The sequence below is a fragment of the Synergistota bacterium genome, assembly GCA_021159885.1.
GTDB lineage: Bacteria > Synergistota > GBS-1 > GBS-1 > GBS-1 > AUK310.
Genome location: JAGHDO010000038.1, coordinates 1 through 46,893 on the forward strand (window position 1 = coordinate 1; position 46,893 = coordinate 46,893).

A 46,893-nucleotide genomic window follows, 5' to 3' on the forward strand; every position below is an offset into this window, starting at 1 on the left:
TCCTTTATGGGAGAAGCTGGGGTTATGCTTATGGTATTTCTCGGAAACGCTGTGGTGATACTATTTGAGGGATTAATAGTCGGTATTCAGGCTTTGAGATTGAATCTTTATGAATTCTTTTCAAAGTTTTACATGGGAGAGGGAAGGCTCTTTAAGCCGCTTAGCTATAGAGATGTGGAGTTGGGATAGGAAAGGAGGGAAACGGTTTGCTTTTAATCCCCTTGCTTTTAACTGGTTCAGCTGTTCTGTTTACCCTCTATGCAGGGTTAACGATACGAAGAAGGAAGGATTACAAGGCATATGCTAAGAAAGTGCTTCTTTTTTCCTCAGTGGCTATTTTAGCCTCCGTAGTTTTACTTTTTCTTCTCCCCGTATCAGGGGCTTCCGCTGCCCCAGAGGAGTCAGCGATTTCAATACCTCGTAGTATAGATATAGCCGCTGGCTACATTGGTGCTGCGGTTGCAGTAGGGGCTGCTGCCATTGGAGCGGGTATAGCGGTTGCAGCTACAGGTAGCGCCATGATAGGAGTAATGGCTGAAAAGCCTGAGCTAATTGGCAGAGCAATGATCGTTGTGGCTCTTGCCGAGGGAATAGCAATATATGGTATGATAATTGCCATAATGATTCTTGCTAAGCTATGATTGGCAGAGCTTTCGTTCTCGGTAGTAAGGAGGCAGTCGTTGGTTTCCGATTAGCTGGGATTCGAGGAGAGGTTGTTGAAGACAGGGAGACCGCTTTAAAGTTGTTTAAGTGCCTCGTTTCCTCGGGGGATTATAGATTGCTTGTGATCACGGAAGGTATAGCGCGCTTTTTGAGAAATGAGATAGAGGAGATAAAATCGAGGAAGCTTTTTCCTCTTATTGTGGAGATTCCAGATAGGGGTGGTTTCAGGGAAAAGCCTTCCGATTTTCTGGAGAGGATGATAAGGGAAGCTTTAGGGCTTTCCTTAAAGGGGTGATATAGGATTGGAGGAAAGGGTTAGGCTTCTTAGGGAGGAAATACTGAAGGAAGCTGAGCTTGAGAAAAGGCGACTTTGGGAGGAGTTTGAAAGAAGAAAAGCAGAGGATTGGGAAAGATCAAGAAGCAGGGCGGAGAGAGAGACGATGAGAATGATGGAGGAGGTAGAGATGAAAGCGGAGGATATGGTTTCTCGCGAGATAGCTAACGCGATGTTTAATGCTCGAAAGATAATTCTTGAGGAGAGAGATGCAGTCTTGCGGGAAACCATGGAGAAGGCGAGACAGGAGATATTTAAGATTGTGGAGAGAAAAGACGAGTATAGGGAGAGAATGAGAAAACTTCTAAGAGAGTGTATAGATTATCTTGGAGGGAGTTTTGAAGTCGCGTCTAATCCGAGGGATGTTGACCTTATTAGAGAGCTTTCTCAGGAAATGAGTGTGAAGGCGAATATCCATCCCGATCTTGGAATATCGGGTGGGATCAAGGCATGGACGGGAAAAAAGGCGATAGATAATACTCTTAAAGGAAGATGGGAGAGAAGAAAGAGAGAGATGCAGATGGAGGTGTTAAAAGAGCTCTTTGAGTAGGAAATGGAAAGGCTTATAGGACATATAAGGTGGATAAGCGGACCTGTGGTTAAGGTTAAAACGGTAGAGGATGTTAAGATGCTCGAGATGGTTAGAGTTGGAGATATGGGATTGATAGGCGAGGTTATATCTGTTAGCGAGAAAGAGGCGGTAATTCAGGTTTATGAGGAAACAGAGGGACTACGCCTTGGGGAAGGAGTTTTTGGAACCGGTGAGCCTCTATCGATGACTCTTGGTCCGGGGCTTTTAGGTGGTATCTTCGATGGCATAGGAAGGCCACTCACGGCGATAAAGAAGGAGCTCGGGGATTTTATCCTGAGAGGAGCTAATCCTCCTTCGCTTTCCTTCGAAGACATGTGGAGGGTAAGGATTGAGGTAAAAAAGGGGGATTTTTTGAAGCCGGGAGATATAGTTGCTCGCATTAGGGAAACGCCTCTTATAGAGCATCGAATCATGTGTCCTCTCGGGGTAAGTGGAGTAGTAATTGAGACCAAGGAAAGCGGCGATTATACGATAAATGCGGTTATAGCGAGAGTAAAGGATGAAAAAGGTAGAATACATGAGATCAAGCTATTTCACCGCTGGCCTGTTCGAAAGCCGCGTCCCATTTTGAGAAGAATATCTCTTGATGAACCTCTTCTTACAGGTCAGAGGGTTTTGGATTTTCTTTTTCCTCTTGCTAAGGGAGGAACTGCTGCTATTCCAGGAGGGTTTGGAACGGGGAAGACGGTTACCCAGCATCAGCTTGCCAAGTGGGCCGATGCTGATGTGATAGTTTATATAGGTTGTGGAGAGAGAGGAAACGAGATGACTGAGGTGCTTGAGGATTTTCCAAAGCTTGTGGATCCTCAAAGTGGTCATTCTCTCATGGAAAGGATAGTTCTCATTGCTAATGTATCAAATATGCCGGTTTCCGCTCGCGAGGCTTCCATCTTTACCGGTATCACGATAGCCGAATATTTCAGGGATATGGGATACGATGTTGCGGTTATGGCTGACTCTACGTCGAGATGGGCAGAGGCTTTAAGAGAGATAGCGGGAAGGCTTGAGGAGATGCCGGCAGAGGAAGGTTTTCCTGCATATTTACCCACTCGCTTAGCGGAGTTTTATGAGAGGGCAGGTAGGGTAATAACCCTCGGTGGTAGGAAAGGTTCCGTCAGCATAATAGGGGCGGTTTCCCCACCGGGTGGTGACTTTTCTGAACCGGTGACCCAGCACACGCGTAGATTTATAAGATGCTTTTGGGCGCTCGATAAGGAGCTTGCCAGTGCGAGGCACTTTCCCTCGGTTAACTGGCTTAACAGCTATAGCGAATATTTTGAGGATCTTAAGGGGTGGTTCAGGCAAAAGGTTGCCGAGGATTTTCCAATATTAAGAGAGAGGGTTATGAACATTCTTCAGGAGGAGAGTAATCTTCAGAGAATAGCTCAGCTTGTGGGAGTGGGAGTTCTGCCAGAACCTCAAAAGCTTATTCTGCTCTCAGCTAAAATGCTCAGGGAGGGTTTTTTACGTCAGAATGCTTTTGATCCGGTGGATACCTACTGCTCTCCTCGAAAGAGCTATCTTTTGCTTAAGCTTATGTTAAAGTATTACGACAGAGCGAGTGAGCTCGTTAAAAAGGGAGTCCTGGTTCAGAGAATAGAGGAGCTTCCTATAACCTCGAGGATTTTAAGATTTTCATTTACCGTTTCAGAAGACAAGATGGAAGAGGAATATCTCTCTTTAAGGGATGAACTTGAGAGGGAATTCTCAGAGCTTGAGAGGGAATATGAAAAGATCCTCTCCTATAGGAGGAGAGCTTGATGCTTGAATACATAGGGGTTAAGAAGATAACCGGTCCACTCATATTTATAGAATCGATGAGAGAGCTCTTTTACGGTGAGGTGATTGAGATATCCTCTCATGATGGAGAGGAAAGAGTGGGGAAGGTTATAGAACTTGGTGATGAGCTTGCGGTTATACAGGTTTTTGAGGGAACGGAGGGGTTAAGCCCTGCCAAGACGAGAATAAGGTTAGCAGGAGACACCTTTAAAATAGGCGTGTCTCGGGAAGTTATAGGAAGGGTTTTTGATGGTATGGGTAGACCTATAGATGGAGGACCTGAGATAATGGCTGAGGATTTCATAGATGTAAACGGGAACGCTATAAATCCCGTTTCGAGAAGTTATCCTCGTGACTTTATCCAAACGGGGATATCTGCTATAGATGTGCCAATGACTATAATAAGGGGTCAGAAACTGCCCATATTTTCGGGAAGTGGCCTTCCCCATAACGAGATGGCAGTTCAAATAGCTAAGCAGGCAAAGGTCCATGACGCGGAGTTTGCGATAGTCTTCGCGGCTATGGGGGTAAAGCACGATGTCGCTCGCTTTTTCTTAGAAAGCTTTGAAAGAAGCGGTGCTTTGAGAAGCTCGGTTGTTTTCTTAAACCTTGCGAGCGATCCCGTTATAGAGAGATTGATTACTCCGAGATGTGCTTTAACGGTTGCGGAATTTTTGGCTTTTGAGCTTGGTATGCATATTTTGGTTATATTAACTGATATGACTAACTACTGTGAAGCGCTAAGGGAGCTTTCCTCGCGCAGAGGAGAGATCCCCGCAAGAAAGGGATATCCTGGTTATATGTATAGCGATCTTGCTTCCATATATGAAAGGGCGGGTAGAATAAGGGGAAGAGATGGCTCCATAACTCAGATTCCGATAATATCCATGCCAGAGGATGATATGACCCATCCTATCCCAGATTTAACTGGCTATATAACTGAGGGACAGATAGTTTTAAGCAGAGAGCTTTACAGGAGGGGGATATACCCTCCCGTTAATATCCTTCCCTCGCTTTCTCGCCTAATGAAGAGTGGTATAGGTGAGGGAAAAACGAGAAAGGATCATCCTCATCTGTCAGACCAGCTTTACGCTTCTTACTCTCATGCGCGGTGGGTAAGGAGCCTTGCTTCCATTGTTGGTGAGGATGAGCTTTCTCCTCGAGAGAGATTATATCTAAGATTTGCCGATGAGTTTGAAAGGAGATTTATAAGTCAGGGGTTTGATGAGGAAAGGAGTATAGAAAGAAGTCTTGATATCGGCTGGGAAGTTCTCTCTTTGTTGCCAGAAGAAGAACTTCATAGGGTTTCTAAGGAGGAGATTGATGAGTTTTACGGAAGGCGGGAAGAGGAGTGAATCTGGAGCTCACCAAAAGCGGCCTTCTTAAGGTTAAGGACATGCTTTCTCTTGCAAGGCAAGGTTATAGGCTTATGGATCAAAAGAGAAATATTCTCATATCCGAGCTTGTTAAGTATCTCGAGCTTGCCAGAGAGCTTCAAGAAAAGGTCATCAAGGAGTTCGAGAGAGCCTATAGTACGTTAACCTTTGCGAGCATAACTCTTGGTATGGAAACCGTTGAGGAGATAGCATTTGGCGCTGAGGAGAAGGTGAAAATAGCGGTTGCCGAGAGGAGCGTGATGGGCGTTCCCATCCCCATTCTTGCTGTGGAAGGAGACAACCTTAAGGAAGGGACTTTCTCGCCATTCTATAGCGTTTACAGAACAAACATGGCTCTTGATAGGGCAATACTCGAGTTCAGAAAGCTATTTGATACGGTTGTCCTTTTAGCCGAAATAGAGAATGCTATTTATAGGCTTGCGTGGGAAATAAAGGTTACTCAAAGGAGAGCTAATGCCTTAGAGGAGGTTATAATTCCGGAGCTTGAGAAAGCTAAGAAGAGGATAGAAGAACATCTTGAGGAGAGGGAGAGAGAAGAATTCTTTAAGTTAAAGAGGATAAAAAGGATTCAGTGATTCCAGCCTTCTTTGCCCTTTAGCGGTACGAAAACGCATCCCCCAAAGTCCTCTCCGTCAAGGCTTCCATCTTCCCTTTTTACATATTTATAAAGGCTCTGAATGAATCTTTCTCCTATCGGTATTACGAGCCTTCCTCCTATTTTAAGTTGCTTTATCAAGGGGGTGGGAACCTTTGGAGCAGCAGCGGTTACTATTATCGCATCATAGGGTGCGTTTTCTTCCCATCCTAAGGTCCCGTCGCCTACCTTAACCCTAACGTTTTTATACCCCAGCTTTTCCAGCGTTTCAGCTGCCTTTACGGCGAGAGCGGGGATTCTCTCAACGGAATAGACCTCTTTAGCAAGCTCCGCTAAAATTGCTGCTTGATAGCCTGAACCCGTTCCTATTTCGAGTACCTTTTCATTTCCCTTTAAATCAAGAAGGCTTGTCATTAAGGCAACTATATATGGCTGGGAGATAGTTTGCCCCTCACCTATAGGTAGGGGATGGTCGTCATATGCCCTTTCTCTGTACTCCTCTGGGACGAAAAGATGACGTGGAACACGCATCATTGCGCGCAGAACGCGCTCATCTTTTATCCCTCTTATTTCTATTTGAGATTCTACCATTCGCTTTCTGAGTTCGTTCCAATCAAGCTCTTTTTTCTTCCAGAAAGGAATCACCCTCTTTTAGAATAAAAAAATGGCGCGGTTGGCGGGAGTCGAACCCGCAACCTCCGGCTTAGGAGGCCAGCGCTCTGTCCTATTGAGCTACAACCGCACCACTCAAGACTAATCTTACCAAAATTTCACTTAGAATGCAAGCGTCTTGCTTAAGCTTCGGCTTCGACGGGAGCTATTTCCTTGGGACCCTTGCTGTAAAGCTCTCTCGCTCTTCTTAAAAGTTCTATAAGTTCCTCAGATATATTCTTCGTTCTCTTAAGAGCTTTTCTTGCGGCTTCGCTATTTCCAGCCCTTATCACTTCTAAAGCGCTCTCGTGTAAAAGCTTGTGCTTTTCTCTCACCGCATCCCAGAGCATCTTTTCTTCTTCGCTTAGATTCTTTCTCATTAGGTTTAGGAAAACCCCCAAAGAGCATTTTTCAGGATCTGTCTCTCTATTCCATTCTGCTCCCTCGTTTACGCTTTTTTCAAGCAACTGAAGCCACTCTCTGTGAGCCTTTTCGCTCCTCTCTATCTCCTCTACAAATTCCTTTTCCGTTTCCACGTGAAATTTCATAAGGATATTTACGGTTTCTTCGAATATAGCGGCGGTTTCTTTCGAAGACTGGGTTACCTTTTCGCTTTCCTCCCTGAGGGAGAAGAGCTTATCCGTTATCGTTTTGATCGTTTCGTTAACGTTTGTTGCCAAATTCGTTATAGTTTCAGCAGCTGATGTTAGCTCCTCGGTTGATGCGCTTTAGAGTTTCCGCGCTCTCGTTTACATTTTGGAAGAATCCCTTTACATCATCCATGATTCTTAATATCTCGGAGATAGCTTCCGCTGCGTTCTTAGCTTGGGAAACCACTTCGAGCATTCTCTCGTTCATCTGGGATATGTCGTGTGTGGTATTTTCTACGCCTTCCATAGTGCTCTTAAGTTTTCTCCTATTTGAACTGCTGCATTTTTGCTTTCTTCTGCGAGCTTTCTTACCTCTTCTGTAACTACCGCGAAGCCCCTTCCGGCTTCTCCCGTTCGTGCTGCTTCTATAGCTGCGTTTAGAGCGAGCAAGTTGGTCTGTTCGGTTATGCTTGTTATCGTGTTGACGACATCATTTATAACGGATGCCTTTTTGGATAAAATGCGAGCCCTTTCCGTTACTTTCTTTGTATTCATCTGAAGGTTTTCCATGGTCGTTATGGTGTTTCTTAAGGCTTCTCCTCCCTCGTTTGCTTCATAATCTCTTCGTTTAAATCTTCCGCGAGTTTGCGAGCGTCTGAGTGCTTGAGGTTATTTCCTCGGAGCTCGCATACTGATTCTGAACGGCATTGGTTATGTTTTCTATAGAACGGGCGCTCTTATCCAACAGCTCTGCTATCTCTTTTGTGTGTTCGTTAGCCTTTATAAGTCTTCTTACGGACTTGTAAAGCTCGGCTATTGAAAGTATAGAGGAGTTTTTGATCTTCCATATTAACTCTCTGAGTGAAGCTATAGAGGCGTTAATTGCCCTTCCCAAATTGCCAACCTCGTCTTCGGTGAGCACGGGAACCCTTCGTGTCAGATCTCCTCCAGATTCTGTAAGCTCATTAGTGAATGAGAGCAATTCTCTTGTGGGCTCAATGATGGTCTTTTTGTAGATAAGTAGCGTTATAACCGCTATAGCTATGCCAACGAGGAATAAAATAAGCTGTATTCTTTTCATCCATATGACTTTTTCCTCTGCAACTTCTTGGAATAGTAATACCCCTTTGTTCATTTCCGAAAGCAGCGGTACATTGTTCTTCAAGACGAAGCTTAGTGCGCTTTTATCTCCCTCTATTGCTTTTTTCAGGTTTTCGGCGAAGCTTTTCCACATGTTCATTACCTTCTGAAGCTGGGGTTTCACGCTATCGGGAGCCGGTGGAATCTTTACCATCTTGTTCCAGGCGAGATCGAGAGGAGCTTCTCCTCCATTGGTGAGTGCTTTTAGCGTCATGTCAAAGACCTTTATGCTGTTCTGCATGCTCTTTAAGGCAGATTCATCCTTTAAGATAAGATAGTTAAGAAGCTCTTTTGTCATTCTCTGTGTTAACATTCTTTGACGCCCAGCGAGGTTTATAACTACTGCATCAGATTTTTGTTTATCCGTTATAAAAAGCGTTGAGGCGTATATTACAACAAGCAGGATTATAAATACCATCAGAGGAACGGATAAATTGAAATAAAGGCTTCTTTTCATCGGTTACCCCTCCTTTCTCCTCAACGGTTTCAGGAGGAAAATTACTCGAGCAAAAACCCTCTTTCCCTCAGGAGCTTTTTGACTTTTTCAATCCTTTCTCTTTTATTACATCTTATCGTATGTAAGTGAACGCCGTCGGACAAGGCCAAAAGAGGCTTAGCTCCAAAGCTTCTCATTTTCGTCATAAATCTCGTTAGATCAGCCTTGGTTCTTATATCAAGATTTCCCTTAATCTCCCCATAAACGGGATGTTCCACTATTACGTTTAGGAGAACGCATCCCTCACCTATTATAATAGAGATTTCCTCTTCTATTTCATCTTCATTATGCCTTACCGCTATGACTTCCTCAAATTTTTCTCCCTTATCGAGGACGTATCCTTTTGGAGTAGCTGTTATTTTCTTTCCCCGGGATCTTAAAATGGCTATTATCTTAACGATAGATTGCCTGCTTACGTTAAGCTTCTCGGCAAGCGCTCCTCCCTTTACCGGCTCTGGATAGGTTTCCTCCAGTATCTCAAGAATTCTCTTCTCTAAGTGTTCCATATCTTGAGATTCTCTCTCCTTCCTGAAGGAAATACAATACTTAAAATAGTAAAAACTCCTGATGATATTATAATACTCCAAATACCGAGCATCAAGCCCAAAGGTTTTGCTCCTTTAAGGAATAAAATCCCCGTTATGAGGGCTCCGAGAGCTATGCTCCAGAAGGCTCCGCTTTCACTCGATTTTTCCCAATAAAATGCTCCTACTATCGATGGCACGACTGTGAGTAAACCCGCTGAGGAGGAAACCGATAGGAGAACTATCATGCTTGGCTTAAAATAAGCGAAGATGAGCGCTACGATTGCTAATATAAACATGGATGTCTTTCCGGCAAAGATCTGTTTTTCTCTTGGGAGATGACCGAAGAGATCTTTACTAACCATTGACGAAAGTGTGAGCAAAATGGAGTCTATCGTTGATATCGCTGCGGAGAGAATGCCTATCATTACAAGGATAGAAACTGGTGCCGGAATGATGGGGAGAGAGAGAAGGTAGGGAGTCGCCATATCTGCTTTTTTCAATGAGGGGATAAGAGCCCTTGCTGAGAGACCCCACAGCACCACGATAATGGTATATGTGAAGCCGAAAATGAGAAAACCTCGAAGCATGTTTCTTAAGGTTCTTAGGCTTCTCGGGACAAAAAGCCTTTGGCTGACCTGGGGGTTAGAGATGGAGAAGAAAAACCATGGAATTATGAGTCCTATGAACGTGTTCAACTTAAAAAAGCCAGGACCAGGTACGGATAGATACTCTGGATAGTGAGTCTCAAGTTTCAGAAACAGGTTTGTGAAGCCTCCGAAACCTCTGTAAACGATGAATAGAAGGGCTATTAGCGAGGAGATGAGCATTATGCCGGCTTGAAGGCTATCTGTCCAGGCTACTGAGCGCATGCCTCCTGTGAGTGACCAGGCAATAGCCACTGCCGTTGCTAAGGTTATCCCGATTTCAAAGCTTATGGCTCCCTTTGTCATAGCTTCGAGAGAATAACCTATGCCCATTATCTGAACTGCAGAATATGGGATTAAAAATACAAGGGAAACGATTGCAAAAGCCGTTGCCACTCTTTTGCTACCGTATCTTTTACCGAGCATCTCTGCTGGAGAGATGATTCCAAGCTTCTTTCCCACTTTCCAGAACTTGGGACCGAACCAGACTATAAGAACCAGACCAGCTAAATAGGTAAGCTCGAACCCGAGGCTTCCTATCCCTCCCTTGTAAGTTAGCCCTACGAGTCCTATCATCATAAATGCGCTGTAAGTTGTGGCGCTGTATGTGAGCGCGGAAATAATCCCTCCCAACCTTCTTTTGGCAAGAAAGTATTCCTCAGGATCTCTCATCTCGCGTCCTCTTCTTGAGAGGAGAGCGAGGAGCGTTCCAATTGTAAGATATGCGAAGATCGCTACTATTACCCAAGTCTTCATTTCTCCTCACCTTCCCATCCCTGTGTCATCGCGAAGATGGAAAGTACTGCTACTCCTCCCCATATCATCCAGAATGTAAAAGCCCCTGTAATTTTGTTATATCCTGAGAGAGGGCCATATGGGATCGCGAGATCGAGGACAAGGAGAAAGATAAACCATAGCAATCCCTTCAAAGCCTTCTCGCCTCCTTTACAATTTTGGCTTAATTTTACATTGCATACTGATAGCTGTCAATAATGGTTGATAAACAAACTTGACTGTCCTTTCTTTGTATTGTAAGCTTTAAGCGAAGGAGGGGTAAGCCTTGATGGGTGTAAGCGGAGTGAGGCTAAGCGAGGCTGAGAAGAGGATACTATTCGGGTTTGAGCTTGCCCGTGAGAGGAGGCGCCTCGAACGAGAGGGATTTAAAGTCGTTACCCAAAGGGTTATTCCTGTGGAGAGATATGATCCTCTCACGGGGGAGTACAAAATCGTTGATGCCAGAATTGTTTCCGTTACGGCGGATGACAAGGGAGGAGTGAGGTTGCTCTCTCAAGGAGAGAGAGTGCCTCATACTTCGCCTCACGGTAAGAGGAAGGAAAAGCTTAGAAAGTATAGATGCTCCAACGGTGAAACATCTGATGGTTCCGTGACGGAAATGACAACCGTTGAGAGCTTCCTTCACGTGCTTCATCATGAAGGGGAGCATCTCTTTATAGATAGAGTCAAAGCTATGATAGAAGGTAAGAAAGTGATAGCTCAATATGTTATGCTTTATACCAAAATAGATCCTGAAACGGGAGAGATATATGTTGCAGGAGGGAGGGCTATAACTATAACTAAGGGTAAGGAAGTAGATCTACTTGCGTGAAGAAAGGCTTTTTAGGATAATTCTCTCCCAATTCAGGTGAGCGATTTTCTCTATTTCCTCCTGCGAGAACCCTTCCTTACTAAGAGCGTGAAGTATGTTTGCGGATTCCTCAAGGCACTCGAGTCCCTCAACTGGGGGGAACTCTATGGTAAGTATATTTTGAGGAAGGAAACATTCGTAATCCAGACCAAGAGCAACGTGCTCCACTCCTACGAGATCTGAGATATATTTGATGTGGCTTATAAAGTCGCTTAAAGTTGCTTTTTTATCAACGCTTATAAATGGAGATATCGCTGCTATGCCTATTAGCCCTCCTCTTTCAGCTATAGCTTTGATCATGTCATCCGTTAAATTTCTTGGGTGCTCGCATAGTGATCTTACTGCTGTATGGCTTACAACTACTAAGTCTTCATCATAGACGCTTAGAGCTTTCCAGAAAGCGTCATCGCATGCATGTGCTAAATCCAGTATCAAACTTAGCTCTTTTATTATCTCTATGGCTTGCTTTCCCAGCTCCGTTAGTGAGAAGCTTCCCTCACCATAGGTTCCTCGCGCAAATGCATTGCTGTTGTTCCAGGTTAAACCTATCATTCTTACTCCGAGTTCATCTAAAACATATATTAGCTCGGGTTTATCGCCTATACCGTCTAATCCCTCCATTGAGAGCAAAAAGAATAATCGGTCGGTTTCAAGAGCCTTTTTAAAGTCTTCCGTCGTTTTTACGAAGACCATTGCTTTACTACTTTCTTTAAATTCTCTTATAGCGGTTGAAATTAGCGCTAAGTTTCTTTCCTGAGCTTGCAAAGGATCTTTCCTGTACTCTTCCTCTATCCAGATGGACAGAAAAGCGCCCTTAATTCTGCCCCTTAGTAGTGGCGAGGAAAACTCTCTTTCTATAACCCTTCTCTTTCCCTTCTTTCTCTCAACGATGATCCTGTTTAAGAGATCCATATGACCGTCAAAAATGTAGCTCAATATCTTTGCCTCCTTTCTCAGAGCCCGACGAGCTTGGGCAGGGTAGTGGTGAGTGATGGGAAAAGAATTATTATAAGGAGAACTGCCATGGCGATGGCTATGAAGGGCCATATACCCTTAAATAGCTTTCCGAGTTCGACTCTTCCCACGGCTGAGACTATGTATATGCAGGCACCCATGGGAGGGGTTATGAGTGCTATGGTTACATTTAGCGTCATTACGATGCCGAAGTGTAGTGGATCGATACCCGCCATCTTGGCCAAGGGTACGAAAATTGGCGTCAGGAGGGAAAGCGTGGCAACCTCCTCCATAAACATGCCAACTATGAAAGTTATTCCGCTTAAAACGAGCATTAGAAGAACGGGATTTTGTGCCACCCCTATCGAAGTCAGAAACTCAGCAAATCGTTGGGGAACCCTATCCCACTTGAGAAGCCATCCCACAACCGCTGCTGCTCCCATTATCAGGAATATTACGCTTGTTAACCGAGCCGTTTCGAATATCGCGGTCATAAAGCTCCTTAAGTTTAGCTCTCTTGTTATAAAGAAGCCGGCAAACGCTACGTAGGCGATTGCTAAAGCTCCTGACTCTGTTGGCGTTACTATTCCGGACACTATACCTCCTATAATTATGACGGGAGCTATAAGAGCAGAAAACGAGTGAAGTAGGGTCTTTAATCTCGTTCTTTCTGTTCTTCTTACGGGTGGAGGGAAAGAATGTTTTCTGCAGTACAAATAGTTCATCACGAAGAAAGCTCCGCCAAGTATGAGACCTGGGATTATACCTGCCACGAATAATCCTCCTATTGAGGTATTCGTCATCGTTGCGTAGAGTATCATAAAAATACTGGGCGGTATTATAGGCCCCACCAGTGAGCTTCCTGCGGTTATACCTGCGGAGTAGACCGGGTCAAACCCTTCCTTTTTCATTGCGGGAATTAATATGGAGCCTAAGGCTGAGGCGTCTGCTGCAGCAGAACCGTTTACACCTGCGAAAAGGATGCTCGCCAGCACATTAACGTAGCCCAATCCTCCCTTTACTTTTCCCACAAGCATATGACTGAACTCAAGCAATCTATCGGTAAGCCCAGATGAGTTCATCAAGGTTCCAGCTAAAATGAAAAAGGGTATTGCCATGAGGGAGAAAACATCCATGCCGGAGAAAAACTGTTGAACCATGAATCTGAGCATTGATAAATCTCCGAGATATGCAAAGCCAACGAAAGCGGCTGCAAGAAGTGAGACAAATAGAGGGATGCCACCTATCATCATTATGAAAAAGGAAAGAAGCATGACGATGGCCATCATTTTGCGCTCACATCCCTACGAATTTCCAGTAATATGTATTCTATGAGCGTTAAAGTCATCCCTACTGGTATTGCTGATACCGGTATGGCTTTTGATATATTCATTGCCATAGTTATAAACATTTTAACTTCAATGGTGTATTTAATTCCATGATATATCATTATTGCAAGGATTCCGCCTATTACAACTCGCTTAAACCATATGAGAGGAATTTGCATGGAGGAAGGGAGTCTCTTTACGATGAAATCGATGTACATGTGATCCCCATAGTACAAGGCGGGGGGTGCAGCAAGAGTTACTACCCAGATGAGTGAATATCTCGAGAACTCCTCGGTCCATATAAACGATGTCTTTAGAAGATATCTCATGAAGATGCTGACGGCTATATTCGCGACGTTTATAATTAAAAGCACCCCAGCTGCCCAGAGGCATATGTCGCTGAGCAGCTGGGGTGCACTCTTTGAGCTTTTTCTCATTTGGCGGCTTTCTCGTTGGCGATCTTGGCGCACTTAAGCGCGAGATCCAGCCAGTATTCTCCTATTTTCTTCTTTAGCCAGTTTACATATGCGGGTTGAACGGTTTTTCTAAACTGCTCCATTTCTTCCTTGGTAGGATAGTATACCTTCATACCTTTATCTTTCAGGAACTGAACGCGCTTATCAACCATGCTTTCTACTTCTTTTCTGTTTATAATGTTGGCTTTCTTGGCTGCCTCTAAGATTACCTTTTTATCCTCGGGGCTTAAGCTATCAAACCATTTGGCATTCGCTACCAGGAACTGATCTGAATATTGGACGTTCGCCATGGTCATATATTTCTGAACTTCATATAGACTGCCTATGATGATATACATGGGCGGATTCATCTGCCCATCCACAACTCCCGTTTTCAAGGCCATGTAAAGCTCTGTCCAAGGGATCGGCACTCCTGAGGCTCCCATTGCTTTATAGATTATCACCTGTCCCTCATCCATTGCACGGAACTTCAATCCCTTAAAGTCCTTTGGGGAGTGGATTTCTCTCTTGGAATTAGTAAAGGCTAAGAAGCCTCCTTCCTCTATTGCTTCCAATAGGACAACGCCAGTTCTCTTCTTAAAGGTTTCTTGAGCCTTCTTCCAGTATTCGCTTTCATCGAAGAATATATGTGCTGCTTTATAGCTATCAAACATGAAGGGAATTGATGCTGCGTAGAGCTCAGGGAATAACGGTGCCATTCCTGCATATGAGGCTATATTCATTATCGGTAAATTTCTGGTCATATCCATTCGTTCTTCCTCTTTGCCGAGCTGGCTGTTGGGGAAAAGCACGAGTTTTATTCTTCCATTAGTTCCTTCCTCGATGAGTTTCTTCAGTCTAACCGCGTAGGCGTGAACCGCGTTGGTTTTAGGATCAGGTGGTCCGTTATAAGAGATCTTTACCTCCATTGCTGTGGCTACTCCTATAAAGCACAGGAGGAATAAAACCATTCCTATAATGAGATATCCCTTTCTCCTCACGATTTTCCCACCCTCCTTCTTTTTGTTTGTAAAGGTTTGATTATATTATAAATTTGCTAATGAAATATGTCAAGAGAAGACCGAAAAGATCGAAGTTTTCTTCCTTGACAAATCCCTCCTTTCGGAGTATGATAACACTGAGTGAATAAAAAGTAGCACGAAAGGAGGAGAAGTGATGATGAAAAGAAGATGGCTTTGTCTTGTAATCATTCTGGGAATCATGATGATAGCTTTCCCCGCTTTTGCCCACTTTCAGCTTATCATTCCATCGAGGCTTTTCATCGAAGGATCACCGCAAAAGGTAAAGCTTTTTATGCCTTTTACGCATCCAATGGAGGGGGGACCTACTATGGATATGGCCAAGCCAATACAGTGTGGTGTTATGGTAAGAGGTAAAAAGTTTGATCTAACTGATAAGCTCAGACCAATCAAGCTTGATGTTTTCCCGCGCTGGAACTCGAACTATAAGGAATATAAGGGCAAAAAGGCAACGGCTTATGTGGCGGAATATTTAATCAAAATGCCGGGAGATTATCAGTTTTTCATAGTTCCTAAGCCTTATTTTGAACCTGCTGAGGAGAAGTTTATATGGCAGATAGCTAAGGTGGTTGTTAGCGCCTTTGGAGCTGAGGAAGGTTGGGATCAGCCCGTGGGATTAAAGGCTGAGATTATTCCCCTTGTTAAGCCTTACGCTATATGGGCTGGCAACCTCTTTAAGGGAAGGGTTCTTATAAACGGTAAACCTGCTGCTGGTATAGATGTTGAGGTTGAATATTATAACCAAGACGGAGCTGTAGAAGATCTTCCCTCGGATGCTTTTATAACGCAGGTAGTTAAAACGGATGAAAACGGCGTTTTTTCGTATGCCATACCTTGGCCCGGCTGGTGGGGATTCTCAGCGCTTGGCGATGGGAGCAAGATGGAGTATAAGGGAAAGGAGTATCCCGTGGAGCTGGATGCGGTTATCTGGGTCAAGGCTTTTGCGCTTCCGAAAGGAGCTAAGCAATAGATGCATATATCTGAAGGGGTTCTTTCCGCGCCCGTTCTCGCGACGGGCGCCCTTTTAACGGCTTCGGGAACCTATTTAGGATTGAAGAGACTAAAAGAGAAGGATATTCCTACGGTAGGTGTGCTTTCATCTGCTTTTTTCGTTGCTTCTCTCATACACGTTCCTCTGGGACCAACGAGCGTTCACCTGATATTAAACGGGTTAAACGGGATAATCTTGAGGTGGGCTGCTTTTCCGTCCCTCCTTGTAGCTCTTTTTCTCCAAGCGGTTTTGCTTCAATTCGGGGGTTTAACCACGCTTGGCGTTAATACCTTTAACATGGCTTTTCCCGCCGTCCTGGTGGGATTATCGTTTGGCAGGTTTGTTTCCTCCGGAAGGAAGGCTTTGGTTATCATTGGGGGCGCCCTTGCGGGGGCGCTTGCGGTAGGTTTGTCAGGTATATGCGTGGCAATCTCCCTCGCTTTTACGGGGCAGGGCTTTCTTGCGGTTGCTAAGCTTGTCCTTATCGCTCACATACCGATAATGATGATAGAAGCTATTATAACGCCTGTGATTCTTCTCTTTATCGCGAAGGTTAATCCGTCGATTTTAAGGGGGGACGAGAGATGAAAAAGGAAGTTATTTCTTTTATCATCTTGGTTTTGCTTTTAACCTTCTTCGGTGGAGTTTGCTTTGCCCATAAGATAACGACGTTTGCATACGTTGATGAAAATGGCGTGATTAATACTGAGACCTATTTTAGTGGAGGGGCTAAGGCGAAAGGCGCAAAGGTTATGGTTTATGATGATTCTACTGGTAAGCTTCTGCTTCAGGGAAAAACTGATGATAAGGGAATGTTTAACTTTAAGCCTCCCGCTTTAACCGATCTTAAAGTGGTGGTTGAAGCTGAGCTTGGGCACAGGGCAGTGGCCTTTGTTAAAAAGAAAGATTTTGAGAGGTTCTTTAATCGAAAAGAGGAGACGAAGGTTAAACCTGCTTCGGCTTCTTCCATTGGCATCAGCGAAAAAGAGCTTTCGCAAATTCTGGATAAAAAAATTAAGCCTCTTTACGATATGATGTTAAAGATGGAGGAAAGGCTTTCGAAGCCTTCTATAACTGAGATAATCGGCGGGATAGGATATATTTTCGGTGTTTTCGGAGTAGTTGCTATGATAGCTGCGAGGAGGAAAGATTGAAATGAAGTCTCTTCTATTGAGATTGGATATCAGGGTAAGAATGGTATTTTTCTTCGCTTTCGCGCTTATAATGGCTACAGCTAAGAGCTGGGTTTCTATGGCTGTTGGACTATTCTTCGTCGTTTTTCTGTCTCTTATAAGCGGTATTTCCTTTCGGAAGCTGATAAAGAATCTCCTTTTGTTTGAGGGGCTCCTCGTTTTTCTGCTCCTTTTTCTTCCGTTTACCTATCCGGGTGAGGTTATCTTCAGGCTCGGTCTCCTTGGAATAACGAGAGAAGGAGTGGAGGAAGCTCTTCTCATATTTTCAAGATCTTCAGTAATTCTCTTTGGAAGTATCGTCTTTGTTTCCTCCACGGATCTGTTTACGTTGATTCATGCTCTTTATAGACTTCGATTTCCCTCCAAGCTTGTTGAGATAGCCTTCTTCACCATCAGGTATATAAGCGTTGTGGAAAGAGAGTATAAGGCTTTGAGGAAGGCGATGAAGGCAAGGGCTTTTAAGCCGGGAACGAATTTTCACACTTATAAGAGCTATGCCTATCTTCTCGGCATGCTTATGGTCAGAAGTTATGATAGGGCTCAGAGGGTTTATAAGGCGATGTTGGCGAGGGGATACAGGGGGAATTTCCCGGTATATAGGTCTTTCAAGCTCGGTAGAATTGATATATACTTTATACCATCAGCAACGGCTTTCTTAGCGATTCTATCCATTCTCGCGTGGAGGTAAGATAAGCTATTGGAAAAGACGCTTTTGAAGTTGAAAAATATCTTCTTTTCATATGGCGATAAGCCCTTGCTTGAGGGGTTGAACTTTGAGCTTCGATATGGAGAGCGCGTGGGTATCACGGGGTATAACGGTGCAGGAAAGACCACAATGGTGGAGATAGCTATGGGCTTTCTTAAGCCCCAAAAGGGAAGCATTCTTTTTAACGGCAGACCTTTAGAAGATGAGAACGACTTTTATGAGCTCAGAAAAAGCGTAGGCTACGTTTTTCAAGATCCCGATGATCAGCTTTTCTGCCCTACCGTTTTTGAAGATGTAGCCTTTGGACCGCTTAATCTTGGCTTAAGGGGGAAGGAGGTTGAGGAAAGAGTAAATGAAGTTCTGAGAAAACTCGGGATTTTGCATCTTAAGGATAAGATAACCTACAAGCTTTCTGGAGGAGAAAAACGGCTCGTCTCTATAGCTGCGGTTCTCGCTATGGAACCGGAAGGATTGATACTTGATGAGCCTATAAATGGCTTAGATGAGGAGGCGCGAGCGAGAGTGGAACATATACTTGTTTCTTTATCTAAATCCATCGTTGTTATCTCTCACGATGTCTCCTTCCTCAAGCGCGTGTGTGGGAGGGTACTCCGCCTTGAATCTGGAAAATTGGTTGAGCTTCATTTATAAGGTGCCAGAAGATAAGGGTATTAAGTTTTCCTTCAAGCTCCTTCAGAAGGATGAGAATGTTATCGTTGAAAGGGTAACCTTCAGAAGCCTTTATGAGAGCCCCTATGAGGTTAACAACTTCGTTTATGTTGATCTTTTTACCCCTATAAAGGAAAGGGCTTCCGCTTTCCTCCTTTTTATTCACGGGCTTGGTCTTGGCAGAAAGAAGAAGCGTTTGTATGCTCTTCTTCCGGAAAGAATAGCTCGCTTTGGCGTGACAAGCGCCTTTTTGGCTCTTCCCTATCATCTTGAGCGAACGCCCCCCGGCAAGACGAGCTCCAAATGGTTTTCTGACTTTAATGATGTGGAAACAGCCGCCTTTTATCATCAGGCCGTTGTTGATATAATTGCGTCTGTTTCCGCTCTCTCGAGAGGCAGGATTCCATTTATAGCCGGCGTTAGCCTCGGAGCTATGATTTCGGTTATAGCTCTTGCCGTTGATGAGCGATTAAGAGGAGGGTTTCTCATTCTCGGCGGAGGGAATTATGAGAGGATAATATGGAAAAGCCTTACCAGATTTATGGTAAATGAGACCGGGTGTAGCAGAAAGATATGTCATCGGGTTTATAAAAGGTTTTCTGACTATCTTGAGATGGTGAAAAAAGCGGGCTCATGGAGGAAAGTTCTACCCCCTAAGATATGCTTTCTCTTTGAGCCTCTCACCTTCGCTCCTTTTGCAAAGAGGAAGGAAGTGGTTATGATAAACGCTCTTTTTGATATGGTAATTCCGCGAGCTTCCGCTTTAGAGTTATGGAACGCTCTTGGAAGACCGGAAATTCACTGGCTTCCTTCAACGCACGGTGGCGCCGTTTTCTGGGGGAGAAAGATATCCAAGATAATCTTAAGGAAACTTAAGAAAGCCGATAGATTCTAAACTTTCGATTAGCTCTAAGAGTTTTTTAGAGTTTATCCTTCCGTATTCTTCCTCAAGTGCCTTCACGCTAAGCTTTCGGGGAAAAATCTCTCCCAACATTAAAAGCTCGTGAAGCTGGGATGCTCCCTCTTTTTCTTTAAAGATATCCTCGAGCATTTCTCCTGTTTCTCTGTCTACTTCTTTTATCTCCTTGGGTAAGAGAACCCCCTTTTTCGTCCACTTAATCCACGGTTCTCTCTTAAGCTCTCGCCCGATCTTTATTCCGAGAAAGCGGGAATCCCGCGCTAATCCATTATATATAAGCTTTCTTGAAACCTTGGCGTCTTTATCCAGACTCATTTCTCCTATGAGCTTCATGGTATATCCTCTTGCAAATCTTTCAAGCTTCTTTTTCTTTGCCTTGCTTAAGAAAAGCGCGGTTGATAGCGTTGCTCTTCCGATTCTCCTTAACGAATCTTTGCTAAGCTTTTCTATCGAATCCTCACTCGAGTGATAGAATTTATCGGGAAGCGTAATGGCTATTGTTGAGGGAATCTCAAAAAAATTAAAAATGTCATGATCGCTTCCCATCATATAGGGCATGCCCTTTATGCCAAGATAGTATTCCATAATTCCCTCTATCATGGAGAACCTCGATAGAGGAGTTCTTCTGAGCGTTATCTTGGATTCGGATCTATCGGGACTTCCCCCTACCATATCGAGATTCAATACACAGTAGTATTCGTCTAACTTAGCGAATTTCTCTATAAAGAGGCTTGTTCCAAAATATTCCGGGACCCATAAAAGGAGAAAGCCGAATCTGAAGCTTGGATCGTAGGCTTTCCTTAGAACTCTTGCTATTTCAAGGTTCATGGAAGCTCCGCTTGCGTTGTCATTAGCGCCTGGTTTTGGATGGCATATATGTGCTGTAAAGACGATATATGGTGGATTTCCTATCTTGGCTAAAAGAACGGGAAGCGTTTCCCTATTGTAAAATCTGGTTCTAATCTTCGCTTTTATTCTTACCCTTCTTCTTTCGTGTTTTATCCTTTCTAAAATCTTTTTGGCTTTGCTTTCGCTTAAAGCTATTGCAAGAATAGCACCTTGCTTTAGCTCGCTTTTCGTGAGGAAAAGCCCTATATATGGGAAAGCATCTCCCGTCCCTTCTCGATAAGCAATGAAGAGGGAAGCTTTGTTTTTTAAGGCTTTTTCGTATCCCTCTCTCCTTTTTGTTTTTGCGAGAACTATCCTTCCTTTGGCTTTTTTCCAGTCTTTTTCGCTCTCTATTGCAAGTATTTCGCCCTCTGTCCCCCCAGGTGGCGATCCGGGAAGAACGAGGAGGGGAGTTCCAGATGTGCTTAAGCTTTCTCCATCGATCGCTACCTCCCCGCTTATTAGCTCCCATGGCGTGGGAGACTTGAGCGTGAGGAAAGAGCTTTTCCCGTCATAGGTTCCCTCTATAAGTTCGTTTTTCACTCCCGCGGAATCGAGCTCTTCTTTAAGGTACCCAACCGCTTTTAAAAGCTCTTCCGATCCCTGTATTCTATGGTATCTCGAGATTTCGTGCACTCCTTCGATTATCCTTTCCACGTTGAGAGGCGCGCTTTCCTTAAAGTAGGTTTTCATTTCTCGATTACCTCCTTTTTGAGAGAAATGATATCACAATTCTTGTTATTTCCAAATGGCTATGTTAAACTTTTTCCCGTAGGGGGTGCGAAATGAATGTTTCCACTAAAGGTTGATCTTATAAGAAAGCTTGATAAACTGCCCGTTGATATCAAGGAAGTCATGCTTAGCCTTATGGAGTATTTTGAGGTTCTTTCTAAGGATATGGTCAGAAAGGAGGATTTTAGCAGGCTTGAGGCTATAGTTGGGAAGCTTGCGGAAGCTCAGCTTAATAGTGGAGAGCGTCTGAGCAAACTTGGGGAAGCTGTCAATGGTTTGATCGAATCTCATAAGAAAGCAGAAGCTCGTTTGACTCATCTTGAGGAAGCTATAGATAGGCTAACTGAGGCGCAGCGTGAGAGTGAGGTTCGTTTAAGCAAGCTTGAGGAGACGGTTGGTGCATTGATTGAAGCGCAGCGTAGAAGCGAGGCTCGTCTGGATAGGCTTGAGGAAGCAATAGGCAGGCTAACTGAGGCTCAGCGTGAGACTGAGCGGAGGTTGAGTGAGTTAGCGGAGGCGCAGGCTAAGGCGGAGGAGCGTTTGAGCAGGCTTGAGGAGGCTATAGGTAAGCTGACTGAAGCCCAACGCAAGAGCGAGGCACGTTTGAGCAAGCTTGAGGAGACGGTTAGCGCGTTGATTGAAGCGCAGCGTAAAAGTGAGGCTCGCTTGGACAAACTTGAGGAGGCAATAGGTAGGCTAACTGAGGCTCAGCGTGAAAGCGAGCAAAAGATCAGTGAGTTGGCGGAAGCGCAAAGGAAAACAGAGCAAGAGATAGAGAAGCTCTCTCGCGGTCTTAGGAACCTTAGAGAAGAGGTTGGCGGTCTCGCGAGGAGCTTTTCATATGCTCTTGAAAACGAAGCTTATAGAAGGCTCCCTGACTATCTGAGGGAGAAATATGGCATAGAGGTTTTGGATAGAATAATACGATTTGATCTTAACGGAGATGAGATAAATCTTTTCACCCGAGCTAAGGTGAATGGTGAGGAGGTCTTGCTTGTTGGTGAGTCGGTTGTTAAATTTGCGCATGCGCGGGAAATCAAGCTTTTAGAGAGAAAAATGGAGAAGATAAGAAAGGCATATGGGAAAAAGGTCATTGGAATAATAGTGACTCACTTTGCCAAGACAGGACTTAAGGAGAAGGCGGAGGACCAAGGGCTTATAGTGGTTCAAAGCTTTGAGTGGTGATGTGGAATGAGGAGATGGGTATCGTTTTTAACTCTTTTGCTTGTTTTAAGCGGGATAGCGTTTGCGGGTGGGATAAGTAAGGTTTTACTAGTGGTGGCGGATAAGTATAGGAATGAAGAGCTTGCTGCCTCACTTGAGGCCGTTCGAGAGGCGGGCTTAAAACCCGTTATAGCTTCAAGCTATGTGGGAACTCTTCATGGTATGCTGGGGGGAGAAATCAGGTCGGATATAACGCTGGGCGATGTCAATCCACGAGAATATGCTGCGGTGATATTTGTCGGTGGAGTTGGAGCTCGCGTTTTCTGGGATGATCCTTTAGCTCATAAAATAGCGAGAAGCTTCCATGAGAAAGGAAAGCTTGTTTGCGCTATTTGTATAGCTCCGATTACCTTGGCTAAAGCTGGTTTGCTTAAGGGGGTTAGGGCAACCTGCTGGAAAGGGGTGGCCCCACTGCTTGAAAGTCTTGGGGCCGTCTATGAGGATGCTCTGGTGGTAGAAAGCAATGATATAATAACCGCGAGCGGTCCTCGGGCAGCGGAAGCTTTTAAAGAGGCAATAGCGAGAAAGCTGAGGAAAAGATAGGGGCGGGGAGGTTCAAACCCACCCCTATCTCGTTACTTTACTTTATTATCTTTATCCTTCCGTCGGTCTTCGGGGAGATTTTCCCTCCGAGATGCTTTATATAATCCCTCATTATGTCAGGTAGAGTAACCGTGGTGTTATATCCTTTGTATTTCTTAAATATAAAGTACTTATCTCCGCCTTGAGCAAGCCAGCTATTGGTAATAACTTTGTATGTAGCTTCGGGGTCTAATGGCATCCATTTTCCATTCTTTAATACCTCGATGCTTTTCACTCTGCTTCCCCATTTGCTTATCCTTCTCCCGGTGAAAATGGTAGGGGGTTTACTAAGGTCATAAACCACTCTTATCCCGGAAATCTGAAGGAATCCACCAGTAGGTGTCCTTTTCGCAGGATCGTAGTTTTTGTCGACCAAAGCTGAAGCAGATATTTCAAGGAGTTTCAAAATGTCCTTTCCCTTCATCCTGAATATCACTGCGGTGTTTCCAAAGGGATGAATGGATATCAGGGTTTTATAGGATATGGGACCTGCGGGGTAGATCCTGTCTCCCCTTATGCCACCGCCATTTGTTATAGCTATATCTCCATTGAACCTCCATCTCATTGCATCTGCCAGAAAATCACCAAGGTTGCTCTCCCTACTCCTCACCGTTGATTTTCTAGCGTCTAAGTCCACAGTGCTCACACCGATCTTCTCTGAAAGCCTTTTTTCCAAGCCCTTAACATAAGGTGCCAAGAAAGCGTTGAGTTCCTTGTCTTCTCCTACGGTTTTATCGAGCAATATGACTTCCCATTTGATTTTTTCTATTATAGCTTCGCCATCCTTAACCGGCATGTATAACCTTCCGGCATATTTAAGTCTGGCTCCTGCCTGAATTATCACCGTTTTCCAACCGCCTGGTCCATTCACTATGTAAGGTTTCTTCGTGAGATCGTGGCTATGGCCCCCGCAGATAAGGGTTATTCCTCTTACTCTCTTGGCAAGCTTTATATCTTCGCTTAAGCCTATGTGGGTCAAGGCTATTATGACATCAGCTCCCGCTTTTTTGAGAGTGGATACGGCGTTTCTGGCCACCTCAACTAAGTTCTTATTTACCTTTATGGCATCTCCTGCGTTTGATATATAAGGTAGATCTGGCGTTATAAGTCCAAAGAAGCCTACTTTCAATCCTCCGAAATTCTTGATTAAATATTTTCTTATTTTACCGAGGAGGAAAGGGTCATTTATCTCTATGTTGGTGCAAACTACTGGAAACTTTGCATATTTTAAAGCTTTAGCGTAAATATTGGGGCCTAAGTCAAACTCGTGGTTTCCTGGAACTGCGGCGTCATAACCAGCTAAGCTCATGCCGAGGTATTCAGGCTTTCCATGATAGTAATAATATAGTGGTCCCATAAGGTCATCTCCGCCAGAGACGACTATCACGCTGTTGCCGTATAGAGCTCTCGTCGCCTTTATCGCAGTTGCGACTCTACTTAAACCACCTACCATTAGCTTATGTCCGCCAATTCTCGCCTTAAATGGGGTTATCGCACTCTGCATATCATTTGTCTCTATGACGACCAGGGTTCCTGATTTAGCTATTGCTATACCTGTCAAAGCAGATAGGACTATGCTTAATCCCAGAATTACCGCCAGCAGCTTTCTCATGAATCATCACCTCCATCTTCCTCGTCTTCCTCTTCGTCGAGCTCCTCCCCGAGCTCCCTTAGCTTTGAGAGGAGATCCAACGATGTTATAAACGATGATAGCAGTTCTCTCCTTACAATATCGTTATCTATCTCTATGCTGTCTTCATCTTTACCTCTGTATAAGGTTAATATATAGCTTGATGGTTTTATCATCTCGCTTCACCCCCAAGCTCCCTTATTATCACTGAGCTCATTCCCTTTATCGCCTTTGGTGTTATCTTTTTAAGCTTCTTTGATAGAAGTATCAGGATGAGTCTCTCCATAGAGTTTTCTAACCCATTTAGGGTATATCCTCCTTCCACCATTTGCTTTTTCCTAACTGCATCCACTATAAACTCGACGATTTCCTTGTCCTTAAGCGGTTCGAGCATCTTCCTATAGCCAGGCTTCATTCTCGAGATTACCTTGGGAAGTACGTATTCTGATAGTATGATAACAAGATCGTTCAGCTCAAACGGTGGGACCTCGTATATATCAGCCATCTTTGAGAATGCAGGATGATCCAAACGCTTATTTAGCTTATTACCCAGAAGGAACACGGGAGCTTTGCCGAGAAGAAGCCTCGTTCCTGTGTATCTGTCTCTCATCTCTTGTCTGAGATAAGGATCTACTATGTGGAAGAGGAATTTTTCTGCTTTATGATTAGCGGTTTCTATATCATCAAACAGCATGCATGGATTTATAACACCGCAGGAAACAACACCCTTTAGCATCAGGCCAGCATCTTCTTGGGTTCCAAAAAGGTCCTCTAATACTGCTGGCGATAGGGAGATGGAAAAGAAAGGCCAATCAAGTGCCGTTAGAAGCGAGCTTATAAGGGTGCTTTTTCCAGTGCCTGTGGGTCCCACAAGAACGATAGCTTTGCTAATTTCCTCAAAGGCGTTGAGTCTGAAGAATATAAACTTAGCGATCTTCTCCCTTTGAGGCGTGAGCAAAATCCTCTTTCTCATAAGAGCGAGAACGCTGTCTATATCTCTCTCCGGCAGAAATTCTGTGAGATATGGATAAGATAGAATATATCTATTTCGAGGATGCTTAAGCTCGAAATCCGTTTCTTCGAAGAAAAGATTGTCCAGCGGAGATGCTCTTTTTATCACCTCGACCGCTTCTGGATCTGCCAGCGTTAGAAATTCCAGGAGCCTTACCATTTCTCCGGCTGGCAGTCTTAGGAAGGGATCAAGTTTAATTTCGCGGGAAATTAGCCTCTTTAAGATTATGCTTCTGTATGGATGATATCTCAGGATTAAGTAAAGCAGAAATATTTTTTCTCCCTCTACCATGTGTACTATTGCATCGTCCTCTTCATCGAGGATCTCATCCAGTTCTTCCTCCGAAAAAACATAGCTTATAAGCGGAAAGACATCCGATGGGGAGATTTCTCCTCCAAGTTCTTCTTTAAGCTCTTCAATATATCTCGTTATTCTCTTGTAGGAACCCTCGTTGAGGAAGGGAATCTCTTTAAGCTCTTCCTTCACTTTCTCCAGTGGCTCTCTGGCGTCTGGATAGACACTATATATGTATTTCTCCGTTTCTATACCAGCTTTTATGAAATCAAGCACTCCATTTTCGCCTCCCTTTTACCATGTTTTAAGCGTCTTTGGTAGAAATTTTTCGAGACTTTCGCCCGCTTGCAGCAGGTATAGTGCTATCTTTGCTGAATTCTCAAGCGAGCTACAATAGAAAAATGCTTCTTCTAAGGTTTCCGCTGCGGAAAAGGCGCCGTGCCCCCTTACCATGATTATCGGATAATCCTTGAGGTACTTAGGTATTTCTTTTGCCATTTCGGTCGACCCAGAGCCAAACTCGAAGGAAAGAACGGGAACCTTCTTAACATGATAAGCTCCTTCGACATCAACCGGTATTATCTCATCGAGGAGCATTGATAGCGCAGTTGCAGCTACGAGATGAGCGTGGACTATTGCTAATGCATCTGTGACTCTATAGATCTCTCTGTGAACATGTGATTCCGTAGAAGCTATCGCTATCATTCCGTCATCTTCGGTTAAATTGAGCTCCACGAGGTCATCTTCTTCGAGAAAGCCCAGCATTGATCCTCTTCTCGTTATTATCATTCTGTTTCCGACGCGCACGCTCATATTTCCGCTGTGGGAGTTCTGTAAACCAGCTACATACATTGCCCACCCTATTTTCTTAAATTCCGCTAAGCTTTTCTTGTCTATAGCCACTTAGGCTCACCTTCTTTAAATAACTCTGCGATCTTTTCTTTTGCTGGTATGCCCTTTCGATCCCAACCCCTGTATTCATAATATTCCTGAAGCATTTCTTCAAGAGGAATACCCTTTTTTATTCTGTCTGGGAGAGTATCATCTTCGTGTGAAAAGCCAAGGCGCAAATTTATAAGCCTTTCAAGGTTGAAAATCCTTTCTCCTATCTTTTGAAGGTCAGAGGAAGTATACTCAACTTCCTCTATAACACTTAGAGCTCTTGCCCAGTGGTGCAATGAGGTTGAAAGGAAAGCAAATCTACAGATTATGAGAGAGTCAGCTATAGCTCCAATGTCTTGTGCTCTTGCAACGTGTGCTCCCTTGCCAAGAGCCTGAAATCTGTTTATTCTTCTCGGCACACCGTATATCTCGAACGAGACGGAAAACCCCCCGCGTAGATGACACGCTCCTCTGTTCGAAGTCGCGTAGCCCAGTCCCATTCCCAAAGCTCCTCTGGGGTCATAAGCGGGGAGCTCCAGTCCCTTAACATGCATGGCGAATTCCCTTCCACCGGTAATTTCTGAGGCTTTCTTGACGCCGAGCGAAAGAATCTCACCGCGTTCCTTTCTGAACGCTATATCCTCAACGAGGCTTAATATTCCATTCGTATTGCCAAACTCAACCCCCAAATCGGCTATGCCTCTTTCCTTAAGCTCCATTGCAAATCCTATCACCGAGCCTAAGGATATCGTGTCCACGCCGAGGAGGTTTGCCATTTCGTTTAGGGTTATGATAAACGGAAGATCATCTATCTCAAGGTTTGCTCCAAGCGCCCACAGAGTTTCAAATTCAGGACCGCTGACTTTTCTTCCATTGAGTTCACATACTCTCTCGCACAGTACTGGACAGCCGAAGCAACCACTTCTGCTTTTTAGAAAGCCTTTCTTTAGTTTCTCTCCACCGATGGCTTCTGCATTTTTGAAAAATCCTTTCTGGAAGTTTCTCGTTCCCAAAGTCTTAAACGAGTTTATTACTCTCATGGTTCCTGCGGTTCCGAGAGATGGTAGTAGTTTTGATGTCAGAGGGTGTGTGGTTATAAGACGCATGATTTCATACCTGTAATCGCTAAGTTTCTCGGACCTTTGAGTTCTTTTCGTCTTTCTTCCGTGCACCGCTATCGCTTTAAGGTTTTTACTTCCGAAAACAGCACCGGCTCCTCCTCTTCCAAATGCTCTTTTACCATTTTCCATAACGCAGGCAAATCTAACGGTGTTTTCTCCAGCGGGACCTATCGAAATCACGGAGAGACCCTTTCCGTGTTCTTCTTTGAGCTTTTCGCTTGTTTTAAGCGTGTCGCTTCCCCAAAGATTGCGAGCACTTCTTACCTCAATACTGCTTTCATCTATCAAAATATACACGGGTTCATGAGCTTTGCCTTCTATTATCATAGCGTCATACCCTGCCCTTTTAAGTAAAGTTCCGAAAGTTCCTCCCACGTTTGAATCGAGTATTGTTCCCGTAAGAGGAGAGCGGGTTGTTAGGCTAACCCTGCCTGTCATAGGTAAGGGGGAGTCGGTCAATGGTCCCGTTGCGATAATTACCGGATTTTCCTCGCTTAGTGGATCGGGAGAATCATTTCCTATCCTTTCTGAGAAAAGATATGTTCCCAACCCTCTTCCGCCTATAAATCTTTCGCGGACATCCTTCTTTATCGGTATCTCTTCTATCTTCCCGCTTGACAGATTTATGTATACAATTTTTCCTTCTTTCATGGTCCCTCCTTCCAATCTCATCTATATAAGATTTGAAAACGTGCGTGTGCGGGATCCTTTGTGGTAAAGAGTATCCCGCGCCACGGCGGGATGAGAAAAGAGAGCTTTCTGATATTATTTATGGTTTCTTTATCGGAGTTGAAGTTTTTTGCCAGGATAACGAATTTCGGAATAAGCTCTTTTAGCTCTTTCAGGCTTAGGTAGGCCCATGGAGAAGCTGGCTCTCCGATTTCTTCACATATATCCGGTGGAAGAACCATTCGGAAGTCCAGATCGCTTGGGGGTATTAAACCGAGAATTAGCTCCTTTCCTCTCACTCCAAGTGTGAGATCTACTGGCATCACCGCGCTGTAAAAAAGATCCCAGCCCACCTTTCTTTCTTCTTTAAAAAATCCACCGTTTTTAGCTCTCTTCATAACGGAACCCATCGCTCGCTTCAAGAAAGCTTTAAGTTCGTTCTGGTTCATTTCGCTTAGATAATAGGCGTATATTCCGGTGAAGTTGGTCCCTAATATATTGGCATTTCCTCCCACCACGAGATAAAGCTTTCCGGTTAGGAACTTACTGAGTTCATTCTCGTTTGTGGATAAAGCTTTGTAAAGTTTGTCTATTTCTCCCTTTTTCCTCTTGGGGAGGGTGTTTTTGATTGTTGATATTATCTTATCGCCAGAGACTGGTACGGCTCCCATAAGAATAATTTTCCCCTTTCCAGGGGGAGAGATGGGGGGTAGCTTACCCTCGCAGACCAGATTTTTAAGTCCCTCACGGGGTTCTATTGCACGCAGGTCAAAAATGAATCTTGTCTTTTCATCTCTTCCTTTTCCTTCCAAGATCGAGATCTTTCTCGGTGTTAGCTTGTTCCTCATCCTTAAGTAGAGGTATACCTGGGGCTTTTTATGAGCTGGAATGAGCCCCTTAAGTCCTCTTGGAGCTTTTGTTTTCCATATGAAGCGTAGTCCGAGCCTAAGTGGATCCACTATATTATAAAGAGCTTTTTCATTGTTGCTCAGCATAACATAATCGTTGCCGAAATATGCGTATATCTTTTTATCCTCCATGTCGATGCGATATATCCTTTTGACTTTTTGAAGCTTCACCCCGGATGCTTTAATTATCTGTAAGGCATTACCGTGTGTTTTTATAATGATAAAAAAGTCTGGCTTGGGGTTTATTTTCTTTCGAAAGTAGATTGCGCAGGACGCCTCTTTTACGTTTCTGTTTATCATCATCGCTGCGGTTTTAACGTTTTTGAGCTCCTTTTGGGAGAGGTTTCCTACGTTAATGGCAAGGTTTTTAAACCAGTTGCCATTTAATATGTTAGTGATTATAGAAACATCGTTTATCTCGAAATATAGTAAGTTCTTTTCGTTTGTTGAAATAGGAAGAGCGCTTAAGGGGTCTACTTCAAAAGCCCATGAGATATTAATAACCATTAAGATGATAACTCCCGCTACCAAAATTGGTAAGGATCTTTTCATGCTCTTTCTACCTCCTTTCAGCGGTATTATAACACACGTCAGCGTTCCTGTTTTGACTTTTTCTGACCTTCGTGATATAATTTAACTCGCTATGAGGATTATAGCTCAAAATAGAAAGGCACGTCATGATTATGACATTCTGGAAACATATGAGGCTGGAATAGCGCTTAAGGGAAGCGAGATAAAATCTGTGAGAGATGGGAGAGTCAATTTGAAAGATAGCTATGCTAAGGTGAAAGACGGTGAGCTCTGGTTATATGATATGCATATCTCTCCTTATGATAAAGCTTCCTATTTTAATCACGATCCTTTAAGGCCGAGGAAGCTTCTTTTACACAGGAAAGAAATAAATCGCCTTATGGGAAAGGTTCAGGAGAGGGGCTTGACATTAATACCATTAAAAATATATATAAATGACAGAGGCTGGGCAAAGGTTGAGCTTGCGCTGGCACGGGGGCGTAAACTTCACGACAAAAGAAAGAAGATTATAGAAAGGGAGATAAGAAGGGAGCTTGAAAGAGCTTTAAGAAGGAGATAAGAGTGGGGGCGAATGGTTTCGACGGCACATGGGCGTGCGCGGAGAGCGAGCCGAGGTCCCGTAACCTCGTAAAACAACGGGGCGAAAGAATAAATGCCGATTACGGTTATGCAATGGCTGCTTAATTAAAGCGGCCCATCCTCTCAGCCTGACGCCGCTAAGGCTGGGAGGGTGAAAGGGGAAGCGGCTTTTCTCCAGAGGGTTGCCCCGCCTTCTGGAGAGAAAACAATTGGGGCTTTTCGGTAAGGGATCCTGCCCCTGGGAGACCTTGCCGAGAAAGTAAAAACAGGGGCTACGCTCGTAGGCGCTCCGGCATTATCATGTGTCGGACGCGGGTTCGAATCCCGCCGCCTCCACCATTTTTTCTTCTGTGCTGACATGATTTCTCAAGCTTATCTTAGGGTTCTCTATAAGCTATATGGGAGGCTAAACAATAGTGATGTGAACTGGGTTATTACGGGGAGCTTTGGTTTTGCTCTTCAGGGCGTTCCCATTAATCCTCGTGATATTGACATTCAAACTGATAAAGAGGGGGCTTATAAAATCGAACGTCTCTTTTCTGAGTTTGTAGCTAGTCCTGTTCGGTTTTCCTCGGCGGAGAACATTCGCTCCTATTTCGGAGTCCTTGTGATTGACGGGATTAAGGTTGAGATAATGGGGGATATTCAGAAGAGGGTTGATGATAGATGGGAACCTCCAGTAGACATAAGCAAATATAAGCGTCTTGTAGATGTTGAGGGTATGAAAATCCCAGTTTTAGATCTGGAGTACGAGTATCAAGCTTATCTTAAGCTGGGGAGGGTTGAAAGGGCGAGAATGGTGAGGAATTTTTTGGATGGGAAAGGGGAAGAGAGGATTTAAATGCATGGCTACGGGGGTAAAATTTTATTCATTGATCTAAGCCGCCGGAAGCTTCAGGAAGAGCCAACGAGCTCTTATCTTGGAACTCTGGGTGGTAGGGGACTGGGACAGAGGCTTCTTTTTGATCTTTCCTCTCCCTCTATTGATCCCCTCGATGAGGAAAGCGTCATAATCTTGAGTGCGGGAGCGCTTTCCGGTACTTCTATGCCCGCGGTTTCGAGACTCTCCGTTGATTTTAAGAACGCGTTAAACTGTGGGGTTGGTTCAGCTAACGTTGGTGGGAGCTTTTCCTCTATGATGAAATATGCTGGATACGATGCTATAGTTATAACTGGCAAGGCGGGTTCTCCCATTTATATCTATGTAGATGAGAACGGTGCTTACATTAGGGATGCTTCTTCTATTTGGGGAATGGATACATGGAACGCTGATTTAACCATAAGAAGGCTTGAAAGCAATGATTCTTTGAGTACGGCGCTTATAGGACCTGCGGGGGAGAATCTCGTTAAATTTTCATGTTTGATTGTGGATAGAGGGCGGGCTGCCGGTTATGGTGGAGCTGGGGCGGTCTTTGGCAGCAAGAATTTAAAGGGGATCGCGGTTAGCGGTTCGAAGCCAATATCGGTTTATGATCCCTCGATATTGAGGAGCGTGGTTAAGCGTCTCTATACCGCCTTTAGAAATAGCGAGGTAGCCAGGATTCACTCTGAAGGGGGAACTTTTAAGGCTTATCTTTTGCCTGGGGAAAAAAGACCCCATGGTGTTAGGAATATGTCGGATGAGTTTTATCCAAATGAAAAGCTTTCTCGTATAAAAAGAGAGCGGTTTGATAAAGAGTTTCTCGTTAAGAGGCTCTCTTGCTTCTCCTGTCCGGTTCGCTGTAGCGCTCTTTACAGGATAGATGGTAAGTACTGCGAGGGAATACAGGCTAATATGGTGAGAGCTTTTGGAACGAATCTTGATATCCTTGATCCTCCAACGATCCTGAGGGCTAACCTTATGGTTAACTCCTATGGACTTGACTGCGACCAAACTTCCTCTATCATAGCTTGGGCGATAGAGTGCTTTGAGCATGGAATCATAGATGTTGGCGATACCGGTGGGCTTGAGCTTAGATGGGGAAGAGGAGATGCTATTTTAAAGCTCATAGACATGATAACTCATAAAGAAGGTTTTGGAGCTGTCCTCGCTGATGGACTTTACGAAGCTGTTAAGAAAATTGGCAGAGGCTCTGAAAGATATGCCATGCTCGTTAAAAAGGTGGGATTGATGGAAGCGGGGATGAGATCTCACAAAGGTTGGGCTCTTGGAATAATAACCAGCACCAAGGGGTGCGGGCACACGAGAGGAGCTCCTGCCCTTGAGTTCAGAAGGATTTCTCCCGATATCTCGAGAAAGGTTTTGGGAATAGGAGACATAAGCGATCCCACTTCCTATGACAACAAGCCGGAACTCGTCGTCTGGCAGGAAAGATACAAAGCCATCATAGATTCGATGGGAATATGTAGCTTAATGAGTATGTGGCAAGATGTGAATCTATATCGCTTGGAGGATATATCTGAGGCCTATCGTGCATTAACAGGAATAAGTTTTTCTCCGGATGAGCTTATGGATTTTGGTGAAAGCTTGCAGACCCTTGAGAGAAAATTCAATGGCATTCATGCACATTTCGACAGAAAAGATGATTATCCACCTTTAAAGCTCGTTGATATTCCAGTGAGCGAAGGCGTATATAAGGGAGAGAGGCTTAACCTTGTCGAATGGGATAAGATGCTGAATAGATATTATGAGCTTCATCGCTGGAATTGCGAGGATGGATTGCCTTCTTAAGCTCAGGCTAAGCCTCTGCTTCCCGGTTTTCTTATCGGTATTCCCTTCTCACAGAGAGGGCACCTTTCTGGTCTAAATATGGGTAAGCTCATTTTGATCAGGGATACGGGATCATTTGAAAGGCAATGTTGGCCATCGCTTCGGTCTATTATACATGCGGTTTGAACCCATATTCCTCCTCGCTTCTTGATTAGCGTACCCACTTCAAGCGCAGAGAATCCCGTGGTTATCACGTCTTCGACAACTGCGAATCTCTTGCCCTCGGGATAAGGAAATCTTCTGAGGCGTAAAGCGCCACCATCTCTCTCACAGAATATAAAAGGAATGTCGAGGTATCTCGCTACCTCATGTCCTACTATTATCGCTCCGAGAGCTGGTGAGACTATTACCTCCGGCTTCCATCTTTTTAAAAGCTTTCCAAGTTCTTCTCCCACGAAAGCGGCGTACTTTGGATGCATAAGCAGAAGAGCGCACTGTAGATAATGGCTGCTGTGTAGCCCGGACGAGAGTAAGAAATGTCCCTCAAGTAGGGCACCAGTTTCTCTCAGTAGTTTCAGGAGTCTCTCCTCAATCTCTCCATTTGTCGCCACCTTATTCCCTCCTTTATGCTTCTTTCGACCTTATTTATGGCTTCTACTGGATCGCTTGATGCGGTTATACTTCTTCCAACCACTATGAAGTCTGCTCCATTGGCTAAAGCCCTATCTGGGGTTGAGATCCTTGCTTGATCTTTTCCATTATTTCCGAGCCGAATTCCAGGAACAAAGCGTTTCAGATTTACAGATATTTTACCATAAAGCAGATTCAGGTCTACTGCTGAGCACACCAGTCCATCAAGCCCCACCTCTTGGCAGAGCTTCGCTCGAGATACCAGGGCTTCGTTGAAGGATGATCCCGGTGCGATTTCTTCCCATTCGTCTTTACTTAAGCTTGTTAATATCGTTACACCTAAGAGCATTAGATTACTGCCTATTTTATCTCTCTCCTTTTTTGCTTCGAGGAGCATCTTTCGCCCTCCGGATGTATGTAGCGTAAGAGCCCATACTCCTTCTTCAGCGAATGTTCTCACTGCAAGGGAGATCACGCTTGGTATATCGTGAAGCTTGAGATCGAGAAAAACCCTCCATTTCTTAACAAGCGTTCTTAATAGCCTTAACCCTCCAAGAGCGAAAAGTCTATGGCCGATTTTTATTTGCCTTATCCTGTCTCCCACCTTCTCAAGGATTTTCCACATTTCTTTCTCCGTTTCGGTATCTAAGGCTAATATTAGAGGGGAACCTTCCGTCATTTTCTCTTCACCTCCACTTTTGCTCTTCCCACGATTTCCTGATAGTGGGAGAGTTTCTTTTCCCTAATATATTCGAAGATGCCTTGAGCTATTCTGAGATGGAGATCCTTAGTCATGAAGGTGGCGCTTCCAATTTCAACCGCATAGGCTCCAGCAAGTAGCATTGAGATGGCTTGCTCCGGGCTTGATATCCCACCGCATCCTATAACAGGTATCGAAACTACATTGGAGATTTCCCAAACCAATCTCAACGTCAGAGGAAATATCGCGGGACCTGAAAGCCCCGCGAATATCCTCTTGAACACCGGTTTTTGCTTTTCATTATCTATGGCTAACCCTAACCATGAGTTGGCTACTACTACGGCATCTGCTCCCTCTTCTTCAGCCGTTTTCGCTTCTCTGATAGGATCAGAAAGCTGAGGTGATATCTTAATCCAGAGGGCTTTCTTCCACAAGCTTCTTGCTTTATGGATAATGGCTTTTGATTCATTGAGTTTCACTTCTCTAACGTTTGGGCAGGATATGTTAAGCTCTACCGCATCTATGAGTTTTTCAAAATGTGAAAGTCTCTCAAAAATGATCGAGGCTTCTTTTTCGCTCTCGGCCCATATGTTTACTATGAGGGAAACGTTTCTTTCCTTAAGCGCAGGCAAATCGTTTTCGAGGAAGCTCTCGATCCCGGGATTTTCGAGCCCTATACTGTTTAAAAGCCCGCAGGGCGTTTCCCACAGTCTAATTCCTGGATTACCTTTTCTCGGAGCAAGGGTTAGTCCCTTGGTGCAGATTGCACCCGCACCATCAGCATGTGGAGATTTCCAGAAGCTTGGATCGTGTGGCCATACGCCTGAGGATATTATCACAGGAGTTCTTAGAAAAACGCCTCCCACGCTTGAGCCTAATGCTCTTTCCCAGCTCAACATCTATATCATGACCTCCTCAAGCTCAAAAACAGGGCCATCTATGCACACCTTTCGTCGGCCCCTTTGTGTTTCTATACTGCATCCATAGCAACCTCCTATCCCGCAGGCCATCCTCGCCTCTAAGCTCACGAGGATCCTACTCACTTTTCCTCCGATTCTTTTTTTAAGGTAGGATATCATTTCTTCAGGTCCACATGCCCATATCTCGCTTTCCTTGTTAAAAAGCTTTTCTGCGCCATCAATGCAATTTCCCTTGCTTCCTATACTGCCGTCTTCGGAAAAAACGGCCAAGTTCTCTCCAATTCTGGCTTTGATCCATTCGTAGAAATCTTTCCAGTTTCTATCTTTGATTCCCAATATCGTCCTTGAGGGATAAAACTGATAGGCGAAAAGAAGGGGAGCTATACCGATGCCGCCCCCGATAAAAATTAACGGCTTTCCTTTTGGTTTCGGAAAGCCGCTTCCAAGAGGGCCTCTTACAGATATTTTTGCTTTGGGCTCCATTTTCGATAGTAGCGAGGTTCCCCTTCCAGTAACCGAAAATAGGATCTCTATTTGATCCCTTGCTCTTCCAGCTATGGATAAAGGGCGTCTTAGAAAAGGATCAAACGATTCTGAGACCCTTATCATTACGAATTGTCCCGGAGTAGCTTTATGCGCTATAGCTTCTGCTTCTATAGACATGTAAAAGATATTACTTCCCAGAGGAAGCTTTTCCCTTATCCTACAGATTTCCTCATATATCAATCTGAAATACCTCCCCTTCTACTATGGTTAAAATGGGCCATCCCTTGAGGGTGATGCCATCCCATGGGGTTAATCTACACTTGCTTACCCATGATGAAGCGTTAACTTTCTTAATTTTCTCAAGATCAAGAACGGTTATATTTGCTATCCCTCCCTCTTTGAGCTTTCCGAGTTCTCTGTATCTCTCGGGCAATATTCGCGAAGGACCGGATGTAAAGAGCCTAAGGATCCTCTCTATGCTTATTTTCTGTTTTCTATTATGCCATTCATTAAGCACCACCGCTACCGCGCACTCTAAGGAAGCTATGCCAAAGGGTGCTTCCTCGAAGGGTAGATCCTTTTCATCGGGATGGTATGGTGCGTGATCTGTTGCTATAGCATCTATAATGCCATCGGAGATTGCTTCCCATAGAGCTTCTATATCTTCGAGAGTTCTTAAAGGGGGTTTCACCTTGTAAACGGGGTTAAAATCGCTTTTTATTATTTCACTTTCCTCGAGAGATAGATGGTGAGGCGTCGTATCGCATGTTATAGGAATTCCCCTCTCTTTCGCGCTTCTTATTGCTGAGATTGATTCTTTCGTTGAGACATGTGTTATATGGATGGGAGACCGAAGCTCTTCAGCTAAGGCGATACATCTCTCTACGCCTATTAGCTCGGAGGATCGCGGTATACCCTTTAAACCTGAAAGCGCAGAGATTTTACCTTCATTGATTTGCCCTCCGTTTGATAGATAGGGGTCCTCTGGGTGTTCCATGATTTTGAGGTTGAGATCTTTTGTGTATAGTAAGGCGTTTCTTAAAAGCTCGGTGTTTGATGTAGGGGAACCATCTTCCGTGAATAGGACGGCTCCCTCTTTCGCCATTCCGAAAAGCTCAGCAAGCTCCTTTCCTTCACGGTTTTTGCTTATGGCACCGGAGGGGAGAACCTTTGCTCCCCTGACTTCTCTCCCTTTCCTTGCGATATGTCTTATGAGCTCCGGGCGGTCTAAGGGGGGAGAGGTATTTGGCATAGCAACTATCGTCGTGAACCCGCCACGCGCTCCCGCTAAGGAACCGCTCTCTATGTCTTCTCTCCATTCTTCTCCGGGTTCTCGCAGGTGAGCATGTATATCTATGAAGCCGGGGCAGGCTAAAGTTCCCTTAAGCTCTATCGATCTGGCGCCTTTTATATCGATTTTATTCCCTTCAGGAACTATTGCTTTTATCTTACTTTTCTCTATTAATATGTCGAAGGTTCCCTCAAGCAATTGATCCCCATCGAATAGCGATACGCTTTTTAAAATAAGCAAGTTTCATCCCTCCCTTGCTTTAAGAAGGAGATATAGAATGGCCATTCGGATCGATATTCCGCTTTTAACTTGTTCTAATATAATGCTTCTTGAGCTATCTGAAACCTCTGAGTCTATTTCAACTCCGCGGTTTATGGGACCCGGATGCATAACGACGGTTTTTGAAGAGGCTTCCGTAAGAAGCTCTCTCGCGCATCCAAATCTAAGGTTGTATTCACGAAGCGAGGGAATAAGACTGGATTTTATCCTCTCTCTCTGAATTCTAAGGACGTAAATGATATCTGCGCTTTTTACCGCTTTAAGTGGGTCTGGTTCATACTGGACTCCCAGGGGGCTTAGATCCAGTGGGAGAAGAGTTTTCGGCGCTGAAACGATTATCTTAGCTCCCATTTTCTTAAAGCCTATTATATTGCTCCTCGCTACTCTGCTGTGAAGGATATCACCAAGTATAAGAACCTTCTTTCCAGCTAAGCTTCCAAGTCTTTTCCAGAGCGTATAGATGTCAAGGAGCGTCTGAGTGGGGTGGGCATGGGCTCCATCGCCTGCGTTTATAACGCTCGCTCGTTTTAGCTTCTTCGCCAAGTATGCTGCTGTTCCAATTGTTCTGCTTCTTATCACGATGGCGTCCACTCCCATGGCTTCGAGTGTCCAGACGGTATCCTTCAGACTCTCTCCCTTTACCATGCTTGAGGAGGAATTCGACCAGTTTATGACTGTAGCGCCCATCATCTTGCCAGCGAGTTCGAAGGAGACCCGCGTTCTCGTGGATGGTTCAAGGAATAAGTTTACTATGATGGCTTTCCTTAAGCAGGATGCTTTTTCTCTTTCATGATTTAGCTTCTTCTCAAACTCCTTTGCAAGATGGAGCACGCTTTCTATGTCTTCTCTTGACCAGTTCCTTAAATCAAGCAGGTGGCGATGCTTTACCCTCATTCGGTTTCCTCCCTTCGCTTGGGTATAAAAAATAGGGGCTTGCCCTTCCGAAGAGGGCAAGCCCCTATTCTGAATTCCTGCTTCCTTAGAAATCACCTTTATAAGCCATTTTCCGGACCTCATCAAGCATAGTATTATATTCATAAGCGTGGGTATAGTCAAGCCCTTAATGCTATAATTGATCTCTTGAAGGGGGGGATTTATCTTGGATTTTATGCATCCTCTTACCCGGATGAGGGTGGAGAGGGTTGATGAACCGCCCTATGTGATCGATGAGAGGGTTTTTAGGAAATTTGATCAACGCTGGAATGCTTTCGGGAGGATACTTTATGATAGGGAAGCGCCATTTTATCGACGTGGCATGTACGATAAAATTCCTGACATAGTTATTTCAGGGAAGGAAGGATATTCTCGCATAGACTTTGCTAAGACGATGGGTGCTTGGACGGTTCATGACTTTTTTCACGGAGCGTTTTCGTGGGAACCTTTGAAGGATCCAAATGCGGTGATGCCGAGACCTATCCTTGATAAATATGTAGTTGAGGATCCTGAATGGATGAGTGAGCGGGTAAAGGAGGTAGCTAAGCTTTACGGTGCCTCTCTCGTGGGTATATGCGAGCTTAATAGAAGATGGCTTTACTCCAGAGATATTAATGGCGATGAGATTATGATACCAGAAGAGTTCAGGTATGCCATAGTAATGGCAGTTAGAATGAATCCTGAGGCCATAAAGAAAACCCCGTCTTTCGATGCTTGTACGGAAACTGCCCTTGGTTACTCTCGGATGGCTTTTGTTGTCTCGTGTCTTGCTGAGTTTATAAGGAGCTTAGGCTATAAAGCCATACCTATGGGAAATGACACGGCGTTGAGCATTCCCTTGGCAATAGACGCAGGCTTAGGGGAGCTTGGCAGAAATGGACTGCTTATAACGCCTGAGTATGGCCCCTGTGTTAGGATTTGTAAGCTTTTTACAGATCTCCCCTTGAAACCCGATAAGCCTATAAGGTTTGGAGTTTCGGAATTTTGCAGAGGCTGTAAGCTTTGTGCGCAGATGTGTGAGGCGGGGGCTATAATGGATAGAGATGATCCCTCATTTGAAATTTTTTCTCCTTGCAATAACAGGGGAATATTAAGATGGGCAGTAAATCACGATAAGTGCTATTCCTTCTGGGTGGAGAACGGAGGTGACTGCTCAACTTGTATAGCGGTTTGTCCTTTTACCAGCGTTTTTCTGATATAATTTTTATTTGGAAAAGTCTTCATCTGAAGGAGGAGAGGGAAGATGGTTGTTTATACCTCGGCTTTAAGACCTCCCACGAGAAAGCGACTTGAGGAAATTGAAAGTGCTGATATACTGGTAGGTATACCGTGCTACAATAATGAGAAAACCATAGCGGGAGTTGTCGAAACGGTAAGCGAAGGCTTGTATAAATATTATCGCAACTTAAGAAGCGTTATATTTGTGGCAGATGGTGGATCTACTGACGACTCGAGAGAGATGGCGGAAAGCGCGAATTTGAAACCTTGGCAGGAGAAGATAGTGTCTATATATCGTGGCCCAAGCGGTAAAGGGAGCGCCTTCAGGCTGATATTTGAGGCTGCTTCCCTATTGGATGTTAAGGTTTGTGTGACCGTAGATGCAGACCTTCGCAGTATCACATCTGACTGGCTTAAGAACCTCATAGATCCCATACTTGAAAAGGGATATCAGTTTGTTGCTCCTATTTATATAAGACACAAGCATGATGGAACCATAACGAATAACATAGTTTATAACGTTACGAGAGCCCTTTACGGTAAGCGTGTTAGGCAGCCCATAGGAGGAGATTTTGCCTACTCGCGGGATCTCGTTAGCTTTTATATCAAGCAGCCCGTTTGGGATACCGATGTTGCACGATTTGGAGTCGATATATGGGTTACGACTGAGGCTATAGTCAACGATTTTAGGATATGTCAGGCGAATCTCGGCGTTAAGGTTCACGATGTTAAGGACCCTGCCATGCATCTGGGTCCCATGTTCAGGCAGGTTGTCTGGACCATGTTTTACCTTATGAAGGAAAACGAGATCTTCTGGAAGAGCGTAAGCGGAAGCATGCCGGTTGAGATTTATGGTGAGGCTAAGGCGGTGGAGCCAGAGCCGGTTAAGGTTAATCTTGATAATCTGCTTTATGAGTTTAAAATGGGTTTTAAGCAATTTGCTCCTTTATGGCAGAATATCCTCTCTGAGGAATCGTTCTCCTATATAAGCAGAGCTTATGAATTGTCAACCAAGGAGTTCAGAATTCCCACGGAGATTTGGGCTAACATAATATATGAGTGGGCAGCTACGTATAACGTCTGGCCCGTTAACACGAGGAAACTCGTTACCTTCATGATGCCGCTTTACTTTGGCAGGGTTGCTTCCTTTATCCTTGAAACCATGGATATGACTTCTGAGGAAGCCGAAAGGTACGTTGAGGAACAAGCGGTTGTTTTTGAGGAACGTAAGCCTTACCTTATAAAGGTGTGGGATGAAAAGAAGAAAGAGGCAGAAGAGGGTATGGTTGGTTTTTAGTGATCTTGACGGTACTCTTCTTGATGAGGATACCTATTCTTTTGAGGAAGCGAAGGAAGCGCTTTCCTTCCTTAAAAAGAAAGATATTCCCATTATACTTTGTTCAAGCAAGACCCGAGCGGAGATAGAAATCTACAGGAAAAGGATGCGTCTTAGCGAATATCCATTTATATCTGAGAATGGAGGAGCTATATTTATACCCGAAGGGGAAGGTTATAGGATAATTGAACTTGGTAAACCACATAGCCTTATACTCGAGGTGCTTAATCAGGCGAGAGGATCTCTTGGCATTTCCATCAGGGGATTTAGTGATATGACCCCGCGTGAGATATCTGAGATTTCTGGTTTACCTGAGGAAGAAGCTATTCTTGCCAAGAAGAGGGAATATTCAGAGCCGATACTGCTCTTTGAATCTGATGTTGAGCCTTTGGAGCTATTTTTAAGGGAGCGGGGATTCAGTTTGACCAAGGGAGGAAGGTTTTTCACGGTTATTGGGGGAAACGACAAGGGAAAAGCTGTTAAGAGGCTTCTTGAGCTTTATCGTTTGAGGTTCCCGGATGCCGAAATTCTTTCGCTTGGGCTTGGGGATGGTAAAAACGATCTTCCTATGCTTGCAGAGGTTGATTTCCCCGTTATAGTGAGGAAGAAAACGGGGAAGTTTCTTAGAGGTAGCTTTAATAATACTTATATTACACGGTATCCAGGACCTCGCGGATGGGCTGAAGCCGTATTTAAGATCCTGGAGGTGGATCGAGGTTGAGCGATTTCTTTCAAAATGGGGTTATAACGACCCTGCACAGGTTAAAAAGGGATAATGAGGATATGCTGATTAAGGAACTCCTAAAATACAGGGAATATAACCCAATAGCTCTCGTTCTTCCTTCTCTTTTTTCTGAATTTGAGGGACCTGCGCTTCCGAACATAATAGAGGAGCTGTCAACGGCTTCCTATATCGATCTTGTGGTTCTATCGCTGGATCGCGCTGATAAAGAGCAATTCCGTTATGTAAAAAGATTCCTCGCTAAGCTTCCTCAGGAAGTCGTAGTGATTTGGAATGATGGTCCCAGAGTGCAGGAGCTTTTCAAAAAGCTTTGGGATGAGTTCGGAAGATGGGATAGAGGTAAGGGAATGACCGTATGGATCGGATATGGCTATGTTCTCGCGTCCAAGAAGTGCCATGTTATCGTATCTCACGACTGTGATATCTTAACTTATAAAAGGGAACTTTTAACGAGGCTTTGCTATCCCATAGCGAATCTGAGATTGAATTTTGAGTTCTGTAAGGGGTATTATGCTCGCGTGACCAATAAGCTTCATGGCAGAGTTGCTCGTCTCTTCGTAACTCCGCTTATAAGGGCTTTAATGGAAATGCTTGGGAGGATCGATTTTCTGGTATTCCTCGATAGCTTCCGCTATCCGCTCTCTGGGGAGTTTGCAATGACCGCTGAGCTTGCGAGGAGGATAAGAATCCCATCCGATTGGGGGCTCGAAATTGGAGTTCTCGGTGATGTATACAGGCTCTGCACCTTAAGAACCATATGCCAGGTTGATATATCCGATAATTATGATCACAAGCACCAAATTCTTGACCCCAATGATCCCAAGAGAGGTCTCCTTAAGATGGCTATAGATATAGCCAAGATGCTTTTCAAAAGCCTGGCCTGTAGGGGAATAGTCTTTTCTGATGGATTTTTTAAAACGCTTAAGGCGACCTATCTAATGGAGGCACTCGCTGCTATAAGAAAGTATCAGAACGATGCTCTTATAAACTCGCTTGAATTTGATGTGCACTCGGAGTCGATCGCCGTTGAGAGCTTCTCAAAAGCGATTGATATAGCCGGTGAGGAGATCTTAAGGGACCCGATGTCCTCCCTGATGATACCCAGCTGGAGCAGGGTTTTATCCGCTATGCCCGATTTCTTCGATAGGCTTCTTGAGGCGGTTGAGGAGGATAAGAAGATATAGTGAGCGATAAAGAACTTCTTGAGGAGGCTAAGAGGGTATTAGAACTTGAGGCTAAGGAGATACTGCGCTTGAGAAATAGGCTCGGTGAGGAAGTGGTTAGGGCGGCAAAACTTATCCTTTCCTCAACGGGACGTGTAGTGGTTATGGGCATGGGAAAATCGGGCTTAATAGGCAGGAAGATATCTGCTACCTTATCATCGTTAGGAACGCCCTCTTTCTTTCTTCACCCTGCTGAGGCATTGCACGGCGATCTTGGTATGGTTAGGAAAGAAGACGTAGGACTGATCCTATCAAACAGTGGTGAAACGAGGGAAGTTCTTGCTGTTATTCCCTATCTCAGACGCATTGGGTCCCGGATAATAGCTTTCACTGGTAGGAGAAACTCCACGCTTGCTAAGGAGGCAGACATCGTTTTAAACACGTTCGTTGAGAGGGAAGCTTGTCCCTTGGGATTAGCTCCAACATCAAGCACTGCAGTTATGCTGGCTCTCGGGGATGCTTTGGCAGTTCTGCTTGCTAAGATGAGGGGATTAAGGGAGGAGGATTTTGCTCTCGTTCATCCCGATGGGAGCTTGGGAAGAAAACTTCTTTTAAGGGTTGAAGATCTTATGCATACTGGAAGGGAGATACCTATGGTTAGTGAGAAAACTCTCCTTAAGGATGCGCTCTTTGAAATGACTTCAAAGGGTTTTGGAACCATTCTTGTGGAGAGAGAAGGTAGACTTGTGGGAATTCTAACGGATGGCGATTTAAGAAGACTTCTTGAGAGATTTGGATATGCTCTCTTGGACAAAAGCGTGGGAGAGGTTATGATTCATAATCCTAAGAGGATAGCTCCTGAAAAGCTTGCCGCTCAAGCCCTTGCTCTGATGGAAAAGCATGAAATTTCGGTGCTTCCTGTGGTAGATAGGGATAATAAGATAGCGGGGATAATTCATATACACGATCTTTTGAAAGCGGGGATAGCTTAGGCATGTTTTTCTATTCCCTTGTCACAAGCTTTCTCTTTCTTTTACTCTATCCTTATTTGAGGAGGAGATACTCTCTCGGCTTTCGGGAGAGAATGGGGGAGGTGTCTCTTCCTCCCTCCAGTGGAAAGAGGGTTTGGATTCATGCGGTTTCTGTAGGTGAGGTGAAAGCGGCTTTGCCTCTTTTAAGAAGATTAAGCGACGCCTGTTTGTCTGTAACTACTCCTACCGGTTATAAGATTGCTTCCCAAAGCGGGATCGAGAATCTCTTTTTCTATCCATGGGATCTCCCTTGGGTGGTTCCAAGGGCTATCGAGGCTATAAATCCATCTTTATATATCCTGATGGAAACTGAGCTATGGCCTTTAATGATAACTCGTCTTAAGAAGAGAGGGGTAAAGCTCATTTTAGCGAATGGTAGGATATCCGATAGATCGTATGGGGGATATAAAAAGCTCTCTTATATTATGGGAGGAGTTTTATCCTGCTTTGACTTTATTGGAGCTATCAGCGAGAAAGATAGAGAGAGGTTTGTAAGACTGGGAGCGCCAGCAGAAAGAGTTTTCGTCATGGGAAATCTTAAATACGATAGCGTGTTGGAAGCGGTGGATCCTTCCATCGAGCGGAAAATGCGTAGGCTCTTGAATTTGAGAGATGAACCGCTGTGGGTCTGTGGGAGTACTCATGAGGGAGAAGAAAGGATTGCTGTAAAGGTGTATCTTAAGCTTCTTAAAGACTTTCCAGATTTGCGCTTAGCATTAGTTCCAAGGCATCCGGAAAGGGCGCGTTCGATAGCTGACACTCTCCTTAGCCTTGGTGTGAGATTTTCGCTGCGCAGTGAGAACCCTCAGGATAAGGTGGTTTTGTGGGATCTTATGGGAGAGCTTTTTGGGTTGTACTCGGTTGCGACAGTTGTCTTCTGTGGAGGAAGTCTCGTGCCCCTTGGCGGTCATAACGTAATTGAACCCGCATCATGGGGTAAACCTGTTATATACGGTCCCTATATGGATGATTTCCTCGAGGAAACCAGATTTCTCGAAGAGGCGGGAGCGGGTTTTTCTGTAGCTGATGAGAATGAGCTTTACGAGGTTGTTCGTAGGCTGCTTCTTGACGGGAAGGCGAGAGAACGAATACAACTCTCGCTTAAAGAGTATCTCTCACGTTCTAAGGGAGTCTTGGAGAGGTATTTAAGCGTGATAGACGATCTTCTTGGAGGGGGTGTTTCTAATTAAAGGGTTTTTCTTTAAGACCGCGGGTAAGATAATCTTCGGAAGGGGAAGCTTAAGAAAGCTTTCTGAGGAAGTTAAGGCTTTTCGTGAGGGCAAGGCTCTCGTGGTAAGTGATGAAAACCTTTCTAAAGGTGAAATCGTTGAAAAGGTTATTGAGCTTCTTAGGGAAGCAGGTAGAGAAGTGGTAGTCTACGGAGACGTTTCCCCTGAGCCGAGGGTAGAGCATGCGGATAGAGCCGGGGAGCTTGCCAAGGATTGTGCATTCGTCGTTGGAATTGGCGGAGGAAGCTCGATGGACGTCGCTAAGGGAGCAAGCGTTCTTTCTGCGAATCCCGGTAAGGCGCGCGATTATATAGGCGTTGGAAAGGTTCTCCGTAAAGGAATACCAATAGTTGCTATACCGACCACTGCTGGTACGGGGAGCGAGGTTACTCCCACTGCGGTTTTCATATTTGATGAGAAGAAAAAGGGGGGTATAAATACTCCTTTTATAGTTCCTGATCTCGCCATTCTCGATCCTGAGCTTACCGTCAGTCTTCCGCCCTCTTTAACTGCCTCAACCGGCATGGATGCGCTAACTCATGCTCTCGAATCCTATGTGGCAAAGGCATCGAATCCCATGAGTGAGATATTTTCAGTGGAAGCTTTAAAACTCATATCGGCGAATCTGCGGCGCGCTTATGCTGATCCGGAAAATCTCGATGCTCGCGAAGGAATGATGCTTGGAAGCCTTCTTGCGGGCATCGCGCTCGCTCACGCCGGAGTTGGAGCGTGCCACTCTATATCTTATCCCTTAAGCTCATTTTATGGAATAGGGCATGGGCTTGCCAATGCCGTTTTGATCCCTCATGTTTCCTTTTATAATGCCATAGCGGTTCCGGAAAAGTACGCTCTTGTTGCTTCTATTCTGGGGGAGGATGTAGATGGGATGTCGCTCAGAGAGTCATCGTTTGCGGTTTATGATGCCCTTCTTAAGCTTCTTTACGATCTTAACCTTCCTGTTAATTTATACTCGCTTGGCATTCCGGAGGAGGATCTTCCTCGTATAGCTGCTTCTGCGCTTGAGGTGGATCGCCCTCTGGCAAATAATCCGAGAAAGATAGGGTACGATGAGATATACAACATTTTGCTTGAGACCTACAATTTTGGTAGAGAGGAGGGATTCTAACCATGTCGGGAAGCGAGCTTTTCGGTAAGGAAGAGATAGTCGAGGTTATAAAGGTTCTTGATAGAGGGATTCTTCATAGATATGCCTCGGAGCAATCGCTTGGGGTATCCGCGGTTAAGGAGTTTGAGAGGATGTTTGCCGAATATATGGGCGCAAAGCACGCCCTTGCGGTTATGTCCGGTACCGCTGCCTTAAAGGTGGTCTTAGCCGCTCTGGGTATAGGCCCTGGAGATGAGGTGATAACCACGTGCTATACCTTTGTCGCCACGCCTGAAGCCATTCTTGATGCTGGTGCGATACCGGTTCTGGTTAACATAAATTCTACTTTGAACATAGATCCTGAGGAGGTAGAAAGAAACATAACGGAGAGGACGAGAGCCATAATAGTGGTTCACATGACTGGCGTGCAGGCGAGGATAGATCTGCTTAAGGAGATAGCGGATAAGCATGGGCTTTACCTTATAGAAGATAACGCTCAAGCCTGTGGTGCAAGCTTCAAGGGGAAGAAGCTCGGAACCTTTGGGCACTTTGGGACTTTCAGTTTTGACTTTTATAAGCCTATAACTACCGGCGAGGGAGGCATGATACTGACCGATGATGATGAGCTCTTCTTCAAGGCAGACTGCTATCATGATCACGGTCATGTTCATGATATGAGCATACCTCGTGCCTTAGAAAAATGCTATTGCCTTGGCTTTAACTACAGGATGAACGAGATTCAGGGGGCTCTCGGTCTGGCACAGATAGCCAAGATGGATGAGGTTATAAGAAGGCAGAGGGAAAACAAGGCTTATATAAA

The 46,893-nt window shown here is 44.6% G+C and carries 52 protein-coding genes, 1 tRNA gene and 1 other RNA gene; 28 read left to right on the forward strand and 26 right to left on the reverse strand.

Annotated features, from left to right (window positions below):
• The 7 genes from J7M13_03540 to J7M13_03570 all read left to right on the forward strand — a co-directional run.
• A partial coding sequence (locus J7M13_03540) for a hypothetical protein (GenBank protein ID MCD6363059.1) occupies positions 1-189 on the forward strand: 189 nt, incomplete at its 5' end.
• Positions 190-245: 56 nt separating this feature from the next.
• A complete protein-coding gene (locus J7M13_03545) occupies positions 246-641 on the forward strand; it encodes an ATPase (protein ID MCD6363060.1) in 396 nt (131 codons plus the stop codon).
• On the forward strand, positions 638-958 hold the full coding sequence (locus tag J7M13_03550) for a V-type ATP synthase subunit F (GenBank protein MCD6363061.1): 321 nt from the start codon (positions 638-640) through the stop codon (positions 956-958). Before J7M13_03545 ends, J7M13_03550 begins: the two co-directional genes overlap by 4 nt.
• Before the next feature lie 7 nt (positions 959-965).
• Entirely contained in the window at positions 966-1,547 is a 582-nt protein-coding gene (locus tag J7M13_03555; GenBank protein ID MCD6363062.1) for a hypothetical protein, read from the forward strand.
• A gap of 15 nt (positions 1,548-1,562) precedes the next feature.
• The gene (locus J7M13_03560) at positions 1,563-3,350 is read left to right on the forward strand and encodes a V-type ATP synthase subunit A (protein ID MCD6363063.1); all 1,788 of its coding nucleotides are present in this window, start codon (positions 1,563-1,565) and stop codon (positions 3,348-3,350) included.
• A complete protein-coding gene (locus J7M13_03565) occupies positions 3,350-4,723 on the forward strand; it encodes a V-type ATP synthase subunit B (GenBank protein MCD6363064.1) in 1,374 nt (457 codons plus the stop codon). The genes J7M13_03560 and J7M13_03565 overlap by 1 nt, the downstream gene beginning before the upstream one ends.
• Positions 4,720-5,340 carry a V-type ATP synthase subunit D gene (locus J7M13_03570; GenBank protein MCD6363065.1) on the forward strand — a complete coding sequence of 207 codons (621 nt, stop codon included), beginning with the start codon at positions 4,720-4,722 and terminating at the stop codon, positions 5,338-5,340. Before J7M13_03565 ends, J7M13_03570 begins: the two co-directional genes overlap by 4 nt.
• On the opposite strand, the gene J7M13_03575 is transcribed toward J7M13_03570, so the two are convergent.
• The 9 genes from J7M13_03575 to J7M13_03615 all read right to left on the reverse strand — a co-directional run bounded on the left by J7M13_03575 (position 5,334) and on the right by J7M13_03615 (position 10,337).
• The gene (locus J7M13_03575; protein MCD6363066.1) at positions 5,334-5,951 is read right to left on the reverse strand and encodes a protein-L-isoaspartate(D-aspartate) O-methyltransferase; all 618 of its coding nucleotides are present in this window, start codon (positions 5,949-5,951) and stop codon (positions 5,334-5,336) included. The genes J7M13_03570 and J7M13_03575 overlap by 7 nt on opposite strands.
• 74 nt (positions 5,952-6,025) lie before the next feature.
• Positions 6,026-6,102 (reverse strand) — tRNA-Arg (locus tag J7M13_03580).
• Between the two features lie 52 nt (positions 6,103-6,154).
• Entirely contained in the window at positions 6,155-6,691 is a 537-nt protein-coding gene (locus J7M13_03585) for a hypothetical protein (protein ID MCD6363067.1), read from the reverse strand.
• A gap of 13 nt (positions 6,692-6,704) precedes the next feature.
• Complete coding sequence (locus J7M13_03590) at positions 6,705-6,908, reverse strand: hypothetical protein (protein MCD6363068.1); 204 nt, start codon at positions 6,906-6,908, stop codon at positions 6,705-6,707.
• On the reverse strand, positions 6,896-7,180 hold the full coding sequence (locus J7M13_03595; protein ID MCD6363069.1) for a hypothetical protein: 285 nt from the start codon (positions 7,178-7,180) through the stop codon (positions 6,896-6,898). Before J7M13_03595 ends, J7M13_03590 begins: the two co-directional genes overlap by 13 nt.
• A gap of 49 nt (positions 7,181-7,229) precedes the next feature.
• Complete coding sequence (locus tag J7M13_03600) at positions 7,230-8,198, reverse strand: methyl-accepting chemotaxis protein (GenBank protein ID MCD6363070.1); 969 nt, start codon at positions 8,196-8,198, stop codon at positions 7,230-7,232.
• Between the two features lie 41 nt (positions 8,199-8,239).
• The gene (locus tag J7M13_03605; protein MCD6363071.1) at positions 8,240-8,743 is read right to left on the reverse strand and encodes a transcription repressor NadR; all 504 of its coding nucleotides are present in this window, start codon (positions 8,741-8,743) and stop codon (positions 8,240-8,242) included.
• On the reverse strand, positions 8,731-10,164 hold the full coding sequence (locus tag J7M13_03610; GenBank protein MCD6363072.1) for a sodium:solute symporter family protein: 1,434 nt from the start codon (positions 10,162-10,164) through the stop codon (positions 8,731-8,733). Before J7M13_03610 ends, J7M13_03605 begins: the two co-directional genes overlap by 13 nt.
• Positions 10,161-10,337: a hypothetical protein gene (locus J7M13_03615; GenBank protein MCD6363073.1), complete on the reverse strand. Its 177-nt coding sequence runs from the start codon at positions 10,335-10,337 to the stop codon at positions 10,161-10,163. Before J7M13_03615 ends, J7M13_03610 begins: the two co-directional genes overlap by 4 nt.
• Before the next feature lie 134 nt (positions 10,338-10,471).
• Between J7M13_03615 and J7M13_03620 the strand changes: the two genes are divergently transcribed.
• Positions 10,472-11,014 (forward strand): hypothetical protein, encoded by a 543-nt coding sequence (locus J7M13_03620; protein MCD6363074.1) that lies wholly within the window; start codon positions 10,472-10,474, stop codon positions 11,012-11,014.
• Here the strand turns inward: J7M13_03620 and J7M13_03625 are convergent.
• From J7M13_03625 to dctP, 4 genes are read right to left on the reverse strand one after another with little or no spacing between them, the layout of a single operon-like run.
• Positions 11,003-11,989 (reverse strand): membrane dipeptidase, encoded by a 987-nt coding sequence (locus tag J7M13_03625; protein ID MCD6363075.1) that lies wholly within the window; start codon positions 11,987-11,989, stop codon positions 11,003-11,005. The genes J7M13_03620 and J7M13_03625 overlap by 12 nt on opposite strands.
• A gap of 17 nt (positions 11,990-12,006) precedes the next feature.
• On the reverse strand, positions 12,007-13,293 hold the full coding sequence (locus J7M13_03630; protein MCD6363076.1) for a TRAP transporter large permease: 1,287 nt from the start codon (positions 13,291-13,293) through the stop codon (positions 12,007-12,009).
• A complete protein-coding gene (locus tag J7M13_03635; protein ID MCD6363077.1) occupies positions 13,293-13,772 on the reverse strand; it encodes a TRAP transporter small permease in 480 nt (159 codons plus the stop codon). The genes J7M13_03630 and J7M13_03635 overlap by 1 nt, the downstream gene beginning before the upstream one ends.
• Positions 13,769-14,761: a TRAP transporter substrate-binding protein DctP gene (dctP, locus tag J7M13_03640; protein ID MCD6363078.1), complete on the reverse strand. Its 993-nt coding sequence runs from the start codon at positions 14,759-14,761 to the stop codon at positions 13,769-13,771. Before dctP ends, J7M13_03635 begins: the two co-directional genes overlap by 4 nt.
• A 208-nt stretch (positions 14,762-14,969) precedes the next feature.
• Between dctP and J7M13_03645 the strand changes: the two genes are divergently transcribed.
• Genes J7M13_03645 through J7M13_03670 form a run of 6 tightly spaced genes read left to right on the forward strand, consistent with a single transcriptional unit; the run spans position 14,970 to position 19,284 of the window.
• Positions 14,970-15,800, forward strand: a complete 831-nt coding sequence (locus tag J7M13_03645) for a DUF4198 domain-containing protein (GenBank protein MCD6363079.1) — start codon at positions 14,970-14,972, stop codon at positions 15,798-15,800.
• Positions 15,801-16,409, forward strand: a complete 609-nt coding sequence (gene cbiM, locus J7M13_03650) for a cobalt transporter CbiM (protein ID MCD6363080.1) — start codon at positions 15,801-15,803, stop codon at positions 16,407-16,409. It begins immediately after the preceding gene.
• The gene (locus tag J7M13_03655; GenBank protein ID MCD6363081.1) at positions 16,406-16,975 is read left to right on the forward strand and encodes a hypothetical protein; all 570 of its coding nucleotides are present in this window, start codon (positions 16,406-16,408) and stop codon (positions 16,973-16,975) included. The genes cbiM and J7M13_03655 overlap by 4 nt, the downstream gene beginning before the upstream one ends.
• A 1-nt stretch (position 16,976) precedes the next feature.
• Positions 16,977-17,702, forward strand: a complete 726-nt coding sequence (cbiQ, locus tag J7M13_03660) for a cobalt ECF transporter T component CbiQ (protein MCD6363082.1) — start codon at positions 16,977-16,979, stop codon at positions 17,700-17,702.
• 9 nt (positions 17,703-17,711) lie between these two features.
• A complete protein-coding gene (locus tag J7M13_03665; GenBank protein ID MCD6363083.1) occupies positions 17,712-18,371 on the forward strand; it encodes an ABC transporter ATP-binding protein in 660 nt (219 codons plus the stop codon).
• The gene (locus J7M13_03670; protein MCD6363084.1) at positions 18,337-19,284 is read left to right on the forward strand and encodes an alpha/beta hydrolase; all 948 of its coding nucleotides are present in this window, start codon (positions 18,337-18,339) and stop codon (positions 19,282-19,284) included. The genes J7M13_03665 and J7M13_03670 overlap by 35 nt, the downstream gene beginning before the upstream one ends.
• On the opposite strand, the gene J7M13_03675 is transcribed toward J7M13_03670, so the two are convergent.
• Entirely contained in the window at positions 19,252-20,889 is a 1,638-nt protein-coding gene (locus tag J7M13_03675) for a DUF4910 domain-containing protein (GenBank protein MCD6363085.1), read from the reverse strand. The genes J7M13_03670 and J7M13_03675 overlap by 33 nt on opposite strands.
• A 96-nt stretch (positions 20,890-20,985) precedes the next feature.
• Here J7M13_03675 and J7M13_03680 point away from each other — a divergent pair, with 96 nt between their 5' ends.
• Together J7M13_03680 and J7M13_03685 are read left to right on the forward strand one after the other, a co-directional pair.
• Positions 20,986-22,113, forward strand: coding sequence for a hypothetical protein (locus J7M13_03680; protein ID MCD6363086.1), 1,128 nt, complete (start codon positions 20,986-20,988; stop codon positions 22,111-22,113).
• A 6-nt stretch (positions 22,114-22,119) separates the two neighbouring features.
• Positions 22,120-22,695: a DJ-1/PfpI family protein gene (locus tag J7M13_03685; protein MCD6363087.1), complete on the forward strand. Its 576-nt coding sequence runs from the start codon at positions 22,120-22,122 to the stop codon at positions 22,693-22,695.
• 37 nt (positions 22,696-22,732) lie between these two features.
• Here the strand turns inward: J7M13_03685 and J7M13_03690 are convergent, their stop codons facing one another.
• The 6 genes from J7M13_03690 to J7M13_03715 are packed head-to-tail and all read right to left on the reverse strand — an operon-like array spanning position 22,733 to position 29,802.
• Complete coding sequence (locus J7M13_03690; GenBank protein MCD6363088.1) at positions 22,733-24,346, reverse strand: bifunctional metallophosphatase/5'-nucleotidase; 1,614 nt, start codon at positions 24,344-24,346, stop codon at positions 22,733-22,735.
• On the reverse strand, positions 24,343-24,540 hold the full coding sequence (locus tag J7M13_03695; GenBank protein ID MCD6363089.1) for a hypothetical protein: 198 nt from the start codon (positions 24,538-24,540) through the stop codon (positions 24,343-24,345). Before J7M13_03695 ends, J7M13_03690 begins: the two co-directional genes overlap by 4 nt.
• A complete protein-coding gene (locus J7M13_03700; GenBank protein ID MCD6363090.1) occupies positions 24,537-25,946 on the reverse strand; it encodes an AAA family ATPase in 1,410 nt (469 codons plus the stop codon). Before J7M13_03700 ends, J7M13_03695 begins: the two co-directional genes overlap by 4 nt.
• An 18-nt stretch (positions 25,947-25,964) precedes the next feature.
• Positions 25,965-26,522, reverse strand: coding sequence for a class II aldolase/adducin family protein (locus tag J7M13_03705; GenBank protein MCD6363091.1), 558 nt, complete (start codon positions 26,520-26,522; stop codon positions 25,965-25,967).
• A 41-nt stretch (positions 26,523-26,563) separates the two neighbouring features.
• Positions 26,564-28,324, reverse strand: coding sequence for an aldehyde ferredoxin oxidoreductase family protein (locus J7M13_03710; protein ID MCD6363092.1), 1,761 nt, complete (start codon positions 28,322-28,324; stop codon positions 26,564-26,566).
• Positions 28,325-28,341: 17 nt separating this feature from the next.
• Positions 28,342-29,802, reverse strand: coding sequence for a hypothetical protein (locus J7M13_03715; GenBank protein ID MCD6363093.1), 1,461 nt, complete (start codon positions 29,800-29,802; stop codon positions 28,342-28,344).
• Positions 29,803-29,893: 91 nt separating this feature from the next.
• Here J7M13_03715 and smpB point away from each other — a divergent pair, with 91 nt between their 5' ends.
• From smpB to J7M13_03735, 4 genes are all read left to right on the forward strand, one after another.
• A complete protein-coding gene (gene smpB, locus J7M13_03720) occupies positions 29,894-30,340 on the forward strand; it encodes an SsrA-binding protein SmpB (GenBank protein MCD6363094.1) in 447 nt (148 codons plus the stop codon).
• A gap of 4 nt (positions 30,341-30,344) precedes the next feature.
• Positions 30,345-30,699: a transfer-messenger RNA gene (gene ssrA / locus J7M13_03725) on the forward strand.
• 19 nt (positions 30,700-30,718) lie between these two features.
• Positions 30,719-31,201, forward strand: coding sequence for a hypothetical protein (locus J7M13_03730; protein ID MCD6363095.1), 483 nt, complete (start codon positions 30,719-30,721; stop codon positions 31,199-31,201).
• Complete coding sequence (locus J7M13_03735) at positions 31,202-33,031, forward strand: hypothetical protein (GenBank protein ID MCD6363096.1); 1,830 nt, start codon at positions 31,202-31,204, stop codon at positions 33,029-33,031.
• 2 nt (positions 33,032-33,033) lie between these two features.
• Here the strand turns inward: J7M13_03735 and pyrE are convergent, their stop codons facing one another.
• The 6 genes from pyrE to J7M13_03765 are packed head-to-tail and all read right to left on the reverse strand — an operon-like array spanning position 33,034 to position 38,210.
• Entirely contained in the window at positions 33,034-33,621 is a 588-nt protein-coding gene (gene pyrE, locus J7M13_03740) for an orotate phosphoribosyltransferase (protein MCD6363097.1), read from the reverse strand.
• Positions 33,585-34,319: an orotidine-5'-phosphate decarboxylase gene (gene pyrF / locus J7M13_03745; protein MCD6363098.1), complete on the reverse strand. Its 735-nt coding sequence runs from the start codon at positions 34,317-34,319 to the stop codon at positions 33,585-33,587. Before pyrF ends, pyrE begins: the two co-directional genes overlap by 37 nt.
• Complete coding sequence (locus J7M13_03750) at positions 34,316-35,239, reverse strand: dihydroorotate dehydrogenase (protein ID MCD6363099.1); 924 nt, start codon at positions 35,237-35,239, stop codon at positions 34,316-34,318. The genes pyrF and J7M13_03750 overlap by 4 nt, the downstream gene beginning before the upstream one ends.
• Positions 35,240-35,986, reverse strand: coding sequence for a dihydroorotate dehydrogenase (locus J7M13_03755; protein ID MCD6363100.1), 747 nt, complete (start codon positions 35,984-35,986; stop codon positions 35,240-35,242).
• Entirely contained in the window at positions 35,976-37,277 is a 1,302-nt protein-coding gene (locus tag J7M13_03760; protein MCD6363101.1) for a dihydroorotase, read from the reverse strand. The genes J7M13_03755 and J7M13_03760 overlap by 11 nt, the downstream gene beginning before the upstream one ends.
• A gap of 3 nt (positions 37,278-37,280) precedes the next feature.
• A complete protein-coding gene (locus J7M13_03765; protein MCD6363102.1) occupies positions 37,281-38,210 on the reverse strand; it encodes an aspartate carbamoyltransferase catalytic subunit in 930 nt (309 codons plus the stop codon).
• Between the two features lie 205 nt (positions 38,211-38,415).
• Between J7M13_03765 and J7M13_03770 the strand changes: the two genes are divergently transcribed.
• The 8 genes from J7M13_03770 to J7M13_03805 all read left to right on the forward strand — a co-directional run.
• Positions 38,416-39,450 (forward strand): reductive dehalogenase, encoded by a 1,035-nt coding sequence (locus J7M13_03770; protein ID MCD6363103.1) that lies wholly within the window; start codon positions 38,416-38,418, stop codon positions 39,448-39,450.
• A 42-nt stretch (positions 39,451-39,492) separates the two neighbouring features.
• Positions 39,493-40,764, forward strand: a complete 1,272-nt coding sequence (locus J7M13_03775) for a glycosyltransferase (protein MCD6363104.1) — start codon at positions 39,493-39,495, stop codon at positions 40,762-40,764.
• Positions 40,721-41,524 (forward strand): HAD-IIB family hydrolase, encoded by an 804-nt coding sequence (locus J7M13_03780; GenBank protein MCD6363105.1) that lies wholly within the window; start codon positions 40,721-40,723, stop codon positions 41,522-41,524. Before J7M13_03775 ends, J7M13_03780 begins: the two co-directional genes overlap by 44 nt.
• Positions 41,521-42,729: a glycosyl transferase gene (locus J7M13_03785; protein ID MCD6363106.1), complete on the forward strand. Its 1,209-nt coding sequence runs from the start codon at positions 41,521-41,523 to the stop codon at positions 42,727-42,729. The genes J7M13_03780 and J7M13_03785 overlap by 4 nt, the downstream gene beginning before the upstream one ends.
• Positions 42,726-43,700, forward strand: a complete 975-nt coding sequence (locus J7M13_03790; GenBank protein ID MCD6363107.1) for a KpsF/GutQ family sugar-phosphate isomerase — start codon at positions 42,726-42,728, stop codon at positions 43,698-43,700. The genes J7M13_03785 and J7M13_03790 overlap by 4 nt, the downstream gene beginning before the upstream one ends.
• A gap of 92 nt (positions 43,701-43,792) precedes the next feature.
• On the forward strand, positions 43,793-44,929 hold the full coding sequence (locus J7M13_03795) for a 3-deoxy-D-manno-octulosonic acid transferase (protein ID MCD6363108.1): 1,137 nt from the start codon (positions 43,793-43,795) through the stop codon (positions 44,927-44,929).
• Entirely contained in the window at positions 44,916-46,094 is a 1,179-nt protein-coding gene (locus tag J7M13_03800; protein ID MCD6363109.1) for an iron-containing alcohol dehydrogenase, read from the forward strand. The genes J7M13_03795 and J7M13_03800 overlap by 14 nt, the downstream gene beginning before the upstream one ends.
• A 2-nt stretch (positions 46,095-46,096) precedes the next feature.
• A partial coding sequence (locus J7M13_03805; protein MCD6363110.1) for a DegT/DnrJ/EryC1/StrS family aminotransferase occupies positions 46,097-46,893 on the forward strand: 797 nt, incomplete at its 3' end.

Bases quoted from the DNA above. Each gene is read 5' to 3' on its own strand.
- J7M13_03550 (MCD6363061.1), top strand. From the start codon at position 638: ATGATTGGCAGAGCTTTCGTTCTCGGTAGTAAGGAGGCAGTCGTTGGT.
- J7M13_03565 (MCD6363064.1), top strand. From the start codon at position 3,350: ATGCTTGAATACATAGGGGTTAAGAAGATAACCGGTCCACTCATATTT.
- J7M13_03575 (MCD6363066.1), bottom strand. From the start codon at position 5,951: ATGGTAGAATCTCAAATAGAAATAAGAGGGATAAAAGATGAGCGCGTT.
- J7M13_03590 (MCD6363068.1), bottom strand. From the start codon at position 6,908: ATGGAAGGCGTAGAAAATACCACACACGACATATCCCAGATGAACGAG.
- J7M13_03600 (MCD6363070.1), bottom strand. From the start codon at position 8,198: ATGAAAAGAAGCCTTTATTTCAATTTATCCGTTCCTCTGATGGTATTT.
- J7M13_03605 (MCD6363071.1), bottom strand. From the start codon at position 8,743: ATGGAACACTTAGAGAAGAGAATTCTTGAGATACTGGAGGAAACCTAT.
- J7M13_03610 (MCD6363072.1), bottom strand. From the start codon at position 10,164: ATGAAGACTTGGGTAATAGTAGCGATCTTCGCATATCTTACAATTGGA.
- J7M13_03620 (MCD6363074.1), top strand. From the start codon at position 10,472: ATGGGTGTAAGCGGAGTGAGGCTAAGCGAGGCTGAGAAGAGGATACTA.
- J7M13_03630 (MCD6363076.1), bottom strand. From the start codon at position 13,293: ATGGCCATCGTCATGCTTCTTTCCTTTTTCATAATGATGATAGGTGGC.
- J7M13_03635 (MCD6363077.1), bottom strand. From the start codon at position 13,772: ATGAGAAAAAGCTCAAAGAGTGCACCCCAGCTGCTCAGCGACATATGC.
- dctP (MCD6363078.1), bottom strand. From the start codon at position 14,761: ATGGTTTTATTCCTCCTGTGCTTTATAGGAGTAGCCACAGCAATGGAG.
- J7M13_03645 (MCD6363079.1), top strand. From the start codon at position 14,970: ATGAAAAGAAGATGGCTTTGTCTTGTAATCATTCTGGGAATCATGATG.
- cbiM (MCD6363080.1), top strand. From the start codon at position 15,801: ATGCATATATCTGAAGGGGTTCTTTCCGCGCCCGTTCTCGCGACGGGC.
- J7M13_03655 (MCD6363081.1), top strand. From the start codon at position 16,406: ATGAAAAAGGAAGTTATTTCTTTTATCATCTTGGTTTTGCTTTTAACC.
- cbiQ (MCD6363082.1), top strand. From the start codon at position 16,977: ATGAAGTCTCTTCTATTGAGATTGGATATCAGGGTAAGAATGGTATTT.
- J7M13_03675 (MCD6363085.1), bottom strand. From the start codon at position 20,889: ATGAAAACCTACTTTAAGGAAAGCGCGCCTCTCAACGTGGAAAGGATA.
- J7M13_03680 (MCD6363086.1), top strand. From the start codon at position 20,986: ATGTTTCCACTAAAGGTTGATCTTATAAGAAAGCTTGATAAACTGCCC.
- J7M13_03685 (MCD6363087.1), top strand. From the start codon at position 22,120: ATGAGGAGATGGGTATCGTTTTTAACTCTTTTGCTTGTTTTAAGCGGG.
- J7M13_03690 (MCD6363088.1), bottom strand. From the start codon at position 24,346: ATGAGAAAGCTGCTGGCGGTAATTCTGGGATTAAGCATAGTCCTATCT.
- J7M13_03695 (MCD6363089.1), bottom strand. From the start codon at position 24,540: ATGATAAAACCATCAAGCTATATATTAACCTTATACAGAGGTAAAGAT.
- J7M13_03705 (MCD6363091.1), bottom strand. From the start codon at position 26,522: ATGTATGTAGCTGGTTTACAGAACTCCCACAGCGGAAATATGAGCGTG.
- J7M13_03710 (MCD6363092.1), bottom strand. From the start codon at position 28,324: ATGAAAGAAGGAAAAATTGTATACATAAATCTGTCAAGCGGGAAGATA.
- J7M13_03715 (MCD6363093.1), bottom strand. From the start codon at position 29,802: ATGAAAAGATCCTTACCAATTTTGGTAGCGGGAGTTATCATCTTAATG.
- smpB (MCD6363094.1), top strand. From the start codon at position 29,894: ATGAGGATTATAGCTCAAAATAGAAAGGCACGTCATGATTATGACATT.
- J7M13_03730 (MCD6363095.1), top strand. From the start codon at position 30,719: ATGATTTCTCAAGCTTATCTTAGGGTTCTCTATAAGCTATATGGGAGG.
- J7M13_03735 (MCD6363096.1), top strand. From the start codon at position 31,202: ATGCATGGCTACGGGGGTAAAATTTTATTCATTGATCTAAGCCGCCGG.
- pyrF (MCD6363098.1), bottom strand. From the start codon at position 34,319: ATGACGGAAGGTTCCCCTCTAATATTAGCCTTAGATACCGAAACGGAG.
- J7M13_03750 (MCD6363099.1), bottom strand. From the start codon at position 35,239: ATGTTGAGCTGGGAAAGAGCATTAGGCTCAAGCGTGGGAGGCGTTTTT.
- J7M13_03765 (MCD6363102.1), bottom strand. From the start codon at position 38,210: ATGAGGGTAAAGCATCGCCACCTGCTTGATTTAAGGAACTGGTCAAGA.
- J7M13_03775 (MCD6363104.1), top strand. From the start codon at position 39,493: ATGGTTGTTTATACCTCGGCTTTAAGACCTCCCACGAGAAAGCGACTT.
- J7M13_03780 (MCD6363105.1), top strand. From the start codon at position 40,721: ATGAAAAGAAGAAAGAGGCAGAAGAGGGTATGGTTGGTTTTTAGTGAT.
- J7M13_03795 (MCD6363108.1), top strand. From the start codon at position 43,793: ATGGGGGAGGTGTCTCTTCCTCCCTCCAGTGGAAAGAGGGTTTGGATT.